General features: G+C 66.8%; 54 protein-coding genes (1 of these 54 only partly in view). 25 read left to right on the top strand and 29 right to left on the bottom strand.

The window, feature by feature from the left end:
- On the top strand, positions 1-624 hold the 3' portion of the coding sequence (locus ACK41U_RS08615) for an NlpC/P60 family protein (protein ID WP_409678422.1). The gene continues 186 nt to the left of window position 1, outside the view; 624 of the gene's 810 nt are visible here — the last part of the coding sequence; its start codon lies beyond the left edge, outside the window; its stop codon occupies positions 622-624.
- A 65-nt stretch (positions 625-689) separates the two neighbouring features.
- Here ACK41U_RS08615 and truB read toward each other — a convergent pair whose 3' ends face one another.
- From truB to rbfA, 3 genes are read right to left on the bottom strand one after another with little or no spacing between them, the layout of a single operon-like run.
- Positions 690-1,583 (bottom strand): tRNA pseudouridine(55) synthase TruB, encoded by an 894-nt coding sequence (truB, locus tag ACK41U_RS08610; protein ID WP_409678419.1) that lies wholly within the window; start codon positions 1,581-1,583, stop codon positions 690-692.
- Between the two features lie 54 nt (positions 1,584-1,637).
- Complete coding sequence (locus ACK41U_RS08605; protein WP_409678416.1) at positions 1,638-2,396, bottom strand: phosphodiester glycosidase family protein; 759 nt, start codon at positions 2,394-2,396, stop codon at positions 1,638-1,640.
- Positions 2,386-2,847, bottom strand: a complete 462-nt coding sequence (rbfA, locus tag ACK41U_RS08600; protein ID WP_409678414.1) for a 30S ribosome-binding factor RbfA — start codon at positions 2,845-2,847, stop codon at positions 2,386-2,388. Before rbfA ends, ACK41U_RS08605 begins: the two co-directional genes overlap by 11 nt.
- A gap of 96 nt (positions 2,848-2,943) precedes the next feature.
- Between rbfA and dapB the strand changes: the two genes are divergently transcribed.
- On the top strand, positions 2,944-3,753 hold the full coding sequence (gene dapB, locus ACK41U_RS08595; protein WP_409678465.1) for a 4-hydroxy-tetrahydrodipicolinate reductase: 810 nt from the start codon (positions 2,944-2,946) through the stop codon (positions 3,751-3,753).
- A 42-nt stretch (positions 3,754-3,795) separates the two neighbouring features.
- Here dapB and ACK41U_RS08590 read toward each other — a convergent pair whose 3' ends face one another.
- From ACK41U_RS08590 to ACK41U_RS08535, 12 genes are all read right to left on the bottom strand, one after another.
- Positions 3,796-4,905: a calcium-binding protein gene (locus ACK41U_RS08590; RefSeq protein WP_409678411.1), complete on the bottom strand. Its 1,110-nt coding sequence runs from the start codon at positions 4,903-4,905 to the stop codon at positions 3,796-3,798.
- A 435-nt stretch (positions 4,906-5,340) separates the two neighbouring features.
- On the bottom strand, positions 5,341-6,258 hold the full coding sequence (gene argC, locus ACK41U_RS08585; RefSeq protein WP_409678408.1) for an N-acetyl-gamma-glutamyl-phosphate reductase: 918 nt from the start codon (positions 6,256-6,258) through the stop codon (positions 5,341-5,343).
- A 75-nt stretch (positions 6,259-6,333) separates the two neighbouring features.
- Positions 6,334-6,663 carry a DUF779 domain-containing protein gene (locus ACK41U_RS08580; RefSeq protein ID WP_409678405.1) on the bottom strand — a complete coding sequence of 110 codons (330 nt, stop codon included), beginning with the start codon at positions 6,661-6,663 and terminating at the stop codon, positions 6,334-6,336.
- Positions 6,660-6,914, bottom strand: a complete 255-nt coding sequence (locus tag ACK41U_RS08575; protein ID WP_409678403.1) for a hypothetical protein — start codon at positions 6,912-6,914, stop codon at positions 6,660-6,662. The genes ACK41U_RS08580 and ACK41U_RS08575 overlap by 4 nt, the downstream gene beginning before the upstream one ends.
- A gap of 103 nt (positions 6,915-7,017) precedes the next feature.
- The gene (gene adh / locus ACK41U_RS08570) at positions 7,018-8,544 is read right to left on the bottom strand and encodes an aldehyde dehydrogenase (RefSeq protein ID WP_409678400.1); all 1,527 of its coding nucleotides are present in this window, start codon (positions 8,542-8,544) and stop codon (positions 7,018-7,020) included.
- Between the two features lie 115 nt (positions 8,545-8,659).
- Complete coding sequence (locus ACK41U_RS08565; RefSeq protein ID WP_409678397.1) at positions 8,660-9,631, bottom strand: helix-turn-helix domain-containing protein; 972 nt, start codon at positions 9,629-9,631, stop codon at positions 8,660-8,662.
- A gap of 73 nt (positions 9,632-9,704) precedes the next feature.
- Positions 9,705-10,925 (bottom strand): ABC transporter ATP-binding protein, encoded by a 1,221-nt coding sequence (locus ACK41U_RS08560; RefSeq protein WP_409678394.1) that lies wholly within the window; start codon positions 10,923-10,925, stop codon positions 9,705-9,707.
- A 14-nt stretch (positions 10,926-10,939) separates the two neighbouring features.
- Entirely contained in the window at positions 10,940-12,460 is a 1,521-nt protein-coding gene (locus tag ACK41U_RS08555) for an alpha-amylase family glycosyl hydrolase (RefSeq protein WP_409678463.1), read from the bottom strand.
- Between the two features lie 16 nt (positions 12,461-12,476).
- The gene (locus ACK41U_RS08550) at positions 12,477-13,610 is read right to left on the bottom strand and encodes a carbohydrate ABC transporter permease (RefSeq protein WP_409678391.1); all 1,134 of its coding nucleotides are present in this window, start codon (positions 13,608-13,610) and stop codon (positions 12,477-12,479) included.
- Positions 13,610-14,602, bottom strand: coding sequence for a carbohydrate ABC transporter permease (locus tag ACK41U_RS08545; protein ID WP_409678388.1), 993 nt, complete (start codon positions 14,600-14,602; stop codon positions 13,610-13,612). The genes ACK41U_RS08550 and ACK41U_RS08545 overlap by 1 nt, the downstream gene beginning before the upstream one ends.
- A gap of 70 nt (positions 14,603-14,672) precedes the next feature.
- Entirely contained in the window at positions 14,673-16,022 is a 1,350-nt protein-coding gene (locus tag ACK41U_RS08540) for an ABC transporter substrate-binding protein (RefSeq protein ID WP_409678385.1), read from the bottom strand.
- Between the two features lie 95 nt (positions 16,023-16,117).
- Positions 16,118-17,173, bottom strand: a complete 1,056-nt coding sequence (locus tag ACK41U_RS08535; RefSeq protein WP_409678382.1) for a quinoprotein relay system zinc metallohydrolase 2 — start codon at positions 17,171-17,173, stop codon at positions 16,118-16,120.
- Positions 17,174-17,313: 140 nt separating this feature from the next.
- Here ACK41U_RS08535 and pqqA point away from each other — a divergent pair, with 140 nt between their 5' ends.
- The 6 genes from pqqA (at position 17,314) to ACK41U_RS08505 (ending at position 21,328) form a co-directional block, all read left to right on the top strand.
- Positions 17,314-17,406: a pyrroloquinoline quinone precursor peptide PqqA gene (gene pqqA / locus ACK41U_RS08530; protein ID WP_042250260.1), complete on the top strand. Its 93-nt coding sequence runs from the start codon at positions 17,314-17,316 to the stop codon at positions 17,404-17,406.
- A 73-nt stretch (positions 17,407-17,479) separates the two neighbouring features.
- Complete coding sequence (pqqB, locus tag ACK41U_RS08525; protein WP_409678378.1) at positions 17,480-18,361, top strand: pyrroloquinoline quinone biosynthesis protein PqqB; 882 nt, start codon at positions 17,480-17,482, stop codon at positions 18,359-18,361.
- A gap of 5 nt (positions 18,362-18,366) precedes the next feature.
- Positions 18,367-19,110 (top strand): pyrroloquinoline-quinone synthase PqqC, encoded by a 744-nt coding sequence (pqqC, locus tag ACK41U_RS08520; RefSeq protein ID WP_409678460.1) that lies wholly within the window; start codon positions 18,367-18,369, stop codon positions 19,108-19,110.
- A complete protein-coding gene (gene pqqD, locus ACK41U_RS08515; RefSeq protein WP_409678375.1) occupies positions 19,107-19,400 on the top strand; it encodes a pyrroloquinoline quinone biosynthesis peptide chaperone PqqD in 294 nt (97 codons plus the stop codon). The genes pqqC and pqqD overlap by 4 nt, the downstream gene beginning before the upstream one ends.
- Positions 19,397-20,533, top strand: a complete 1,137-nt coding sequence (gene pqqE, locus ACK41U_RS08510; RefSeq protein ID WP_409678372.1) for a pyrroloquinoline quinone biosynthesis protein PqqE — start codon at positions 19,397-19,399, stop codon at positions 20,531-20,533. Before pqqD ends, pqqE begins: the two co-directional genes overlap by 4 nt.
- A 3-nt stretch (positions 20,534-20,536) precedes the next feature.
- Entirely contained in the window at positions 20,537-21,328 is a 792-nt protein-coding gene (locus ACK41U_RS08505) for a quinoprotein dehydrogenase-associated SoxYZ-like carrier (protein WP_409678370.1), read from the top strand.
- Here the strand turns inward: ACK41U_RS08505 and ACK41U_RS08500 are convergent.
- From ACK41U_RS08500 to ACK41U_RS08490, 3 genes are read right to left on the bottom strand one after another with little or no spacing between them, the layout of a single operon-like run.
- Positions 21,313-21,912 (bottom strand): ABC transporter ATP-binding protein, encoded by a 600-nt coding sequence (locus ACK41U_RS08500; RefSeq protein ID WP_409678367.1) that lies wholly within the window; start codon positions 21,910-21,912, stop codon positions 21,313-21,315. The two genes, ACK41U_RS08505 and ACK41U_RS08500, sit on opposite strands and share 16 nt — an antisense overlap.
- Positions 21,902-22,693 (bottom strand): ABC transporter permease, encoded by a 792-nt coding sequence (locus ACK41U_RS08495; RefSeq protein ID WP_409678365.1) that lies wholly within the window; start codon positions 22,691-22,693, stop codon positions 21,902-21,904. The genes ACK41U_RS08500 and ACK41U_RS08495 overlap by 11 nt, the downstream gene beginning before the upstream one ends.
- Positions 22,686-23,684: an ABC transporter substrate-binding protein gene (locus tag ACK41U_RS08490; protein ID WP_409678362.1), complete on the bottom strand. Its 999-nt coding sequence runs from the start codon at positions 23,682-23,684 to the stop codon at positions 22,686-22,688. Before ACK41U_RS08490 ends, ACK41U_RS08495 begins: the two co-directional genes overlap by 8 nt.
- A 182-nt stretch (positions 23,685-23,866) precedes the next feature.
- Here ACK41U_RS08490 and ACK41U_RS08485 point away from each other — a divergent pair, with 182 nt between their 5' ends.
- From ACK41U_RS08485 to ACK41U_RS08465, 5 genes are all read left to right on the top strand, one after another.
- Positions 23,867-24,574, top strand: a complete 708-nt coding sequence (locus ACK41U_RS08485; RefSeq protein ID WP_409678359.1) for a response regulator — start codon at positions 23,867-23,869, stop codon at positions 24,572-24,574.
- A complete protein-coding gene (locus tag ACK41U_RS08480; RefSeq protein WP_409678357.1) occupies positions 24,574-25,752 on the top strand; it encodes an FIST N-terminal domain-containing protein in 1,179 nt (392 codons plus the stop codon). The genes ACK41U_RS08485 and ACK41U_RS08480 overlap by 1 nt, the downstream gene beginning before the upstream one ends.
- Positions 25,752-27,074 (top strand): hybrid sensor histidine kinase/response regulator, encoded by a 1,323-nt coding sequence (locus ACK41U_RS08475; protein ID WP_409678354.1) that lies wholly within the window; start codon positions 25,752-25,754, stop codon positions 27,072-27,074. Before ACK41U_RS08480 ends, ACK41U_RS08475 begins: the two co-directional genes overlap by 1 nt.
- Before the next feature lie 105 nt (positions 27,075-27,179).
- Complete coding sequence (locus tag ACK41U_RS08470; protein ID WP_409678351.1) at positions 27,180-27,797, top strand: hypothetical protein; 618 nt, start codon at positions 27,180-27,182, stop codon at positions 27,795-27,797.
- A 110-nt stretch (positions 27,798-27,907) separates the two neighbouring features.
- Positions 27,908-28,183, top strand: a complete 276-nt coding sequence (locus ACK41U_RS08465) for a hypothetical protein (RefSeq protein WP_409678349.1) — start codon at positions 27,908-27,910, stop codon at positions 28,181-28,183.
- Positions 28,184-28,187: 4 nt separating this feature from the next.
- Here the strand turns inward: ACK41U_RS08465 and ubiB are convergent, their stop codons facing one another.
- On the bottom strand, positions 28,188-29,720 hold the full coding sequence (ubiB, locus tag ACK41U_RS08460) for a 2-polyprenylphenol 6-hydroxylase (protein ID WP_409678346.1): 1,533 nt from the start codon (positions 29,718-29,720) through the stop codon (positions 28,188-28,190).
- Positions 29,721-29,723: 3 nt separating this feature from the next.
- A complete protein-coding gene (locus ACK41U_RS08455; protein WP_409678342.1) occupies positions 29,724-30,470 on the bottom strand; it encodes a class I SAM-dependent methyltransferase in 747 nt (248 codons plus the stop codon).
- Between the two features lie 101 nt (positions 30,471-30,571).
- On the opposite strand from ACK41U_RS08455, the gene mutM reads away from it, so the two are divergent.
- From mutM to ACK41U_RS08410, 9 genes are all read left to right on the top strand, one after another.
- Complete coding sequence (gene mutM / locus ACK41U_RS08450; protein ID WP_409678339.1) at positions 30,572-31,417, top strand: bifunctional DNA-formamidopyrimidine glycosylase/DNA-(apurinic or apyrimidinic site) lyase; 846 nt, start codon at positions 30,572-30,574, stop codon at positions 31,415-31,417.
- 70 nt (positions 31,418-31,487) lie between these two features.
- Complete coding sequence (locus ACK41U_RS08445) at positions 31,488-32,264, top strand: enoyl-CoA hydratase (protein WP_409678336.1); 777 nt, start codon at positions 31,488-31,490, stop codon at positions 32,262-32,264.
- A 170-nt stretch (positions 32,265-32,434) separates the two neighbouring features.
- Positions 32,435-32,704: a 30S ribosomal protein S20 gene (rpsT, locus tag ACK41U_RS08440; RefSeq protein WP_409678333.1), complete on the top strand. Its 270-nt coding sequence runs from the start codon at positions 32,435-32,437 to the stop codon at positions 32,702-32,704.
- Between the two features lie 552 nt (positions 32,705-33,256).
- Positions 33,257-34,615, top strand: a complete 1,359-nt coding sequence (gene dnaA / locus ACK41U_RS08435) for a chromosomal replication initiator protein DnaA (protein ID WP_409678330.1) — start codon at positions 33,257-33,259, stop codon at positions 34,613-34,615.
- 89 nt (positions 34,616-34,704) lie between these two features.
- Positions 34,705-35,823, top strand: a complete 1,119-nt coding sequence (gene dnaN / locus ACK41U_RS08430; protein WP_409678327.1) for a DNA polymerase III subunit beta — start codon at positions 34,705-34,707, stop codon at positions 35,821-35,823.
- An 11-nt stretch (positions 35,824-35,834) separates the two neighbouring features.
- Entirely contained in the window at positions 35,835-36,941 is a 1,107-nt protein-coding gene (gene recF, locus ACK41U_RS08425) for a DNA replication/repair protein RecF (RefSeq protein WP_409678324.1), read from the top strand.
- Positions 36,938-37,573, top strand: a complete 636-nt coding sequence (locus ACK41U_RS08420; protein WP_409678321.1) for a LysE family translocator — start codon at positions 36,938-36,940, stop codon at positions 37,571-37,573. The genes recF and ACK41U_RS08420 overlap by 4 nt, the downstream gene beginning before the upstream one ends.
- 108 nt (positions 37,574-37,681) lie before the next feature.
- Positions 37,682-40,120: a DNA topoisomerase (ATP-hydrolyzing) subunit B gene (gyrB, locus tag ACK41U_RS08415; protein WP_409678318.1), complete on the top strand. Its 2,439-nt coding sequence runs from the start codon at positions 37,682-37,684 to the stop codon at positions 40,118-40,120.
- A 170-nt stretch (positions 40,121-40,290) separates the two neighbouring features.
- Positions 40,291-41,043 carry an outer membrane protein gene (locus ACK41U_RS08410; protein ID WP_409678315.1) on the top strand — a complete coding sequence of 251 codons (753 nt, stop codon included), beginning with the start codon at positions 40,291-40,293 and terminating at the stop codon, positions 41,041-41,043.
- A 63-nt stretch (positions 41,044-41,106) separates the two neighbouring features.
- On the opposite strand, the gene pdeM is transcribed toward ACK41U_RS08410, so the two are convergent.
- The 7 genes from pdeM to ACK41U_RS08375 all read right to left on the bottom strand — a co-directional run bounded on the left by pdeM (position 41,107) and on the right by ACK41U_RS08375 (position 49,698).
- Positions 41,107-41,784, bottom strand: coding sequence for a ligase-associated DNA damage response endonuclease PdeM (pdeM, locus tag ACK41U_RS08405; protein WP_409678312.1), 678 nt, complete (start codon positions 41,782-41,784; stop codon positions 41,107-41,109).
- Positions 41,781-44,156 (bottom strand): ligase-associated DNA damage response DEXH box helicase, encoded by a 2,376-nt coding sequence (locus ACK41U_RS08400; protein ID WP_409678309.1) that lies wholly within the window; start codon positions 44,154-44,156, stop codon positions 41,781-41,783. The genes pdeM and ACK41U_RS08400 overlap by 4 nt, the downstream gene beginning before the upstream one ends.
- Positions 44,153-45,703, bottom strand: coding sequence for a cisplatin damage response ATP-dependent DNA ligase (locus ACK41U_RS08395; RefSeq protein ID WP_409678306.1), 1,551 nt, complete (start codon positions 45,701-45,703; stop codon positions 44,153-44,155). The genes ACK41U_RS08400 and ACK41U_RS08395 overlap by 4 nt, the downstream gene beginning before the upstream one ends.
- Entirely contained in the window at positions 45,700-46,692 is a 993-nt protein-coding gene (locus ACK41U_RS08390) for a ligase-associated DNA damage response exonuclease (RefSeq protein ID WP_409678303.1), read from the bottom strand. Before ACK41U_RS08390 ends, ACK41U_RS08395 begins: the two co-directional genes overlap by 4 nt.
- A 59-nt stretch (positions 46,693-46,751) precedes the next feature.
- The gene (locus tag ACK41U_RS08385; RefSeq protein ID WP_409678301.1) at positions 46,752-47,642 is read right to left on the bottom strand and encodes a DMT family transporter; all 891 of its coding nucleotides are present in this window, start codon (positions 47,640-47,642) and stop codon (positions 46,752-46,754) included.
- 124 nt (positions 47,643-47,766) lie between these two features.
- Positions 47,767-48,066 carry an HU family DNA-binding protein gene (locus ACK41U_RS08380; protein WP_409678298.1) on the bottom strand — a complete coding sequence of 100 codons (300 nt, stop codon included), beginning with the start codon at positions 48,064-48,066 and terminating at the stop codon, positions 47,767-47,769.
- A gap of 147 nt (positions 48,067-48,213) precedes the next feature.
- Positions 48,214-49,698 carry an AMP nucleosidase gene (locus tag ACK41U_RS08375; RefSeq protein ID WP_409678295.1) on the bottom strand — a complete coding sequence of 495 codons (1,485 nt, stop codon included), beginning with the start codon at positions 49,696-49,698 and terminating at the stop codon, positions 48,214-48,216.
- A 96-nt stretch (positions 49,699-49,794) separates the two neighbouring features.
- Here ACK41U_RS08375 and ACK41U_RS08370 point away from each other — a divergent pair, with 96 nt between their 5' ends.
- Genes ACK41U_RS08370 through ACK41U_RS08360 form a run of 3 tightly spaced genes read left to right on the top strand, consistent with a single transcriptional unit; the run spans position 49,795 to position 52,900 of the window.
- Complete coding sequence (locus tag ACK41U_RS08370) at positions 49,795-50,700, top strand: SDR family oxidoreductase (protein WP_409678457.1); 906 nt, start codon at positions 49,795-49,797, stop codon at positions 50,698-50,700.
- A 4-nt stretch (positions 50,701-50,704) separates the two neighbouring features.
- The gene (locus tag ACK41U_RS08365; protein ID WP_409678455.1) at positions 50,705-51,931 is read left to right on the top strand and encodes a UbiH/UbiF/VisC/COQ6 family ubiquinone biosynthesis hydroxylase; all 1,227 of its coding nucleotides are present in this window, start codon (positions 50,705-50,707) and stop codon (positions 51,929-51,931) included.
- A 51-nt stretch (positions 51,932-51,982) separates the two neighbouring features.
- Entirely contained in the window at positions 51,983-52,900 is a 918-nt protein-coding gene (locus tag ACK41U_RS08360) for a glutaminase (protein WP_409678291.1), read from the top strand.
- An 82-nt stretch (positions 52,901-52,982) separates the two neighbouring features.
- Here the strand turns inward: ACK41U_RS08360 and ACK41U_RS08355 are convergent, their stop codons facing one another.
- A complete protein-coding gene (locus ACK41U_RS08355; protein WP_409678287.1) occupies positions 52,983-54,404 on the bottom strand; it encodes a UdgX family uracil-DNA binding protein in 1,422 nt (473 codons plus the stop codon).
- Positions 54,404-55,636: a putative DNA modification/repair radical SAM protein gene (locus ACK41U_RS08350; RefSeq protein WP_409678285.1), complete on the bottom strand. Its 1,233-nt coding sequence runs from the start codon at positions 55,634-55,636 to the stop codon at positions 54,404-54,406. The genes ACK41U_RS08355 and ACK41U_RS08350 overlap by 1 nt, the downstream gene beginning before the upstream one ends.
- Positions 55,637-55,881: the final 245 nt, after the last annotated feature.

Here is a 55,881-nt window from a genome sequence, read left to right as displayed (position 1 = left end):
GACAGCCACAACAGCACCAGCTTCGTCCAGAGCAATGCCGACGGCTATTGCGGCTGGCTCGACAGCCGCGCGCTGACAACCAGGCTGCCGCCCCTCACCCACCGCGTGACGGCCCCCGCCACCCACATCTACCCCGCCCCCGACATGAAGCAGCCCGAGACAGCATCCCTGTCGATCGGCGCCCGCCTGTCGGTCACGGGAACCGACGCCCGCTTTGCCCGCCTCGCCGACGGCGGCTACGTCCCCCTCCAGCATATCGGCACCGATCCCGCCACCGACCCCGCCGCAGTGGCCGAAACCCTGCTGGGCACACCCTATCTCTGGGGCGGCAACAGCCGCTGGGGCATCGACTGCTCGGGCCTGGTGCAGGCGGCGCTGGCGGCCTGCGACATCCCCTGCCCCGGCGACAGCGACCTGCAGCGCGCAGCCTTCCCCGCCACCGGCAGCATCCGCCGGGGCGATCTGCTGTTCTGGCCCGGTCATGTCGCCATGGCCCTGTCGCCCGACCTGATGATCCACGCCACCGCCTGGCAAATGGCGGTGATCCGCGAACCCATCGCGCAGGCCGTGACCCGGATCACGTCCGCAGGCGAAGGCCCCTTCCTCGGCGCCCACCGCCCCTGACCCTGCTTTGGTCCCGAAATATCCCGGGGGGAGGCGCAGCCGGGGGGCAGCGCCCCCCTACGCCCTCACAGATTGAACACCCGCTCAGGCTGGACCGTGCCGCCCTGATACCGCCCGATACAAACCGGCCCCACCGCGTCCGACACCCAGACCAGCTCACCCCATTCCGCCATGCCGGTCACCTGACCGGGATTGCCGTTGCGGATGCGCACCGCGCCCTCGGGCGTGGCACGCAGCATCGGCAGATCGGTCAGCCCGGTCTCCAGCGGCCTGATCTGTTCCTCCAGCCAGCCCTGCGCCTCGCGATCCACCCGCGCGAATTCGACGCCATCGCCCGCGTCAAACGGCCCCGACCAGGTCCGCCGCAGATGCGCCACATGGCCCAGACAGCCAAGCGCCCGGCCCAGATCCCGCGCGATGGACCGCACGTACCCGCCCTTGCCGCAGACCATTTCCAGCCGCGCCGTTGCCGCATCCGCCTCCAGCAGATGAAGGCTCTCGACCCATAGCGGCCGCGCGGCCAGCTCCATCTCGATGCCTTCGCGGGCCAGATCATAGGCGCGCTCGCCCTCGACCTTGACGGCGGAATAGGCCGGGGGCACCTGCATGATCTCGCCCCGGAAGGCGGCCAGCGCGGCCTCGATGGCAGGACGGTCGGGGCGGGTGTCGGACTGGCGCACGACCTCGCCCGAGGCATCGTCGGTCGTCGTCTCGGCGCCCCAGGTCACGGTGAAATCATAGCATTTCAGCGCATCGGTCACGATCGGCACGGTCTTGGTCGCCTCGCCAAGCGCCACGGCCAGAACGCCGGTCGCATCGGGGTCCAGCGTGCCCGCATGGCCCGCCTTTTTCGCGTCCAGCGCCCAACGCACCTTCGCCACGACCGCAGTCGAGGTCACGCCCGCAGGCTTGTCCACGATCAGCCAGCCATTGATGTCCCGGCCCTTTTTGCGCGCCATGGTGAACCTCCGTTGAATGCAAGGCCGGGGGGATAGCCCCGCCCGGCAGCAGGGTCAACCGTCCTGACCGACCAGCCCGATGATCGGCCCCATGCTGCGCCCGAAATCGGCCCGGTTGACCGAGGGCGCATAGAGCCGCGAGACCGAGCCGTCGAAATACAGCGCATCGCGCACGCCCAGCCCGTCGCGGAAGAACCGCCCGAATTCGTGAAACGTCACCGGACGGTTCGAGATGGCGAACCACGCCCGCTGCCCGTCGGGCGAAACGCCGACACCGTTGCGGATATAGCGGCTGGTCGAATCGACCAGAAAGCGCGGGTGCAATTCGCCGTCGATCACCAGCATCGGTCCCGATTGCGTCGCCAGCCGGCAATCCGGGCGCTGACCCGCAAAACGGCGGCTTTCGACGACGGCAAAGGGCTGCGCCCCGCCGCTGCAAAAGACGCCATTGGGCAGCATGCCGAAATTGCCGTCGCTGCCCCCCGTGATGATGCCCGACAGTTCGACCCCGTCCACGACCAGCAGGCCCACCGGCCGGTAATCGGCGTGAAACATGCCCGCATTCATGGCAAAGCCAAGCGCCTCACCCGGTGCCAGCGTGCGGCGGACATTGTTGAAATTGCGCAAGGGCGCCCCGTCGGCGCCGTCCTGCCACAGCCGCAAGGCGGGCTCTTGCGCGGCCCCGACCTCGCACAGCACATAACCCTGCCCGTCATGGTCGACCCGCTCGCAGACCGCCGCCCCGGCGGGCAAGGCCAGCGCGACCAGCATCCCCAGCGCCACGCCAAGACGGCGCGGCAGATCAGCGGTCATCGCCATCCGCAGGCCCGACACCCTCGGGCGCGCCCTCCTCGGGGCCGTCATCATCCGGCGCCTCGATGTCACGGCGCACGCGCTCATCCGCGAACATGCGACGGGTGTCGTCCATCCGGTCGAAAGTCTCATCCAGCTCGAACTTCAGCTGCGGCGCGTATTTCAGCGTCATGGATTTGGCGACCAGATGGCGCAGCTCGGGCGCGTTGCGGCGCAGGGCGGCCAGCGCCTCTGGGGCGCCCTGCCCGCCGAGGGGCAGGATATAGGCCGTCGCCGCCTTGAGGTCGGTCGCCATGCGCACCTCGCCCACGGTGATCGAGTGCCGGTTCAGATCCGGGTCATGCACATCCCCGCGCAAAAGCACGTCGGACAGCGAACGCCGGATCAGCTCGCCCACACGCAACTGTCGCTGCGAGGGGCCTTTTCCTTGGGAATTACGGTTCTGTGCCATGGCCCTGATGTAGGGGGTCGCGGGCTGCGCCGCAACGGGATATGACACGGCCACAGCCAGCAGGGGTGCGAGATGAGCGATTTTCAGAACAGCGAGATGCCCGACCGTCCGGGCGTGGTGGTGACCGGCGCCTCGGGGCGGATGGGGCAGATGCTGATCCGGCTGATCCTGGACAACCCCGATTTGCGGCTGGTGGGCGCGCTGGTGCGGCCCGGACATGACTGGCTGGGCCGCGATGTGGGTCACGCCATGGGCGGGGCCGAGGCGGGCGTCACCGTCACCGACGACGCCGTGACCGCCATCGCACAGGCGCAGGCGGTGATCGACTTTACCAGCCCCGCCGCCACGCTGGCCTTTGCCGAGCTGGCGGCGCAGGCGCGGGCGGTGCATGTGATCGGCACGACCGGGTTCGAGGCTGCGCAACTGGCCGCGCTGACCGCTGCCGCACGCCATGCGCCCATCATCCGGGCGGGCAACATGAGCCTTGGCGTCAACCTGCTGGTCGGCCTGACCCGCAAGGTCGCCGCAGCCCTTGGCGAAGACTGGGACATCGAGGTGGTCGAGGCGCATCACCGCCACAAGGTCGACGCCCCGTCAGGCACCGCGCTGATGCTGGGCGAGGCCGCCGCCGAGGGGCGGGGCGCCACGCTGGCCGAGCTGCGAGTGCCCGCGCGCGAGGGGATCACCGGCGCCCGCAAACCCGGCAGCATCGGCTTTGCCGCCATTCGCGGCGGCGATGTGGTGGGCGAGCATGATGTGATCTTTGCCGCCGAGGGCGAGCGGATCGTGCTGCGCCATCTGGCCACCGACCGGGCGATCTTTGCGCGCGGCGCCATCCGCGCGGCGATCTGGGGTCAGGACAAGGGGCCGGGCGAATACGACATGCACGACGTGCTGGGTCTCTGAGACGGCCCCCCGGACCAGAGCGCGTCTGGTCCGGGGGTTCGGTTACAGCAGAAAGTCGTTTGCGGTCAGGTCGTGCAGGCCCGCCAGCCGGATGATGGCATCCGCGCGCCCGTCGCCATCCACATCCATCAGGATCTGGGTGATATCGTTCCGGGTGCCGGGACGGTCCAGCTTGCGGAACGACATCTGACCGGCGCCGTCCAGCGCGCCCATGCCGATAAAGTCAAAGCTGTTATTGCCCGCGCGGGTCGTGTCGGCATCAATTTCGCGCAGGTCGATGCGATCCTGACCCTGCTGGAAATCAGTGATCATGTCGGCCCGACCGGCCTCCGGGCTGGTATCGTCAAGCGCGCGGAACACGAAGATGTCGGCGCCGGGGCCGCCCGTCATCCAGTCCAGCCCCTGCCCGCCGACCAGCGTATCGTTGCCCAGCCCGCCCAGCAGCGTGTCATTGCCCGGCCCGCCATTGAGCAGATCGTGGCCCTGATGCCCCTCCAGCCGGTCATCGCCCAGACCGCCGAACAGCGTGTCGGCGCCAAATCCGCCAAACAGCACGTCGTTGCCCTGATTGCCTTCCAGCAGATCATTGCCGGGTCCGCCCAGCAAGGTGTCATGACCCAGCCCGCCGCGCAGGGTGTCATGGCCCAGACCGCCCTCGATATGATCGTGGCCCTGATTGCCCTCCAGCAGGTCATTGCCCGGACGGCCAAGGATGCGGTCATCGCCCATCCCGCCCCGGATCACGTTGTCCTGCGCATTTCCCAGCAGCGTGTCACGGCCCATGCCGCCCTGAATATTCTCGATATTGACGATCACGTCGCGGCCATGGCCGGTGTCCTGCGGCCCGGTGATGGCCAGATCGATCCGCCCCGCACGGGCATTGCCCGCCAGCGACACCCAGTCGCGGCCCGGCCCGCCATCCAGCGTGTCATTGCCGCTGTCCATCAGCAGCCAGTCGTTGCCGTCGCCGCCATACAGCCGGTCATTGCCCGTGCCGCCGCCAAGCGTGTCGTTGCCGCCGAAACCATAGATCGTGTCGTTGCCGTCCATCCCGGAGACACGGTCGTCATAGGCGCTGAGCCTGATATCGTCGTTGCCCGAAAGCGCCTGACGGATCAGCGCCATATCATCGGCACGGTCTCGGGTCCGCATGGCAGCACTTACATCCCGTGCATCAAGGTCGATGCCGGTGATTTCCCACATTTCGTAGCCGAACGAGTTTACCTGCAGGTAGAGCTGAATTCGCCCGCCGGTATAGCTGTCATCACCACCGACTGTGAGGCCCTCACCCGACCATGCGCCGGCGCGCCTCAGGCCATTTTCTGTGAATATCTCGAAAATCGAATCTTCATAGACCGCGTTATTATGAACAAAATATGAGTTATCGCGATGCTGCGTGTCGATGTTGTTGTAATGAAGTATGCTGAAATCAAGGTTCAGCATGTCAAACGGCACAGAGGTTTTTATGCGGGCCATTGAAAAAGCTTTCACAGGATGACGAACAGGCAGGGGCGCCCCCTGCCTGCGCATCTATGAAGTCGCCGCGATTCCCGTCAACGTTAATTCATCGTTAACGCGAGTTTGCCGTCAGAGCGCGGCACCCTCGTCCAGACCCAGCATGATATTGAGGTTCTGCACTGCCGCACCCGAGGCGCCCTTGCCCAGATTGTCCAGCACCGCCACGACCGTCGCGCAGCCCACGGCATCATCGCCATGCACGCTGAGTTGCAGCATGTTGGTGCCGTTCAGCATGGTCGGGTCAAGACGCGCGCCGATCTGATCGGCCCCCACGACGCGGATAAAGCTCTGCCCGTCATAATGCGCGGCCAGCGCCTGATGCAGCGCGTCGGTGCTGCGATTCTCGTCCAGATGCAGCGGCAGTTGCACCGCCATCCCTTGCGCGAAATTCCCGACCGACGGCGCAAAGACCGGGCGGCGGGTCAGGCCGGTCTGGGCCATGATCTCGGGGATGTGCTTGTGGCCCTGCGTCAGGCCATAGATGAAATGCGCGGGCGCCTCGCCTGCCTCGTATTCGCCGACCAGCGCCTTGCCGCCGCCGGTATAGCCGCTGACGGCATTGATCGACAAAGCCTCGTCGGGCCGGACCAGCCCGGCGGCGATCAGCGGCGCCAGAATCGCGATCGAGCCGGTGGAATAGCAGCCGGGATTGCTGACCAGCCGTGCGCTGGCGATCCTCTCGCGCATTTCGGGGGCCAGTTCGGCGAAGCCGTAAACCCAGTCGGGATCGACCCGATGCGCGGTCGAGGCGTCGATCAGGCGCACATTCATGTCGGCGGTCAGGGCCACGGCCTCGCGGGCGGCATCGTCGGGCAGGCACAGGATCGCAACATCGGCCTGCGCAAAGGCCTCGTGCCGGGCGCCGGCCTCCTTGCGGCGGGCGGGGTCGATCTGCACCAGACGGATGTCGTCGCGGCCCAGCAGCCGGTCGCGGATCTGCAGCCCGGTCGTGCCGGCCTCGCCATCAATGAAGACGCTATAGGTCATGTGACCACCCCTGTTGCGAAACGCTGTCTTCGTAGCCCAAAGCGGCGGGCGCCACAACGCTGCACGGGCAGGGTGTCACAGGCTGCACATCTCGGACCGGGTCAGGAACCGCTTTTCGCGCCCGTTATCCAGACTGAACATGCCGCCGCGCCCCGCCACCACGTCGATGATCAGGTCGGTGTGCTTCCATGTCTCGTACTGGCTGGCCGAGATGTAGAACGGCGCGCCGCCGATCTCGCCCAGCTTCACGTCCCGCTCTCCGATGCGGAAATCGCCTTTCGGATAGCACATGGGCGAGGACCCGTCGCAGCAGCCCCCCGACTGATGGAACAGGACCGGGCCGTGATCGGCCACGATCTCGGCGATCAGTTGCAGGGCTTCGGGGGTGGCGGTGACTTTGCTCATCGGGTCAGTCTCCTTTTCAGCAGGCGCATGTCCGGTTTCAGCTCATCCGCCAGACAGCCCTCGGTCACGCCCGGATGGAGATGGCATTCGCGGCAGATCGCGGGCGGGTGGCCCAGCCGGACGGCGACGGTCCCGATCGCGTCGCGGATACGGGTCTGGCGGGCCTTGTCGCTGTCGGCGGCCCTCACTTCGGCCAGCCCCGCGCTTTCGCCGGTGTCTTCGGGGCCGAGGATGTCGCGGTCAGGGGGCATCTGGCGCCCTGGCACAAGGGTTTGATCCCAACGCCAACGCCAACGCCCATGGCCCGCAGCCGGTTGCGCCGGGGCGACCCGCAAGGGGCCGCCCCGGCTGCGATCAGAAAAAGCCCAGCTTCTTGGGGCTGTAGCTGACCAGCATGTTCTTGGTCTGCTGATAGTGGTCCAGCATCATGCGGTGGTTTTCGCGCCCGATGCCCGACTGCTTGTAGCCGCCAAAGGCCGCATGGGCCGGATAGGCGTGATAGCAGTTGGTCCAGACGCGACCGGCCTGAATGGCGCGGCCAAAGCGATAGCAGGTGTTCGCATCGCGCGACCACAGGCCCGCGCCCAGACCGTAAAGCGTGTCATTGGCGATCGACAGCGCCTCGTCATGGTCCTTGAAGGTGGTCACCGAGACGACCGGGCCAAAGATTTCCTCCTGGAAGACCCGCATCTTGTTGTGGCCCTTGAAGACCGTCGGCTTGATGTAATAGCCGCCCGACAGCTCGCCGCCGTGGTCGGCCGCCTCGCCGCCGATCAGGATCTCGGCACCCTCTTTCCGACCGATGTCGAAATAGGACAGGATCTTTTCCTTCTGCTCGCTGCTGGCCTGCGCCCCGATCATCGTCGCCGAATCGCGCGGATCGCCCTGCACGATGGCCTCGACGCGTTTCAGCGCACGTTCCATGAACTGGTCATAGATCTTTTCATGGATCAGGGCGCGCGACGGGCAGGTGCAGACCTCGCCCTGATTGAGCGCGAACATCACGAAACCCTCGATCGCCTTGTCGAAGAAATCGTCATCCTCGCGGCAGACATCCTCCATGAAGATGTTGGGCGACTTGCCGCCCAGTTCCAGCGTCACCGGGATCAGGTTCTCGGCGGCGTATTGCATGATCAGGCGCCCGGTCGTCGTCTCGCCGGTAAAGGCGATCTTGGCGATGCGCGGGTTGCTGGCCAGCGGCTTGCCCGCCTCAAGGCCAAAGCCGTTCACGATGTTCAGCACGCCCGGCGGCAGCAGATCGGCGATCAGATCCATGAACACCATGATGCTGGCCGGGGTCTGTTCCGCCGGTTTCAGCACCACGCAGTTGCCCGCAGCCAGCGCGGGCGCCAGTTTCCACACGGCCATCAGCAGCGGGAAATTCCACGGGATGATCTGACCCACCACGCCAAGCGGTTCGTGGAAGTGATAGGCGATGGTGTCGTTGTCGATCTCGCTGATGCCGCCCTCTTGTGCGCGCAGCACGCCCGCGAAGTAACGGAAGTGATCGACGGCCAGCGGCAGGTCGGCGGCCATCGTCTCGCGGATCGGCTTGCCGTTGTCCCAAGTCTCGGCGGTGGCCAGCAGTTCGAGATTGGCCTCCATCCGGTCGGCGATCTTCAGCAGCACGTTCGAGCGTTCGGTGGTCGAGGCCCGGCCCCAGGCGCCCTTGGCGGCATGGGCCGCGTCCAGCGCTGCCTCGATGTCAGCCGCGTCCGAGCGGGCGATTTCGCCAATATCGCCGCCGGTGATCGGCGTCGTGTTGGTGAAGTAGCGGCCCGATTTAGGCGCCGTCCATTTGCCGCCGATAAAGTTGTCATAGCGGCTGGCAAAGGGCATGACGCCCACGCCCTTGAACTCATGTGTCTGGTCGTTCGGCATGGTGTTCCTCCTCTGGAATGTCCCCCGGATCTCCCCATCCGCGGGTCTGACAATCACTGTGCAGCCGGGCCGATTCGACACAATCGGGCATCTGCGCCGCAGCGCAGAAGCTGTCTCAGGGCTGAGACAGTCTGCTGTCCTTGTCGCCGATCCCCAGCCGCGACATGCGCCGATACAGCGTCGCCCGCCCGATCCCCAGCGCCCGTGCCGCCTGACTGACATTGCCCCCGGCCCGCGCAAGCGCGCGCATCACGGCGGCGCGTTCGGCGCGGTCAAAGCCGGACAGATCATCCTGACGGCCCAGCAGATCGGCGGCAGGGCGCGGGCGCAGCGCGCCTTCGCGTTCCAGCCCCAGCGCGCGGCGGGCGGCACGTGTGGCGCCGATGGCCAGATCATCCTTGTCCACCGCCAGCAGCACCGCCTGATCGGCCATGTCCGAGGGCGCAACCACGATCCGGGCCTGCGGAAAACTGGCGCGGAAGTACATGGCCTCGATCGCCTTCGCGGTCTGCGCGACCTGCGCCGCGATCAGGCGGTTGAAACGCTCGGTCTGGTCGGCCCGCGCGCTGCTGATGTCCAAAGCGGCGGCAAGGCGGCCGTCGGGGCCCCAGATCGGCGCATCCATACAGGACATGGCGGTGTTGCGCGTGTGAAAATGTTCGTCGCGGTGGATCGTGACCTGCCGCCCCTCGGCCAGACAGGTGCCGATGCCATTGGTGCCCTGCGCGGCCTCGGACCAGTCGGCGCCGGTCCACAGGCCCCATTCCCGGAACTGGGCGGCATCGCCGTCCGAGACGCGCTGATCCAGCGCAATCCCCTGCGCATCGGTCAGCAGCACATTGCAGCCCGACAGGCAGACCAGATTGTAAAGCTGGTCCAGCTGCGGGGCGGCGACATCCAGAAACATCTGCATGTCGCGGCGGCGTGCCGCGATCTCGCTGTCGGACAGGCGGTCGGGGCGGCGGTGGTCGCCGGGGTCCAGACCGTGTTTCAGCATCGACCGCCGCCAGGATGCGGTCAGCGCCGAGGTCGCGGATTTGGACTGCGACTGCTCGGCCACAAGATCTGCGTGGCTGCGCTGTGTCATGGCTTCCCCCCACAGCCAAGGTTAGCGCAGTTTTGCCCCGACGCAATTCACGACTTTGGTGGCAGGGCGGATCTTAGCGGACCGGGCCCTGAGGCTTGATGACCCCTTCGTCGATGCCGTCGCCCCCGGCCTGCTGCGGCGCAGGCATCCCGCCCATGCTGCCCGAGGGCGCAATGCGGCGCGGCTGATAGGGCGGCAGCTTGACCCCGTCACGATAGAGCAGCGACTTGCCGTCATGGAACAGATGCAGCGCCTGCGGGTCGGCGGTCAGCCGCACGCGGCGCCCGTTCAGGCGCGGGTGAATGCCCGGCAGCTTGGCGATGATCGGCACGGTGTCGGCCTTGGTGCCGAAATAAAGCAGCGTCACCTCGCCCAATGCTTCGGTCAGATCGACCTCGCCCTCGAACAGACCGCCGTCCTGTGCCTCGATCATATCCTCGGGGCGGACGCCCAGATTGACCACCATGCCTTCGTCGCCGGGGCGGGTGGGGATGGCCACCTCGGCCTGAAGCCCGCTGTCCAGCGCCACCACGGTCGTCTCGCCTGCGGTCTTCACGCGACCGGGCAGCAGGTTCATCGCCGGGCTGCCGATGAACTGGGCCACGAATTCGTTGACAGGGCGTTCATACAGTTCCAGCGGCGCGCCGACCTGCGCGATGCCGCCACCCGCCAGCACCACGATGCGGTCGGCCAGGGTCATCGCCTCGGTCTGGTCATGGGTGACATAGACCATGGTGCGGTCGGGCATCGACGCCTTGAGCTGCGCGATCTCGATCCGGGTGGCCACCCGCAAGGCGGCGTCGAGGTTCGACAGCGGCTCGTCGAACAGATAGACCTTGGGGTCGCGCACGATGGCGCGTCCGATGGCCACGCGCTGACGCTGGCCGCCCGACAGGGCCTTGGGCAGACGGTCCAGATAGGGCGTCAGCTGCAGCATCCGGCCCGCACGGTCGGTCGCCTCGCGGATCTGATCGCGGGACTGGCCCGCGATCTTCAGCGCAAAGGCCATGTTGTCGCGCACGTTCATGTGCGGATAAAGCGCGTAGGACTGAAACACCATCGCGATGCCGCGCTGGCTGGGCGGGATGTCGTTGACCACCTGCCCGTCGATCTGCAGCTCACCGCCGCTGATCTGTTCCAGCCCCGCGATCATCCGCAGCAGGGTCGATTTACCGCAGCCCGAAGGACCGACGAACACGACAAACTCGCCCGACGTGATGTCGAGATTGATGTCACTCAGAACCTGAACGTCGCCATAGGCCTTGGCGATGCCCGTCAGTTTTAGTTCGGCCATGCAGTTATCCCCCCTTAACCCTCGATGATCTGAACCTGCCACGGCTGCAAGCCGCCCACCTCGTCATCGGACAGGTTGGCGCGGATCAGCAGGCTCTGTGTATTGTCCGAGCGGCGGAAGGACAGAACGGGTCCGTCCGACCGCATCTCGGTCATGGTGCCACCCCGCAGCGCGCTGTGCTTGCGGCGCAGCCCGATGGCCCAACGATAATGGTGCAGCATCGACTGCGCGTCGGCCTCCTGGCTGACGACGGTGCGTTGCAGATGGGTGTGCGGCACCGGCAGCCACGGCTGACTGGTCGAAAAGCCGCCATTGACGCCCATATCCCAGACCATCGGCGTCCGGCAGCCGTCGCGGCCCTTGAATTCGGGCCAGAATTCGATGCCGTAAGGATCGCGCAGATCCTCGAATTTCAGCTCTGCCTCGGGCAGGCCCAGTTCCTCGCCCTGATACAGACAGACCGAGCCGCGCAGGCACATCAGCACCGTCGCATAGGCCTTGGCGGCGGGGTCGGTCAGGTTCCAGCGGCTGATATGGCGCACGACGTCATGGTTCGACATCGCCCAGCAGGGCCATGAGTTGGGCGCGATCTGATGCAGACGGTCGAACACGCCGACCACGGCGCCCGCTTGCAGGTCATCGCCCGACAGGAAGTCGAACACATATGACATCTGCACCCGGCCCGGCACGCCGGTATATTCCTCCAGCAATTCCAGCCCGCGTTCGCTGTCGCCGATCTCACCGACGACGACAGCACCGAACGGCTCGATCACCTGGCGGAAGCGTTCCAGAAAGGCCAGATTTTCGGGCTGCGATTTGCTGTATTTGTGGCTCTGGTGGTTATAGGGGTTCACGGCGGGCGCGGTATCGGCGCGGCGCAACTCCTTGGCCAAGGGCGGGTTGTCGCGCAGCTGTGCGTCGTGGAAATAGAAGTTGATCGTGTCCAGCCGGAAGCCGTCAACGCCCTTTTCCAGCCAGAATTTCGCAACCTCCAGCAGCGCCGTCTGCACCGCCGGATTGTGGAAATTCAGGTCCGGCTGCGAGTTGAGGAAGTTGTGCAGGTAATACTGCTCGCGCCGCGCGTCCCATTGCCACGCGGACCCGCCAAAGATCGACAGCCAGTTGTTCGGCGGCGTGCCGTCCGGTTTCGGATCGGCCCAGACATACCAGTCGGCCTTGGCATTGTCGCGGCTGAGGCGGCTTTCCTTGAACCACGGATGCTGGTCCGAGGTGTGCGACAGCACCAGATCAATCAGCACCTTCAGCCCCTGATCATGGGCGCTTTCGATCAGCCAGTCGAAATCCTCGGGCGTCCCGAAGATCGGGTCGATGCCGCAGTAATCGCTGACATCATAGCCGAAATCCTTCATCGGAGAGGTGAAGAAGGGCGAGATCCAGACCGCATCCACCCCAAGCGAGGCGACATAGGGCAGCCTCTGGGCAATGCCGCCCAGATCGCCGGTGCCGCTGCCCGTCGTGTCCTGAAAGCTGCGCGGGTAGATCTGATAGATCACCCCGCCCTTCCACCAATCCATCGTCTTTTCAGTCAATTCATCCACCTTTCACGGAACCGGCCAGCAATCCGCGGACCAGGTATTTCTGCATGGCAAAGAACACCAGCAGGGGCACGGCTATCGAGATAAAGGCCGAGGTTGCAAGGATCTCCCATTCACCTCCGCGCGATCCCATCAGCTCGCGCAGCAGGCCGGTCATCACCAGTTGCTCGCGTGTGTTGCCCAGAAAGACCGTCGCGACCAGCAGGTCGTTCCAGACCCACAGGAACTGAAAGATCGCGAAACTGGCAAGTGCCGGGAAAGACAGCGGCAGGATGATGCGGCGAAAGATCTGGAACTCGGTCGCGCCATCGACACGGGCGCTTTCGATCACCTCGCGCGGCAGGCCGACCATGTAGTTGCGCAGCAGATAGATCGCCAGCGGCAGGCCGAACCCGGTATGCGCCAGCCAGATCCCCAGATAGCCCTTGCCGATGCCCAGATCGTTGTGCAGCCGCAAAAGCGGGATCAGCGCCACCTGCAAGGGCACCACCAGCAGGCCGACCACGGCGGCGGTCAGCAGCGCGCGGCCCGGAAACTGCATCCATGCCAGCGCATAGGCCGCAAATGCCGCGATCAGGATCGGGATCACCGTGGCCGGGATCGTCACCGTCATCGTGTTCATGAAGGCCCGGCCCAGCCCGCCCGCCGTCAGCACGCGGTTGTAATTGTCGGTGGTAAAGCTGGGCGGCGACAGGGTGGTGGTAAAGATCCGCTCGCCCCGCGTCATCTCGAAGGGTTGGGCCGAGGTGATCTGATAGGTGCCGTCCTCGGCCACGGTCAGAGAAGCACCGTCCCCCAGATCGGCCACCTCGCCCGGCTGGTATTGCGCCGGGTTGCGGGGGCCGGTGCCCCAGCTGGTCAGCTTCTGCGTGCCCTGCAACGCGCTGCCCTCGATCACATACAGCCCGTCGCGTTCGATCTGATCGCCTGCGGTCCCCGAACGCACAAAGCCGGTCTGTTCCGACCCCGAAAACGACTGCCACCACCCCGAGGTCGAGATCTGGTCGCGGTCCCGGAACGAGGACACGAACAGGCCAAGCGTGGGGATCGTCCACAGCAGCACCAGCAGGAAGGCGGCGATATTGACCGCCCAGGTCAGCGAGGATTTCTGTCCGGCCATGCCTTCCATCAGCGCACCTCCTTGCGGGCGTTGTAGATGTTCCAGACCATGATCGGCGTCACCAGCAGCATCAGCACGATGGCGATGGCGGACCCGCGCCCGGTGTCATTGGCGCGGAAGGACCAGTCATACATGTAGTTGGCCAGAACCTGCGTGCCCCACTGGCCGTTGGTCATCACGAACACGATGTCAAAGACCTTCAGCACGACGATGGTGATGGTGGTCCAGACGACGGCGATCGTGCCCATGATCTGCGGCACCTTGATCTTGAAGAACACCTGCAGCGGGCTGGCACCGTCCAGAATTGCGGCCTCGATGGTTTCCTCGGGGATGCCGCGCAGGGCGGCGGACAGGATCACCATGGCAAACCCGGTCTGGATCCAGACCAGCACGATCATCAGCAGAAAGCTGTTCCAGCCCGGCAGGGTCAACCAGATCTGCGGCTGACCGCCCAGCTGCGTCACGATCCAGTTCAACAGCCCGATCTGCGTTTCCCCGGATGCGCGGTATTCGTAGATGAATTTCCAGATCACGCCCGCGCCGACAAAGCTGATGGCCATCGGCATGAAGATCAGCGATTTGCCGATATTGCCCCATTTCAGCCGGTCGGTCAGCTGGGCGGCCAGCAGGCCGAACACGGTGGACAGCGCCGGCACGACCAGCAGCCACATCATGTTGTTGAACAGCGATTCGCGGAATTTCGCGTCACTCGCCAACCAGCTGTAATTGTCGGCGCCGACAAAGCGCGCGCCATTCGCGCTGAGCAGGGATCGCCAGAAGCTGTCGATCACCGGATAGACCAGATACATCGACAGAAACAGGATCGCCGGGCCCAGAAACAGCCACGGCCTGATCTGGTTCGCACGCCGGATATTGTCGCCCGCCTTCGGGCCACGCGCCGGATAGATCCGGTCCAGCACCCAGTTCGAGCCCCAGAACCATGCCACGCACCCAAAGACGCCAATGACGATCGTGCTGATCGCCAGCCAGAAAAGCTCCATCCCTCAACCCCGCTAACTGTCCGTTACCCCTGCGGCAGGCCCCCCGACCCGCCGCAGCCAATCTTTTGCCTCAGTTCAGCGACGCCCAGGTCTGCTGGATCTGGTCGGCTACCTGCTGCGCCGATGCGCCGCCGACAAAGTCGATCATGCCGGTCCAGAACGAGCCTGCCCCGATCGCGCCCGGCATCAGGTCGGACCCGTCAAAGCGGAACACGGTCGCATCCAGCAGGATCTGCCCCATCCGCTTGAGCGTATCATCGCCATAGGCATCGGGGTTGGCGCCGGTATGCGGGGTCAGAAAGCCGCTCTGCGCCATCCAGACCTCATGCGCCGCCGGGGTTTTCAGGAACTCGACAAAGGCCTGCGCCGCCGGGTTGTCGGACATCACCGCGAACATGGTGCCGCCGCCCAGCACAGGCTGCCCCAGATCACCCGATTCCGGTGCCGGGAAATAGAAGAAGTCCGCATCCTGCCCGATCTCGGTGCCTTCGGGGAAGAAGGTCGGGATAAAGCTGGCCTGACGGTGCATGTAGCAGGCCGGAGGGCTGGCAAAGAGGCCATTGGGGCTTTCGCGGAAATCGGTCGAGCTGACCGCGCCGACGCCGCCCGCCACGAAATCGGGGTTCTTGGCGAACCATCCGAATTCCTCGATCGCATTCACCACGGCGGGATCGTTGAACGGCATCTCGTTGGTGGTCCAGGCGTCATACTGTTCCGGCGTGGCGGTGCGCAGCATCAGATCCTCGACCCAGTCCGTCGCGGGCCAGCCGGTCGCCCCGCCCGAACCCAGACCGATGCACCAGGGCGTCTCGCCCTCTTCGGCGATGGCTTCGGTCAGGGCCTTCAGCTCTTCATAGGTGGTGGGCACCTCATAGCCCGCATCCTCGAAATTCTCGGGCACATACCAGACCAGCGATTTCACATCGGCCTTGTAGGGGAAGGCATACATCGCCTCGGCCCCGTCGGCGCCCGCATAGGTGCCAAGCGCGACCCAGCTTTCGCCTGCCGCGTAATTCTCGCGCAGCCAGTCGGCGGTTCCCTCGGCCAAGGGGCGCAGATGCCCGCGCGCGGCCAGATCGGCGGCCAGACCCGGCTGCGGGAACACGGCCACATCGGGCGGAGACCCTGCCTCGGCGTCGATCACGATCTGCTGCTCGAAACTGTCCGAGCCGGAGTAGTTCGCCTGCGCGCCCGTCACCTCGTTGAAATAGGCGATGACCGAGACGAACAGCTCCTGATCGCCGCCCAGCCACGGGCCCATGATGTTGAAGCTCTGCCCGGAAATATCGCCATGGGCGGCCGCGAAATCCTCAAGGCTCTGCCAGTTGATGCGGTCATCGCTGCCCGGTTCGATCACCAGTTGCGCCTGCGCCGTTCCGGCAATCAGGGCAATCGCGGCAGCGGTCGTGAACAGTTTCATGGTCAAATCATCCTCCCAAGATGAGCGGGCCTTGTCCGTGCGGCCCTCCGTTAACGCTAGCAATTGTCAATTCGGCAGCGGCTGTCAAACGCTTCTCATTCCCATTCCAGTTCCTTGTAGGCGGCGGTGGCGTTGCGGCGCACCGTCTGCGGGAACTCTTGCCAGCTATCTTTCATGGAATCCAAGGCATTCGCAACATCTTCCACCGCACGGGACAGCGGCGACCCTGCTGCGATGGCCCGTTCCACCTCTGTCGAAAGCGCTTTCAAAAACTGGTGCTGTGCGTTGTTTGCCTCGGACCACGAATCAGCGGCGGGACCGTGCCCCGGAACGATGATTCGCGGCATCGGATCAGGCTTGCGGTCCATCCAGTCCAGCCAGCCGCGCAATGATCCGTCGACCACCGGCGTCAGCCCGCGAAAGATCAGATCGCCCGTGAACAGGGTCTGGCTGACGCTGTCAAAGACCGTCAGATCGCTGTCGGTATGGGCAGGACCGAAGGCCGTCAGCCGCAGTTCGCGCCCGCCAAGGTCGATCTGCGCGCGATTCCCGACCAGCTGATCGGGCAGCACGATCTGCGTGCCGATCCATTCGGTGGGCGGGTAAAGCTGCCGGATATTGTCCAGATAGACCGGGCCGCGCGCCTCCAGCGCGGCAGGCAGCGCAGCATGGGCGACGATCTCTGCCCCGGCCTCGGCCATGACCGAGGCGCCCAGAATATGGTCGGGATGCAGATGCGTCAGGATCACATGGCTGACGGGCCGGTCGGTCAGGCGGCGCAGCGCGACATACAGCGCCTGCCCCTCGGCCCGCGAGACGCCCGCGTCGATCACCGCCACCTGCTCGCCGATCACCACGCCCAGATTGGCGATGCGCCCGTCGGGCGAGGTCTCCATCTGCGCGATCTGGCCGAAATGGACATGCACGCCCGGCGCCAGTTCGCGCAGATCGGCGGCAGGCAGGTCGGTGTTCGCGCGGCACGCCACGCCATCCCCGACCAGATCCGGGTGCCCGGCCAGCCAGTCGCGGGCAATCGCATCCGCACCGGCCTCGCAGCGCGCCTGATCAGGCGCATCGCCCTGCGGCAGCAGAACCGGCGCGCAATCAGGTGCCGGACCGGCAAGACAGGCGGTCAGGATCAGATGGAACATATGCCGCCCCCTCCCGTTAACCATATGCGCCCCAGCATGGGCAGGATGCTGCGACCTTTGTCTGGTTGATTCATCCTGCCTTCGATCTACACTGAACGCCAGTCGCATGAGGGCGCGACGGCTATGACAGGAGGAACCACATGGCCTGGACCAAACCAATTCTGACAGAAATCGCCTGCGGCATGGAGATCAACATGTACGCCCCGGCCGAGGACGAACCCGTCCTGTTCTGAACACGGACAGACCGGAAGTGGAACGGCCCCGTCCGATGTTCTCGGGCGGGGCCTTTGCGTCAGGGCAGGGCATATGCGGATCATCATTCTGGGGGCTGCGGCGGGCGGCGGCCTGCCGCAATGGAACTGCGGCTGCGGCAATTGTGACGCGGCCCGTGCCGGGCGTATTCCGTCGCTGACGCAAAGCTCGGTCGCGGTCAGTGCCAACGGGCGCGACTGGGCGGTGCTGAACGCCTCGCCCGATATCCGGGTGCAACTGGCCGCCACGCCCGCGCTGCACCCGACCGGGCTGCGCGAAATGCCGTTGCGGTCGGTGCTGGTGACGAATGGCGATATCGACCATGTGGCGGGTCTGCTGACCCTGCGCGAAAGCCAGCCCTTTGATCTGTTCGCCACGCCCGCGATCCATCGCGTGCTGGCCGAAAACCCGATGCTGGGCGCGCTGCGGCCCGATCTGGTCGCCCGCCGCGAGATTGCACTGGACCAGACCGTGACGCTGGCGCCGGGGCTGGAGGCCGTGCTGTTCGCCGTGCCCGGCAAGGTGCCGCTGTATCAGGAGGGTGCCGTGGTCGAGACGGGGCTGCTGGGCGAGACGACCGTGGGGGTGGAACTGCGCGCGAATGGCCGCCGGGCGCTGTATATCCCCGGCTGCGCCGACATGCCCCACTGGCTGTCGGCGCGGATCGACGGCGCCGATGCGCTGTTCTTCGACGGCACATTGTGGGATGATGACGAGATGATCCGCATGGGTCTGGGCGCCAAGACGGGCCGCCGCATGGGCCATATGCCGGTGACGCAGACCATGGCCGCACTGGCACCCCTGACCATCGGGATGCGTGTGTTCGTGCATATGAACAACTCGAACCCGCTGACCGATCCGGCCAGCCCTCAGGCGGCACAGGCGCGGGCGGCAGGCTGGCAGATCGCCCGCGACGGCATGGAGATTTCGCTGTGAAGGACATCCACGACGCCCCCCAATCGCGCGACGATTTCGAGGCCCGCCTGCGTGCCATCGGCGCCGAACGCTATCACGACCGCCACCCCTTTCACGCCCGCCTGCATGGCGGCGCCTGCACCCCGGACGAGGTTCGGGCATGGGTCATCAACCGCTGGATGTATCAGTCGCGCATTCCGATGAAAGACGCGGCCTTCATGTCGCGCGTCGAAGACCCTGACCTGCGTCGCGCATGGCGCAAGCGGATCGAGGATCACGACGGCGGCACGGCCGAGGGCGGCGGCATCCGGCGCTGGCTGGCGCTGGCCCGTGCGGTGGGGCTGGACCCGGATTATGTCGCCAGCGGTCAGGGCATCATGCCCGCGACGCGTTTCGCCGTGGACGCCTATGTGCGGTTCGTCCGCGAGATGCCGCTGCTGGATGCGGTCGCGGCCTCGCTGACCGAGCTGTTCGCGCCCCGCATCCATGCGCAGCGGATCGAGGGGCTGCTGAAGCATTACGATTTCGCCGATGACGCCAGCCTGTCCTATTTCCGAAAGCGCCTGACCGAAGCGCCCGAGGATGTGAAATTCGGCCTCGATTATGTGCTGACCCACGCCAATACGCTGGAAAAACAGAATGCGGCGGCGGCGGCGCTGACCTTCAAGACCGATGTCCTGTGGGCGCAGCTGGACGCGCTGTGGCACGGCTATGTCGAGGAGCACCGCCCCCCCGGCGCATGGCAACCGGGCGAGGGGATGCTGCCATGACCCCGCTGATCGCGCCCGGTGACATCCCCTATCTGCCGCGCGGCGTGCGGCTGGACACCGACCGCGTGCGGGGCATCCGCGTGTTGCAGGCGCCCGAACGCGCGCTGCAACTGGATGCCATCGGCGATGCGATCCTGTCGGAACTGGACGGCGCGCGCAGCATGGGCGCGATCACCGCAAGCCTCGCCGCCCGCTATAACGCCCCCGAGGATCAGATCGCGGGCGATGTGCGCGATTTCCTGACCGGGCTGATCGAACGCCGCATGGTGTTTCTGCGGGGGGCGGCATGAAGGATCTGGCCCCCCAGCCCCGCGATCTGGACGGCAATCTCGTCACCCCCGGCCTGCCGATGGCGATGCTGGCCGAGGTGACGCATCGCTGCCCGCTGGCCTGCCCCTATTGCAGCAATCCGGTCGAACTGGTCCGCGCCGCGTCCGAGATCAGCGCCGATGACTGGGGCCGCGTGTTCCACGAGGCGGCGGCCCTGGGCGTGCTGCAGGTCCATATCTCGGGCGGTGAACCGGGCGCGCGGCGCGATCTGGCGCAGATCGTGGGCCATGCGCGGGATGCGGGGCTGTATGTGAACCTGATCACCTCGGGCATCGGCATCACGCGGGCGCGGCTGGAAGAGCTGGACCGCGCCGGCGTCGATCATGTGCAGCTGTCGCTGCAGGGCATCCGCCCCGACATGGCCGACCGGATCAGCGGGCATCAGGGCTCGTGGGACAAAAAGATGGCCTTTGCCGAATGGGTCACGGAAATCGGCTTTCCGCTGACCATCAACGCCGTCGTGCACAGGCAGAACATGGAACGCTTGCCCGACATGCTGGACCTGGCCGAAACCCTGGGCGCCCGGCGGATCGAGGTGGCGACGGTGCAGTTCCACGGTTGGGCCGACCTGAACCGCGCGGCGCTGATGCCCACGCGCGAACAGGCGGCCTTTGCCCGCCAGATTGTGAACAAGGGCCGCATCCGCCTGCGGGGCCGCATGGTCATCGACTATGTGCCCGCCGACCATCACGCGATCTATCCCAAGGCCTGCATGGGGGGCTGGGGCTCGACCGGCCTCAATGTCGGGCCGGACGGCACCGTGCTGCCCTGCCACGCCGCGCAATCCATCGGCTGGATGCGGTTCGAGAATGTGCAGACCCGCAGCCTGTCCGACATCTGGCACCTGTCCGACAGCTTCAACGCATTCCGCGGCACCGCATGGATGCCCCAGCCCTGCCAAAGCTGCGAACGCAAGACCGTCGATTTCGGCGGCTGCCGCTGTCAGGCCATGGCGCTGGCAGGGGACGCTCGGGCGACCGATCCGGTCTGTTCCAAATCGGCCCTGCATGCGCAGGTCGTCGCCCGCGCCGAGGCGGATGCGGCCGACCAGACCACTGATTTTACCTATCGGAGGATGTCCAAGGGAGGATAACCGATGCGCGTTCTGCTGATTTCTGCCCTCTGCCTGCTGACCGCGCCCGCATGGGCGCAGGACAACCCGCTACTGCCCTCGCCCACATGGGATGACCTGCGCGTCTCGGTCATCGGGCTGGATGCCGAGCCGCCACAGGATGCGGGCGTGCTGGAGCTGACCGCCCCCTTCCGCGCCCATGAGGCCGCGATTGTGCCGGTCCATATCACGCAAGCCGCCGATGCGCCGCCGCTGACGGCCCTCAGCCTGATCATCGACGAAAACCCCGCCCCGGTGGCCGCCGAATACGAATTCGGCCCCGCGCTGATGCCGCTGGATTTCGAGGTCCGGGTCCGCGTGGACGGCTATTCCGGCGTGCGCGCCATTGCAACGCTGGAGGATGGCAATCCCATCATGGCCGGGCGCTTCGTCAGGGCGGCGGGCGGCTGTTCCGCCCCGCCGGGCCGCGACATGGCCGAGGTGCGGCAGTTGATGGGCCAGATGCGCTGGCGCAGCAGCACCGAGGAGGGGGGCGAAGATGGCCGCCAGATCGGCACGCTGATGATCCGGCACCCCAATTTCTCAGGGCTGCAACGCGATCAGCTGACGCTGCTACCGATCCCCGCGCATTTCATCGACCGGCTGGAGGTGCGGCAGGGCGATGAGACCCTGTTCACCATGAGCGCGGGCATCTCGATCAGCGAAGACCCCGTGTTCCGCTTTGCCTACCAGCCCAATGGCCAGCCGATCCATGTCCATGTCGAGGATACGAACGGCAATATCTGGGACGAGAGCTTCGATCAGGTCAGCGGCTGATCCGTCAGCACCGCCGGACTGCCTGACAGGTGCAGGGGCCGCGCGCCAAGCCGCAGCCCCTCGGACGGGTCATGGGTGACAAGGATCAGCCCGGCGCCGCTGCGGGTCAGCAGCGCGTCGGTCAGATCCAGCATCCGCGCCGCCGTGTCGGCATCCAGACTGGCAAAGGGCTCGTCCATCAGCAGAATATCGGGCGAGGCCGCAAAGGCGCGGGCCAGCGACAGGCGGCGCTGCTGGCCAAGCGACATCTGCCGGGGAAACTGATCCTCGTGCCCCGAAAGCCCCACCTCGGCCATCAGCGCGCGTGCGCGGTCGCGCGTGGCCCCGGTGGTCAGGGTGATATTCGCCACCGCATTGCGCCATGGCAGCAGCGTCGGCTCCTGAAACACCAGCGCCAGCCGGTCGGCGCCGGTCAGCCGCCCCTCGAACCGGGCATCCAGCCCCGCCAGTATCCGCAACAGGGTCGATTTGCCGATCCCCGATGGCCCCAGCACCGCCACCCGCTGCCCCCGCGTGACCGACAGCGACAAGGGCCCCAGAACCGGGCGCGCGCCAAAGGATTTCCACCGCAGATCAAGCCTCATCGCGACGCCAGCGCGATGCGCGGCCCTCCCACGGGCGCAGGATGAACAGGTCGATGGCCAGCATCACCGCCACAAAGGCCAGCGCCCATGCCAGCACCCCCGCCACGTCAAAGCTGGAAAACAGCAGATGGATCTTAAAGCCGACCCCGTTCGAGCGGCCCAGAAATTCGACCACCAGCACGATTTTCCAGATCAGCGAGATCCCCGCCCGCGCCGCCGCCGCGATATGGGGCGCAAGCTGCGGCAGCATCACATGGCGCAAACGTGCCACGGGCGTCATGCGGAAGGCGCGCGCCATTTCGTCCAGATCGGGGCGCAGGGCGCGGCTGCCCTCGCGCAGCATGACCGTCACCAGCGGGATCTTGTTCAGCGACACGGCCAGAATTGCCGCCGTCTCGTTCAGCCCGACCCAGATATAGCACAGCACGATCACCACCAGCGCCGGGATGTTCAGCAAGATCACCAGCGTCGGGTTCAGCCAGTGATCTGCACCCCGCGACCGGCCCATCCACAGCCCCAGCGCCGTGCCCAGCACCATCGCGATCACAAAGGCCGCCAGCACCCGCATCAGCGTCATGCCCGCGTGAAACCACAGCTCTCCGCTGGCCGCCAGCGCCTGCATCCGCCCCGCCACCACAAGCGGCGAGGGCATGCGCCGGGCATTGTCCGCCAGCTCGGCCGACACGACCCACAGCACCAGCAGCGCCAGCAGAGACAGGGTGCCGGGGATCAGACCGGGATGGCGCAGAGGGTTGGGCAGAGGGTTGGAACGCCTATTCACCGGACCAGAACAACCCCTCGGGCAGCTCGGTCAGACCGCCGGTCAACTCGTCCCCGCCCAGTTCGGCCATCAGCGCAAACAGCGCCGCCGCATCTGCGGCATCGACCGGCCCTTCGGGCGGCGTGCCCGCCAGCCAGCCCGCACGCAGAGCCTGAAATTCGGCATCTGTCCCGGCGTTCATCATCGGGCGCAGCGCGGCCCATGCCTCATCATCCTCAGCCAGCAGATCCTTGGCCTGCCGCGACGCGCGGGCCAGACCCTGCGCCAGCGCCGGGTTCGCCTGCACCCAGCTGTCGCGCATCACATAGCCCAGAAGCGGGGTGGCCGGATCCAGCCCCAGCCCGGTGGCTGCGTCCGCGACGCTGACCAGTTCGCGCATTCCCCCCGCCTGCATCTTGGCCAGAAAATGCCAGAAATTGATGGCGCCCGCGACCTCGCCCGTCTCGGCGGCGTTCTGGATGATCGGCGGCGCGCCATAGACCTGTTGCGTCACATCGGCCAGATCGCGCCCGGTCTCTTGCCGGTGCCATGCGCGCAGGATCAGCCAGCTTTTGTCCAGCGGCCCGCCCGCGATCCCGATCGCCTGCCCTTCGAGATCGCTCAGCGACTGCGCCGGGCTGTCGGCAGGAACGACCACCGCGCCCACTGCGGTCGAGTAAGGCCAGAACGTGAACGGCGCCCCGGCGCCGCGCTGCATGGCGACCCACAGCCAGTCGGACACGATGACATCGACCTGCCCGCCCTGCATGGCGATCTGCGTGGCCTGCGACCCCGCCAGTCCCAGCACCTCCAGCCGGAATCCATTGGCGTGATCCAGCCCCCGGTCGCGAATCGCCTGCAACTCCCAGTTGACTGTCCCATTTTCCTGCACGCCGATCGTGACAGACGGCAACGGTCCGGCGTCATCTGACAGCGCGGGGACAGCGGCCAGCATCAGGCCAAGGCCCGCCACCATCGCCGCCATCAGTCCGCGCCTGCGGGTCAACATCATGGCAATCTCCTCCTGTGCCCCGGTAACAAGGTGACACGCGGGCGGGCGCCCCACAATCGCATGGCCGTGGTACTTTGGTCGCAGTTGAGGGCTTGCTTTGTTCGCGGGGCGCCGTAAACTCTTTGCTCTGAGGCGCCCGCGAGGGGGTTGGCGCGTCACTGCTAAATTCAGGGAGGAAAGCCATGACCGCAGCCGCCACTCAGGCGCGCCCGGCGTCGTCACAGCGACCATCCGCCGATCAGGTCCGCGAGATCCTGATCGTCGATGACCATCCGCTGATGTGCGACGCCCTCGCATTGACGCTGAAGATCAGCTTTGGGCTGAAAAACGTCCGCACCGCGCGCACGCTTGGCGCGGCGCTGGAACAGATCCGCAATCAGGGCGCACCCGATGCCGTGATTCTGGACCTGAACCTGCCCGACGCACGCGGCGCCGAGGGCATCGTGACGCTGCGCCGCCAGTTGCCGAACGTGCCGATCACGATGATCTCCGCCGATCTGGAAGGCGCCATGATCTCGACCGCGATGGCGGCGGGGGCGCAGGGCTATATCAGCAAATCCCTGTCGCGAGAGGCGCTGGTCGACAGCCTGCGCCGCATGTGGGAGGGCGAGCTGGTCACCCCCGAGGGGTATGAGCCCGCCGAAGCCGGCGCCGAGGGCGAGGCGCGGGCCGAACTGGCGCGCCGCTTTGCTTCGCTGACACCGCAGCAGATGAAGATCCTGCGGCTGATCTGTCAGGGCAAGGCGAACAAGGAAATCAGCTACGATCTGTCGATCGCCGAGGCCACCGTGAAGACGCATATCACGGCGATCATGTCCAAGATCAACGCACGCCGCCGCACGCAGGCGGTGTTGCTGGCGAATTCGATCCGGCTGTTCGAGGCCGGTTGATGAATACCGGCCCGGAGGTGAAGGAGGGCACCGTCGGGCCGGTGGCCGTGCAGGCCGACCGCGGCGGAACCGGGATGGTTCCGACCTTGCTGGCCGGCCTGCGCGCCGTAAATCCCGCCCTCGTCCTGATCTTCGGGGCCGAGGGCGACGCGCTTGCGCAACTGTCGGCCGAGCTCAGGTCCGGCCTGCCACCTGATTGTGTCATCACCGGCTGCTCATCCGCGGGCGAGATCGGGCCTGCGGGATATGCCTCGGACAGCGTCGTGGCGCTGGGGTTCCCGGCCTGCCATTTCCGCGCCGCCGCCTGCACGCTGGTCGATCTGCCCGCGCTGCCGGTGTCAGACTGGATGGCGCAGTTGCGCCGCCTGCATCACCAGTTTGCGGGTGATCCGCAACGGTCGCTGTTTGGTCTGCTGCTGGTCGATGGCATGGCGGGACAAGAGGATGTTCTGGTCGCGGCGCTGGACGCGGCGCTGCCCTCGGTCCCGGTTCTGGGTGGCTCGGCGGGCGACGGGCTGGATTTCCGCGAAACCTCGCTGCTGGCCCAGGGCCAGGTCCATTCCGACGCGGCAGTGTTCGTGCTGGTCGAAACCGATCTGGCCGTCAGCGAGATCACATTCGCCCATTTCAGCCCGACCGACACCCGCGCCGTCGTCACGGCAGCGATCCCCGAAAAGCGTCGGATTCTGGAACTGAACGCCGAACCGGCGGCGGATGAATATGCCCGCCTGACCGGGATTGCGCGACACGCCCTGACCCCCGCCGATTTCGCGCGCCACCCGCTGCTGCTGCGCATGGGGCGGCGCCACCATGTCCGCGCGATCAGCGCCGTGACCGAGGATGGCGGTCTGTCGCTGATGTCGGCCATCGACACCGGCACCGTCCTGACCCTTGGCCGCGCCGACGACCTGACCCAGGGCATGGCCGAGGCGCTGGCCGCCCTGCCCCGCCCGCCGCTGATGGTGCTGGCCTTCGACTGCATCCTGCGCCGCCTTGCGCTGGAGCGCGAGGGGCTGGCCGACCAGATGTCGCAGATCTACGCCCGCTACCGGGTCGCGGGCTTCAACACCTATGGCGAACAGCACAGCGGCATGCATGTGAACCAGACCTTCGTGGGGCTGGCCTTCATGGACCCCGCCGCCCCAGTCAGCGCCCCAGCCAGCGCCGGGGCCGCCTGATGCTGCGCGACGACGACCCGCCACAGCGGCAGATCGAAAAGCTGGACCGGATCAGCCGCGTCCTGATCGACCGGATCGACCGGCTGGAGGAATCTCGCGGCTCGGCCTGGTCGATGTTTCAGGCCGCCGTGGCACTGGAGCAAGAGGTTCAGGCCCGCCGCCGCGAGCTGGAACGCGCCATGGCCGATCTGTCGCAGAAAAACCGCGAACTGGCCGTCGCCCGCGCCGCCGCGGAAGAGGCCAACCGCTCGAAAACCCGGTTCCTGCGCGCGGCCAGCCACGACCTGCTGCAACCCCTGTCCGCGGCACGGCTGTTTCTGGCGGCCCTCACCGACACCGAAATGACGGCGGATCAGACCGAGCTGACCGACCGTCTGTCGGGCGCCTTCGAATCGGTCGAACAGCTGATGCACGCGGTTCTGGACATCTCGCGGCTCGACAGCCAGCGGATCGAGTTCAACCGCCAGCCGGTGCCGTTGGGGGACCTGTTCCGCCGCCTCTCGGCCGAGTTCATTCCCATGGCCGAGGCCAAGGGCCTCAGGCTGCGCTTCATGCCGACACAGGCCGTGGTGGAAAGTGATCCGGTCTTTCTGCGGCGGATTGCACAGAATCTCGTCTCGAACGCGATCAAATACACCCATCGCGGCGGGGTCGCGGTGGGCGCCCGACGTCGCGGGGGCATGTGCTGGCTGACCGTCTGCGACACGGGCATGGGCATTCCGGCGGTCGACCGGAACCGGATCTTCGACGAATTTCAGCGCCTCGGAAATGACGCGGGCGTGCCCGGCATGGGGCTTGGCCTGTCGATCGTGCGCCGCGCCTGCAACAAGCTGGGCCACCCGATCAGCCTCAGCTCCGAGGCGATGCGCGGCACGGTCTTCCGCGTCGGCCTGCCCCTCGTCAATGGCGCAGGCGCCCCCCTCCCCCGCCCCGCTGACGCGGCCCTTCAGGGGCTGCGGGGGCGCGTGGCGCTGGTGGTCGAAAACGATGCCGAGATGCGCCGCGCCTATGACCTGATCCTGCGCGACCGGCTGGGCATGGTGCCCCGCCTTGCCGGCGGCACCGCCGAGGCGCTGGCCACCATGGGCGACGAGCCGCCCGACGTGATCATCGCCGACTATCACCTCGAAAACGGCGATACCGGCACCGCCGCGATCGAGGCGCTGCGCGGCGCCTCGGACCGGCCCGTGCCTGCGGTGATGGTGACCGCCCATCGCGACCCCGACATCGCCCGCACCTGCGCGGCAATGGACGTGCACCTGCTGGAAAAGCCGGTCCACCCGTCCGAACTGGCCGAGACACTGGCGCGGCTGCTGACCTAAGACCAAGGGCTGATGCACACCAAGGCAGGGCTTGCGCCGCCCCCCGCCGGGCGCATCATGGGCATCGGAGCATTCACGCGAGGGGAGATCGCCATGAGACGCGCCATGAGACGCGCCATTCTGGGGGCCGCCTGCGCGGTCCTGCTGGGGCTTGCCGCGCCGCAAGCCGCCATCGCCGGCGAGGCGGGCGATGCGGTCTTTGCCGAACGCGGGCCGTGGAATCTGGGCGACCAGACGCTGACCTGGCAAATGACGGTCGAGGGCCCTGCCACCGAAGGCTTCCGCCCTGTCGCCGGTGGACAGGTGGCGCTGACCGAGACCATCGACCCCTCCGACAACCAGCCGGTGCTGCAACTGACCCAGACCACCGAGGCCCGCGACCGGCGCATCGGCCCCTTTCCGATCTCGGGCGGCGACCCGGTCCTGACCTTCTTTCTGGAACAGACCGCCCGCGACATGGCGGCCCTGACCGGCGGCAGCCCGCATTACATCCGCAACCGGATGAAAGACGCCCTGTTCCGCAGCGGCGACCTCGCCCGCCAGAGTGACGCACTGACGGCAACCTTCACCCCCTTTGCCGATGATCCGAACGCCGACCGCATGCAGGGCTTCCGCGACCTGACCCTGACCTTCGTGATGGTCAACCCCACCGGACCCATCCGCGAGCTGCGCGCCGAGACCGCAACCGTCCCCGGCTATCGCAACCATCTGGTGCTGGAATGAACGGCCTTCCCCTTTGCCTTGGAAAAATATCCCGGGGGTGCGGGGGCTGGCCCCCGCTGGCCCTCACCGCCGCGCTGACGCTGCTGACCGCGCCCGCCCAGGCCCAGGCCGTGAACGACTACCCGACCAGCGCGCGGGCCGAATATGTCTTCACCTGCATGGCCACGAACGGCCAGACCCGCGAGATGCTGGACCGCTGCGCCTGCGCCATCGACCGCATCGCCGAGGTGCTGCCCTATGACGGCTATGTCGGCGCAGAAACCATCCTGCGCATGCGCCAGACCACGGGCGAACGCTCGGGCATGTTCCGGGGCATGCCACAGCTGACGGAAACCGTGGCCGAACTGCGCCGGGCCGAGGCCGAGGCGGAAATCATCTGCTTCTGACGCGCTACAGCGCCAGCCCGATCGCGGCGCCCACAGCCAGCGACAGCCCGCCCACCAGCCACAGCGCAGCCGTGCCGCGGCGTCGGATGACACGCGGCTTGACCTCTTCGGGATGGGCTTTTTCCCACAGCGCCTGCTCGACGATGCGCGGCAGCAGCGGGCCATAGCGGCTGACCGTCTGCACCAGCTGCGTCAGATCGCGGACGGCGGCCTTGGGGCCGATGCCCGCCTTGATATAGTCCGACACGACCGGCTTGGCCGCATCCCAGATGTTCAGCTGCGGGTCGATCGACCGCGCCACCCCCTCGACCACCACCATGGTGCGCTGCAGCAGGATCAGCTCGGTCCGGGTCGGCATGCCGAAACGCTCGGTCACCTCGAACAGATAGGACAGCAGGTTGCCCATCGAGATGCGGCTGGCATCGGCACCAAAGATCGGCTCTCCCACGGCGCGCAGGGCGCGGGCAAAGGCCGCCTCGTCACGGTCGCGCGGCACATAGCCCGCCTCGAAATGCACCCGCGCCACCAGCCGGTAATCGCGCTGGATGAACCCATACAGGATCTGGGCATAGACGCGGCGCGTATATTCGTCGATCTCGCCCATGATGCCGAAATCATAGGCGATGATGTCGCCATTCGCGGCCACCTTGAGGTTGCCGTGATGCATGTCGGCATGAAAGAACCCGTCGCGCAGGGCGTGGGACAGGAACAGCTGGATCACCCGGCGCGCCAGCTGGGTCGTGTCATGCCCCGCCGCAATCAGCGCCGCGCGGTCGCCCATCGGCAGGCCCTCGGCCCAGTCCGCGGTCAGCACCCGGCGCGAGGACAGCGCCCAATGCGGCATCGGGATCTGAAGCCCCCCGTCGCCGCCCGTATTTTCCGCGAATTCAGAGGCCGCCGCCGCCTCCAGCCGCAGATCCTGCTCGCCGGTCACGGTCTGCTCGAAATGGGTGACCACATCGCGGGGCCGCAACCGGCGCGTGCCCGGAGAGATCATCTCGATCATCCGGGCGCCGAAATGAAAGGCGTCGATGTCGCGGCTGAAGGCCGCGCCGATGCCGGGGCGCACGACCTTGACCGCGACCTCACGGCCCGTCTCGCGCACCCGCGCGCGGTGGACCTGCGCGATCGAGGCCGCCGCGACGGGTTCGGAAAATTCCGAAAACAGCTCATCCACCGGGGCGCGCAGTTCAGACGCGATCACCTGCCTGGCGATGGCCGTGTCAAAGGGCGGCAGCCGGTCCTGCAACATGCGCAGCTGGCCCGCCATCTCGGGGCCGACCACATCGGCGCGCGTCGACAGGATCTGGCCGAACTTGATATAGGCCGGCCCCAGCGCGGTAATCGCCCGCGTGATCGGCGGCAGGTCCGGATCGCCCTTGTAGCCCAGCCAGCGGAACGGCCAGCCCATCACCCGCGCCGCCAGCCGCAGCCGGATCGGCGCATCGACGGCGTCCAGCACGGCGGCCATGGCGCCGGTGCGCTCGAACGTGGCGCCGGTGCGGATCAGGCGCAGGATGTTGTGGGGGCCGCGCATCGCCTAAAGCTTCCAGCCTGAATGCAGCGCGGCAATGCCCATCGACAGGTTGCGCCATTGCACCCGGCCAAAGCCTGCCTCGCGGATCATCTGGGCAAAGGCCTCCTGATCGGGAAAGCTGCGGATCGATTCGACCAGATACTGATAGCTGTCGCGGTCGCCCGTCACCGCCTGCCCCAGCGCCGGGATGACGTTGAAGCTGTAGCGGTCATAGGCCCATTGCGCGGCAGGCACCGGGATCTGGCTGAATTCCAGCACGACCAGCCGCCCGCCGGGGCGCAGCACGCGGTAAGCCTCGGCCAGCGCATCGGGAATGCGGGTGACGTTGCGGATGCCAAAGCTGATCGTATAGCGGTCAAAGCTGTTATCCGCGAAAGGCAGCGCCATCGCGTCGCCCGTGACCCAGGCCAGCCGGTCGGCGCGCTCCACCGCCTCGGGGCGGGCGCGGCCTGCGATCAGCATGGGCGCGGTCATGTCACAGACGGTCACGCGCGCGCCCGGCGCCCGGTCCAGAAAGCGGAATGCCACATCGCCGGTCCCGCCCGCCACATCCAGCAGGTGCTGGCCGCTGCGCGGCGCCAGCCAGTCCATCAGCGCGGCTTTCCACAGCCGGTGGACACCGCCGCTCATCAGGTCGTTCATCAGGTCATAGCGCGAGGCGACGCTGGAAAAGACGCCATGCACCATCCCGGCCTTGGCGTCCTCGTCCACGGTCTGAAAGCCGAAATGGGTCTGTCTGTTATCCGTCATCGCGCTTGCCGTTTACCTTGTGGGTTGCCAGATAAGTCCGGCCCGCGTCCGGCACAATGACCGGGCCACGCGACGGGCACAATGCGACGAAAGGGACGGAATTGCCAGAACTGCCAGAAGTCGAGACCGTCCGCCGGGGCCTGCTGCCCCATCTGGAGGGCGCCCGCATCGCGCGCGCCGAGGCCCGCCGCCCCGATCTGCGCTGGCCGCTGCCGGTCGATCTGGTGCAGGTGCTGACCGGCGCGCGGGTGACGGCGCTGCGCCGCCGGTCGAAATATCTGCTGGCCGATCTGGACCGGGGCGGCACGGTGCTGTGGCATCTGGGCATGTCGGGCCGGATGCTGGTCGAAAGCGCGTCGCAGGGTCAGTTTCACCGCGACCCCGGCATCTATCCGCGCCATGATCATGTCGTGCTGACGACCGATGCGGGCACGACCATCACCTTCAACGACGCGCGCCGCTTTGGCATGGTCGATCTGATCCGCGAGGGCGCCAGCCACCCGCTGCTGGATCATCTGGGGCCGGAGCCGTTCGACCCGGTCTTTGACGCCGCCTATCTCGGCGCGGCCTTTGACGGGCGGCGCGCGCCGGTGAAACAGGCGCTGCTGGATCAGCGCATCGTGGCGGGGCTGGGCAATATCTATGTCAGCGAATCCCTGTTCCGCGCGGGCATCGACCCGCGCCGGGCGGCGGGCCGCATCGGCTCTGCCCGCATTGCCGCGCTGGTGGGCCATATCCGCGACGTGCTGGCCGACGCCATCGCGGCGGGCGGCTCATCCCTGCGCGACCACCGGCAGGCCTCGGGCGAGCTGGGCTATTTCCAGCACAGCTTCCGCGTCTATGACCGCGCGGGCCAGCCCTGCCTGCGCGAGGGCTGCGGGGGCACAGTGCTGCGAATCGTGCAATCGGCGCGCTCCAGCTTCTACTGCCCGGCCTGCCAGCGCTGAGACCTTGGATTCCCGCCGCGCGAACTGCTAGGGTCCCGACCAATGACATTGGCAACGAGGTCCAAGGCCCATGGCTTACGAAACCATCATCGTGGAAATCGAGGATGAGGTCGCCCTGATCCGGCTGAACCGCCCCGAGGCGCTGAATGCGCTGAACGCCACGCTTCTGGATGAGCTGTCGACCGCGCTGGTCGAGGCCGACCAGAACGACAAGGTCCGCTGCATCGTGCTGACCGGCAGCGAAAAGGCCTTTGCCGCCGGGGCCGACATCAAGGAGATGTCCACGAAAACCTATGTCGAGGTCTATGAAGCCGACCTCTTTGGCCCGCAGATCGAGGCGATCAGCCGGGTCCGCAAACCCATCATCGCGGCCGTCAGCGGCTATGCTCTGGGCGGCGGCTGCGAGCTGGCCATGGTCTGCGACTTTATCATCTGCGCGGAAAACGCCAAGTTCGGCCAGCCCGAGATCAATCTGGGCGTGGTCGCGGGCATCGGCGGCACGCAGCGCCTGACACGGCTGATCGGCAAATCCAAGGCGATGGACATGAACCTGACCGGCCGCTTCATGGATGCCGCCGAAGCCGAACGTTCCGGCCTTGTCAGCCGCGTCGTCCCCACCGCCAAGCTGATCCCCGAGGCCCTGTCAGCCGCCCGCAAGATCGCCGAGAAATCGCAGGTCGCGACCAAGACCGTCAAGGAGGCCGTCAACCGCGCCTATGAGACGACCCTGCGCGAGGGGCTGCTGTTCGAACGCCGCGCCTTTCATGCGCTGTTCGCGACCGAGGACCAGAAAGAGGGCATGGCCGCCTTCCTCGAAAAGCGCGAGGCGCAGTTCCGCGATCGTTGACCTGAACCGGCGATCAGGGGTTTCCTTTTCGCGCGGGCTGGCCTATAGGCCCTCGCTACATGCGCGTGGGCCCGCTTAGGCAAGAATCATGGCTGTCCCTTCCGGGGACGGTGCCTTGGGTCTTTTGCGCAAACGAAACGCGAAAAAAGACCCGCTAAGGAACAAAGAACATGGCCAATACGCCCCAGTCCAAAAAACGCGCCCGTCAGATCGAGCAGCGCACCGACATCAACAAGGCCCGTCGCTCGCGCATCCGCACCTATCTGCGCAAAGTCGAAGAAGCGATCGCTTCGGGCGATGCAGAGGCTGCAAAAGAGGCTCTCAAGAACGCCCAGCCCGAACTGATGCGCGGCGTGACCAAAGGCGTCGTCCACAAGAATACTGCAGCGCGGAAAGTCTCGCGCCTGTCCTCGCGCGTCAAGGCGCTGTCGGCGGTCTGATCGCCACGCGACTTCGGGCGAAAACCACCTGAAAATCGGCCTCGCGGCCCCTCCCGACGGCATCGGGCGCGTATGTTTCATACGCGCCCGCTTGCGTTTCTGCACCTGCATAAATCTTAATAAATCGTTAAAAAACAGGTGCCTTTCCTTTTTCTTAACGGACTCAATGGGCTCGCAGATTCGGCGCAGTCATGATGCTGTCAAGCGCATAGTTCGGTTGCAGCGCGGGCGCGGCTGGGGCTAGGTTCAGCCTGCGATTCACGTCGCCTTGGGGGATAGGCCAGCGCCCTCTGCCGGATCGGATGATCCGGTCGGGATCATGGCCAGGCTGCGAAGCGGGGCAACTCTCTTCCGCCCTCGGATCGTTGATTGTCGGCTGCCACCGGCTGTCATCGGCTCCGTATCTGTGAATGGGAACGGGCACCGCCCTGCAAGCTGGTCATCTGACCGGCCTGAGGGCTGCTTTTCCTGTTTCATGGTCCCGTTGTGACGTGAAAGCTGGCCCGGCGGATCAACCGTCGGGGATCGGGGACAGGCACGGGAAAAGGTCGGATGATGGACAGTATCTGGGGTCAGGCATGCGCAGAGCTTGAGCAAAGCGTTGGGCCGAACAATTATAACCACTGGATCAAGCCCTTGCGTCTGGCCTCGATCGAGGACGGCGCGGCACGGCTGGTCAGCCCGACACGCTTTATCTCGGACTGGGTGAACCGGCATTTTGCCAAGGATATCCTGGCGGTCCTGAACCGCGCCGGCGCCGAGGTCGAGCGCCTGCGCTTCGAGATCGGCGCCGGCACCGCGCGTCCGACCGCACAGGCCGCCCCCGCGAACGAACCCGCCACAGCCCCCACGACCCGCGCACCGCGCACCGATCTGGGTGCGCCGCTGGACCCGCGCTTTACCTTCACCAATTTCATCGTCGGCAAGCCCAACGAACTGGCCCATGCCGCCGCCCGCCGCGTGGCCGAGGGCGGGCCTGTAGGCTTTAACCCGCTGTTTCTGTACGGCGGCGTGGGTCTGGGCAAGACGCACCTGATGCACGCGATCGCGCATGATTTTCAGGCCAACCACCCTGCCGCGCAGGTGCTGTATCTGTCCGCCGAACAGTTCATGTACCGCTTCGTTCAGGCGCTGCGCGAAAGCTCGATCATGGATTTCAAAAGCATGTTCCGCAATGTGAACATGCTGATGGTCGACGACGTGCAGTTCATCGCGGGCAAGGACAGCACGCAGGAAGAATTCTTCCATACTTTCAACGCATTGGTCGATCAGGGCAAGCAGATCGTCATCTCGGCCGACCGTGCCCCGGCCGAGATCAAGGGCCTTGAGGAACGCATCAAGTCGCGCCTCAGCTGCGGTCTGATCGTCGACCTGCACCCGACCACCTACGAGCTGCGTCTTGGCATCCTGCAGTCCAAGACCGAGCGTTTTCGCGCCCAGCAGCCCGATCTTGAAATCGGCGCCGGTGTGCTGGAATTCCTGGCCCACCGGATCAGCACCAACGTCCGCGTGCTGGAAGGCGCGCTGCAGCGTCTGTTTGCCCATGCCAGCCTGTTGCGCCGCGAAATCTCGCTGGAGGTGGCGCAGGAATGCCTGGCCGATATCCTGCGCACCAACGACCGCAAGGTCAGCATCGACGACATCCAGCGCAAGGTGGCCGAGCATTACAACATCCGTCTGGCCGATCTGATCGGGCCGAAACGGGCGCGCAACGTCGCCCGCCCGCGCCAGATCGCCATGTATCTGTCCAAGCAGCTGACCAGCCGCTCGCTGCCCGAAATCGGGCGCCGCTTTGGCGGGCGCGACCACACCACGATCATGCACGGCGTGCGCAAGGTCGAAGAGCTGATCAACGAAGACAGCGGCATGGCCGAGGACATCACCGTGCTGAAACGGATGCTGGAAGCGTAACCCTGACGAAAATCTTGTGAGCGCCCGCGCGGGCGGTTACACAACAGGTCCGACAAAGGGCCGTGAGGGCCAAGGGACAGGGGAAGCTGATGAAATTCTCGATCGAGCGCGCCGTTCTGGTCAAGGCCGTGTCGCAGGCGCAATCCGTCGTCGAGCGGCGCAACACGATCCCGATTCTGGCCAATGTGCTGATCGAGGCGAAGGATGGCGGCGTCAGCTTCCGCGCGACCGATCTGGACACCGAGGTCGTGGACCGCGCGGCCGCACTGGTCGAACGCCCCGGCGCCACCACCGTCAGCGCCGTGATGCTGAACGAAATCGCACGCAAGCTGCCCGATGGCGCGCTGGTGCAGATCAGCAGCGATGATGCCTCGGGGCGGCTGGCGGTGCAGGCCGGACGGTCCAGCTTTAGCCTGGCGACGCTGCCGCGCGAGGATTTCCCGGTGATGGCCACCTCGGAATACAGCGCCAATTTCAAGGCGCAGGCAGGCGTGCTCAAGCGGCTGTTCGACAAGTCTAAATTCGCCATCTCGACCGAAGAGACGCGCTATTATCTGAACGGGGTCTATCTGCATGTGGCGCAGGGCGGCGACGGTCCGTTGCTGCGCTGCGTGGCGACCGACGGCCACCGGCTGGCCCGCATCGACGCCCCCCTGCCCATCGGCGCCGAGGAGATGCCCGGCGTGATCGTGCCGCGCAAGACCGTGGCCGAGCTGCGCAAGCTGCTGGACGAGGATGATGCCGAGATCGCCGTTTCGGTCAGCGAGACCAAGGTGCGCTTTGCCACATCCGAGATCACGCTGACCTCGAAGGTGATCGACGGCACCTTCCCCGATTACAGCCGCGTCATCCCGCAGGGCAACACCCGCAAGCTGGAGGTGGACGCCGCCGATTTTGCCCGTGCCGTGGACCGGGTGGCGACCGTCAGCAGCGAACGCAGTCGTGCAGTCAAGCTGTCGCTGGATCAGGACCGGCTGGTCCTGTCGGTGAACGCCCCCGATGCAGGCGCCGCCGAGGAAGAGCTGATCGTGGCCTATGCCGACGAGCCGCTGGAGATCGGCTTCAACGCCAAATACCTGCAGGAAATCGCGGGTCAGGTCGACCGGGACAATGCCGTCTTCATGTTCAACGGCTCGGGCGATGCCGCCCTGATCCGCGAAGGCAACGACGACAGCGCCGTCTATGTCGTCATGCCCATGCGCGTGTGACGCCTGCGGGCTTGCCCCCGACTGCACCCCCGTCCGGGCCCTTCCTGACCCGCCTGTCGCTGGCGCAGTTCCGGTCCTGGCCGCGGCTGGATCTGGCGACGGACCGCAGGCCCCTGGCGATCTTTGGCCCGAACGGGTCGGGCAAGACCAATATCCTTGAGGCGGTCTCGATGCTGGCGCCGGGCCGGGGCCTGCGCGCCGCACCCGCGCCCGAACAGGCGCGCCAGGGGCGCGATGCGGGCTGGCGCATCCGGGCCACGCTTGGCGATCATGCGGTCGAGACGCAGGCCCCGCCCGGCCAGACCCGCAGCGTCAGCATCGACGACAAAACCGTGCCACAGACCCGGCTGGCGCGGCTGGTCCGCGTGATCTGGCTGGTGCCCGCGATGGACCGGCTGTGGTCGGACACCCCCGAGGCGCGGCGCCGCTTTCTGGACCGCGTGACGCTGAGCCTTGTGCCCGATCACGCCGATCTGGTGCTGGCCTATGACAAGGCGATGCGCGAGCGGAACCGCCTGCTGCGCGATCAGGTGGCCGATCCCGGCTGGTATCGCGCGCTGGAGGCGCAGATGGCCGAGGCGGGGGCCGCGCTGACCCGCAACCGCCTGTCGGCGCTCGCGGCGATCATGGCGGCGCAGGATGCCGAGACCGGATTTCCCGCCGCGCGGCTGGTGCTGCTGCCCGGCGAGGGGCAGGCCGATGACCCGGACGCGGCCAGCATCGCCGCCCGGCTGGCCGCGATGCGCCCCCGCGATCTGGCCGCAGGCCGCACGCTGAGCGGCCCGCATCGCGCCGATCTGGGCGCGCATTGGGGGCCGCAGGACATGCCCGCCGCCCTGTCCTCGACCGGCGAGCAAAAGGCGCTGCTGCTGTCGCTGATGCTGGCCAATGCCCGCGCGCTGACCGATCAGCCGGTGCTGCTGCTGCTGGACGAGGTCGCGGCCCATCTGGACGCGGACCGGCGCGCGATGCTCTATGACCTGATCTGTGCCCTGCCGGCGCAAAGCCTGCTGACCGGCACCGGGCCGGAATTGTTCGAGGCGCTTGGCCCCCGCGCCCGGCGCCTGTCGGTGACCAAGGATGACGGCGCATCGACCGTGGCGGAGGATGAGACATGACATTGGGGCTGGACGCGATATGGCTCTATGCCGGGGCGCTGGTGGCGATCTGGATGACGCCCGGCCCGGTCTGGGTGGCGATCATGGCGCGCGGGCTGTCCTCGGGCTGGGCGGGGGTCTGGCCGCTGGCTCTGGGCGTCGCGATCGGGGATCTGCTGTGGCCGCTGATCGCGATTTTCGGCCTGTCGCTGCTGGCGGGCCAGCAGGCCGAGCTGCTGTCGGTCCTGCGCTGGATCGCCGTCGTCGTCTTCATCGCCATGGGCGCGGGCCTGATCCGGCATGCCGGGCGGCCCGTCAGCACCGACGGGCGGCTGACACGGACCGGGGGCTGGGCGGGCTTTGTGGCCGGGCTGATGGCGATCACCGGCAACCCCAAGGCGGCGCTGTTCTATGTCGGCGTGCTGCCGGGCTTTTTCGACATCTCGCGCCTGACCGGCCCCGACATCGCCACGATCACGCTGATGTCGGGCGCGGTGCCCTTTGCGCTGAACCTTGCCATGGGCGGCGCGATCACGCTGGCGCGGCGGCGTCTGGCCACGCCTGCGGGGATGCGGCGGATGAATCTGGCCTCGGGCTGGCTGCTGATCGCGGTGGGGCTGGTGCTGGCCGTGGGCCAGATCATCGGCGGCTGAGAAAGCCGCGCCGAATCAGGGGACAAAACCGGAAAAAAGCCCGCCATCGCGTGACTTTGCCCGCCGCGCAGCCTATATCGGAACAGGACGAACAGGAACGCTTCACACATGACCGACACCGCATCCCAGCCTGCCGCCTATGGCGCCGATTCCATCAAGGTTCTCAAAGGTCTGGAAGCTGTCCGCAAGCGTCCCGGCATGTATATCGGGGATACCGATGACGGCTCGGGCCTGCACCACATGGTTTATGAGGTGGTCGATAACGGCATCGACGAGGCGCTTGGCGGCCATGCCGACTATGTGACCGTCATCATCCACAACGACAGCAGCGTCAGCGTGCGCGACAACGGCCGTGGCATCCCCACCGACATCCATACGGGTGAGGGCATCAGCGCGGCCGAGGTCATCATGACCCAGCTGCATTCGGGCGGCAAATTCGACCAGAACAGCTATAAGGTCTCGGGCGGGTTGCACGGGGTCGGCGTCTCGGTCGTCAACGCCCTGTCGGATTGGCTGGAGCTGCGCATCTGGCGCAATGGCAAGGAACATTACGTCCGCTTTGAACATGGCGACACGGTCAAGCCGCTGATCGTCGTGGGCGACGCGCCCGAGGGCGAGAAGGGGACCGAGGTGCGCTTTATGGCCTCGTCCAAGCTCACCGACCCCGAGGGCACGTTCAGCAATCTGGATTACAGCTTCAAGACGCTGGAAAACCGTCTGCGGGAACTGGCCTTTCTGAACAGCGGCGTGCGCATCATTCTGGAAGACCGCCGCCACGCCGAGGTGCAGAAATCGGAACTGTTCTACGAAGGCGGCGTGCGCGAATTCGTCAAATATCTGGACCGCTCCAAGACCGCCGTCATGTCCGAGCCGATTTTTATCACCGGCGAAAAGAACGGCATCACGGTCGAGGTCGCGATGTGGTGGAACGACAGCTATCACGAAACCGTCCTGCCCTTTACCAACAACATCCCGCAGCGCGACGGCGGCACCCATATGGCCGGTTTCCGTGGCGCGCTGACCCGCGTGATCGGCAAATACGCGCAGGACAGCGGCATCGCGAAAAAGGAAAAGGTCGATTTCACCGGCGACGACGCGCGTGAGGGGCTGACCTGCGTGCTGTCCGTCAAGGTGCCCGATCCAAAATTCTCCAGCCAGACCAAGGACAAGCTGGTCTCGTCCGAGGTGCGTCCGGCGGTCGAGGGGCTGGTCGGCGAAAAGCTGGCCGAGTGGTTCGAGGAAAACCGGACCGAGGCCCGCCAGATCGTCGGCAAGATCATCGAGGCCGCCTTGGCCCGCGAGGCCGCCCGCCGCGCCCGCGAACTGACGCGGCGCAAGACGGCCATGGACGTGGCATCGCTACCCGGCAAGCTGGCCGATTGTCAGGAAAAAGACCCCTCGCTGTCGGAACTGTTCATCGTCGAGGGTGACTCGGCTGGCGGGTCGGCCAAGCAGGGCCGGTCGCGGCAGAATCAGGCCGTGCTGCCCCTGCGCGGCAAGATCCTGAACGTGGAACGCGCGCGGTTCGACCGGATGCTGGGCAGCGACCAGATCGGCACGCTGATCACCGCGCTTGGCACCGGCATCGGGCGCGACGAATTCAGCCTGAAAAAGCTGCGCTACCACAAGATCGTCATCATGACCGATGCTGACGTCGACGGCGCGCATATCCGCACGCTGCTGCTGACCTTCTTCTTCCGCCAGATGCCGGACCTGATCGAGGGCGGGCATCTCTATATTGCGCAGCCGCCGCTGTACAAGGTCGGGCGCGGGCGGTCCGAGGTCTATCTCAAGAACGAGGCCGCGCTGGAGGAATACCTGATCCAGCAGGGGATCGAGGGCGCGGCCTTGCGGCTGGCCTCGGGCGAAGAGATCGTGGGCAATGATCTGGCGCGCGTGGTCGAAGAGGCGCGGCTGGCGCGGCGCATCCTTCGCGCCTATCCGACGCATTACCCGCCCCATATCACCGAACAGGCCGCGATTGCGGGCGCGCTGCTGCCGGGCCGGATCGACGCCGATGCGCAGGGTGCCGCCGATGCCGTGGCCGCACGGCTGGACCTGATCGCCGAGGAATACGAGCGTGGCTGGCAGGGCCGCCCGACGCAGGACGCGGGCATCCGCCTGACCCGCACCCTGCGCGGGGTCGAGGAAAACCGCACGCTGGACGGCCAGATGCTGCGCAGCGGCGAAAGCCGCCGCCTGTCCGACCTGACCCGTCCGCTGCAAGAGGTCTATGGCCAGTCCGCCCGCCTGATCCGCAAGGATCGCGACCAGCCGATCCACGGCCCTCTGGGGCTGCTGCAGGCGATCTTCCTTGAGGGGGAAAAGGGCCTGTCGCTGCAGCGCTACAAGGGTCTGGGCGAGATGAACCCCGAACAGCTGTGGGAAACCACGCTGGACCCCGTCGCCCGCACTATGCTGCAGGTCAGGATCGAGGATGTCGCCGAGGCCGAAGATCTGTTTACAAAGCTGATGGGTGATGTGGTCGAACCCCGGCGGGAATTCATCCAGCAGAACGCGCTGAACGTCGAGAATCTGGACACCTGACCGTCAGGCGGCGTCATTCGTTGCAGAAATCACACGTCACGGACGTCACGGGCCTTGCCGTCTGTGACCTCCGTGACGCTTTTGTTTGCGCTGCTCTGTAAACCCCTGTTAATCTGATTCATCATTTTTGTAGTTCGCCGCTCTGCGGCAAGTAGTTGGTGGGATCTATCATGAACACAAAGTCTCTTTTTGCGGCGTTTGCCGCATCGGGCGCGGTCACACTCGGATCCACGGCCGCGCTGGCCGGTGGCGCCATCACCCCCGTTATCGACGTCGCGCCGGTTCAGATGGGGACAGTCGCTCCGACCGCAGGCGGTTGGGAAGGCGGCTATGTGGGTGGCTCGCTTGGCTATTCATTCGGCGGCGATGACGAAATTGGTTTCGAGGCGCTTGAAGGTGGCACGGTGGTCGGTCGCACGGGCAATCTTGGCGATATCAAGATTTCGGGGCTGACCGCAGGCGTTCATGCCGGTTATCGCTGGCAGCGCGAGCGCTGGGTCTTTGGCCCCGAACTGGCGATCGAAGGCGGCTCGGTCGATGATGCGGCCACCTTCAACGTTGATGGTGACGCGGTGACCGTCGAAAGCAAGGTGAACCATATTATCTCGCTGGTGATGAAAACCGGCTACGCGATCGACCCGCAAACACTCGTCTTCGGCACCTTCGGCGTTTCGCGTATCGACGCCGACTATATCGGGTCGGACAATGAGGGGACCCAGAAGGTCGGCTACACCGCCAGCGGCCTGACCGCCGGTTTCGGCGTCGAGCGCAAGGTCAACGCGTCGACCTCGGTGTTCGCGGCGTATCAGTACCGCGATTTCGGCAGGACCACCATCGATTTCACAGACGAAGGCGACGCGCTTCGCACAATCGCGACGCCCGACCACAGCAACATCAAGGTCGGCGTGAACTTCAGCTTCTGATCGCACGATCGCGTCTTGTGAAGGGCCGGCTTTCGGGTCGGCCTTTTCAATGCGGCTGTGGTCCTACCTCACGTGGCTGCGCCGGGCGGACGGGCGCTGCCCCACCGGAACCGGCAGGGCCCGCGCGCCACAGGCAATTGCCAATCCCTGCGGCACAAGCGCGGTCAGTGGCGGTGCGCTGATCTCCAGCCCGCCGGTATAGGCGCCGAAGGCGGGCAGGATCAGGTGGTCGCGGCCCATCAGAAAACAGCGCCGCCGTTGCCCGGCCAGCCGCAGACAGGGGTGAAAATGCCCCGAGACATCGGGCCCCTGCCCGGCCTCGTGGCGCAATGTCAGACCGTCGCGCAGTTCCGCCTGCGACCTGCCCGGCAGGTGGCCGCAGACCGCGCCCGGATCGTGATTGCCGCTGACCCAGGACCATTGCCGCCCAAGGGCCATGGCGCGCAGCCGCTGGCAGACCTCATCAGGCAGCGCGCGGGCGGCGGCATCGTCATCGAACCCGTCGCCAAGGCTGACCACCGCCACCGGATCGGTGGCGGCAATCTCGGCCTGCAGCCGGTCCAGCGTCGCCTGCACCTCATAGGGCGGCAGCAGCGGGCCACCGCGCCGGGCCATGCGTTCGGATTTGCCCAAATGCAGATCGGCCACGATCAGCCAGCGCCGGGCGGGCCAATACAGCGCGCCCGAGGCCCGCGCCCGCAGCGCCTGCCCGTCAAATTCAAACCCGTGATCGGTCGTCACGCAAGCCCCGCCTCTGCCATCAGCGCCGCCGCCTCGGCCTCGGCCAGACGCTCGCGGCCCTGACCCGCGATGGGGACGCGCCCGACCTCCAGCAGCAGGGGCGCGGCCAGCGGCGAGACGCGGTCCAGCATCCGGTGATCGGTCCGGGCGGCGCGGTCCAGCATGTCCTCGATCCGGTCGAAATCCACAAGCCCCCGCCGCGCCTCGTCCGCGGTGATCCGCAGCATCAGGTGGCCGGGGTCGTATTTGCGCAACGTATCATACAGGATATCGCTGGAAAACGTCGCCTGCCGCCCGGATTTGCGGCTTCCCGGCAGGTTGCGCTGGATCAGCCCCGCGACTGTCGCCACATTGCGAAAGGTCCGCTTCATCACCTCGTTGCCGGCCAGCCAGTCGCCTAAACCTTCACGCAGGCCGGCGCGGTCAAGCAGGGGCGCGGGATCCGTCACCGGGTCCAGCGACCAGACCAGCAGCGCATAATCGGTGGCCAGAAAGCCCAGGGGGCCAAGCCCTGCGCCCTCCATCAGCCGCGTCATCAGCAGGCCAAGCGTCTGCAGCGCATTGCGCCCGGCAAAGCCATACAGCGCGAAATGCCAGCGCCCGCGATGGGAAAAGCTCTCGCTGACCAGCACGCCCGCACGCGGCAGGGCGCTGACACGGGCCTGCAGCGCCAGCCAGTCGCGGGTGTCCCCCGGCAGCGCGCCATGAGCGGCCGGATCGCCGATCAGCGCCTGCACCCGGTGCGACAGCTGCGTCGAGGTCGCCAGCTTCAGCCCCGAGAACACCGCGATGCGGGGTTCCCTGGCGGGCTGCCTGGTCACCTCGACCACCATCTCGCGCAGGGCGTCATAGCGCACGGTCTGCCCGCCGATCAGGAACGTGTCGCCGGGTGACAGGGTCGCGGCAAAACTCTCTTCGACCTCGCCCAAGGGGGCGCCGCCACGGCCGCGAAAGCGGACCTTCAGCATCTCGGCCTCGACGATGGTGCCGATATTCATGCGCAGATCGCGGGCCGCGCGGGGGTCGCGCAGGCGCCACAGCCCGTCGCGGCACATCAGCCGCTGCCAGCGGTCATAGGCCCGCAGCGCATAGCCGCCCGTGGCCGCGAAATCGAGGCAAGCGTCGAAATCGGCGCGGGTCAGGTCGCGATAGGGGCCTGCCTGCCGCACCTCGTGGAACAGCGTATCGGCATCGAACGGCCCGGCGCAGGCGGTCAGCAGGATATGCTGGCACAGCACGTCCAAGGGTCCGGGGCCACGCGGATCGCCGTCCAGATCGCGTTCGGCCACGGCCTGCAGGGCGGCGACGCATTCGATCACCTCGAAGCGGTTGGCGGGCACGATCCGCGCCTTTGACGGCGCGTTATAGCGGTGGTTCGCGCGCCCGATCCGCTGGACCAGCCGCTTGACGTTTTTGGGCGCGCCGACCTGAATGACCAGATCGACCGCGCCCCAGTCAATGCCCAGATCGAGGCTGCCGGTCGCCACCACCGCGCGCAACTCGCCCGCAGCCATCGCCGCCTCGACCCGCGCGCGGGCCTCTCGCGCCAGACTGCCATGGTGCAGACCGATGGGCAGGTTGTCGTCATTGGCGGCCCACAGCGCCTGAAAGAACAGCTCGGCCTGCGCGCGGGTGTTGATGAAGATGATCGTGGTGCGCGCGCCCGCCACCGCCGCCAGCACGTCGCGCACGGCATAATGCCCGCCCGCGCCCGCCCATGGCGGCGGCGCGGTGGTGGGCAGCATGGCGATGTCGGGATCGGGGCCGGGATCGGCATGGATCACCTGCGCCCCGCCCATGAAGCGGGCCAGCGCGGCGGGGTCTTCGACCGTGGCCGACAGTCCGGTGGCGATCACGCCCGGCGCCAGCGCCCGCAGCCGCGACAAAGCCAACATCAGCTGATCGCCGCGCCTGCTTTCGGCCAGCGCGTGCAGTTCATCCAGAACCACCCGGCGGACGCCGCCAAAGATCGCGGGCGCCTGCTCATAGGACAGCATCAGGGCCAGCGATTCCGGCGTGGTCAGCAGAATGTCGGGCGGATCGACGCGCTGGCGGGCGCGCTGTGCGGGGCGCGTGTCGCCGGTGCGGTCCTCGATGCGGATCGACAGCCCCAGATCCGCCACCGGGCGCGACAGGTTGCGCGCAATATCCGCCGTCAGCGCCTTCAGCGGCGAGACATAGAGCGTGTGCATCCCCTGATGCGGCGCGCGCAGATCGACGAGGCTGGGCAGGAACCCGGCCAGCGTCTTGCCGCCGCCGGTGGGGGCGATCAGCAGGCTGTCGGTCTGCGCCTCCAGCAGCTCCAGCTGGTGCGGGTGCGGCTGCCAGCCCTGCCGGGTGAACCAGTCCTGAAACTCGGGGGGCAGGGTCACGGGATCAGGTCTTTCAGCGTCTCCAGCCGGTCGGCATCAGTTGCGGGCTTGTCCCACCGGATGCGGCTGATGCGGGGAAAGCGCATGGCGACGCCGGATTTGTGGCGGGCCGAGGCGTTCAGCCCCTCGAACGCGACCTCCAGCACCAGTTTCGGCGCCACCGCGCGCACGGGGCCAAAGCGGTCCACCGTGTTCTGGCGCACAAAGCGGTCAAGCGCGCGCAATTCGTCATCGGTAAATCCGAAATAGGCCTTGCCCACCGGCACCAGCACCGCGCCATCCCACACGCCAAAGGTAAAGTCGCTGTAAAAGCCGGATCGCTTGCCATGCCCGCGCTGCGCGTAGAGCATCACCGCATCGACCACCATCGGGTCGCGCTTCCACTTGAACCACGGGCCGCGCGGGCGGCCGCCGACATAGGGGCTGTCGCGGCGCTTGATCATCACGCCTTCGATCACCGCGCTTGGCGGATCGCCGCGCAGGGCGGCCAGATCGTCCCATGTCGTGAAATCCAGCAGGGGCGAGGCGTCGATGCGGTCGTGGCCGAAATCGGCGGCCTCCAACGCGGTGCGGCGTTTGGCATGCGGCAAGCTGCGCAGATCGGCGCCCTGCCAGATCAGCAGGTCATAGACGCGCAGGCCCGCCGGGTGGCTGTCCAGCATCGCCCGCGTCACCGCCTTGCGGTTCAGCCGCTGTTGCAGATCGCCAAAGGGCGCGACATCCGCGCCGCGCCGCACCAGCAATTCGCCATCGACGGCGCCGTCGAAATTCAGCGCCTCGATCACGTCGGGAAAGGCGCCCGACACATCCTCGCCGGTGCGGGAAAACAGCCTGCGCACCCCGCCATCATTGATCGCCTGCACGCGGATGCCGTCCCATTTCCACTCGGCAGTGTAGTCGGCCGGATCGAACGCGCGCAGCTGGTCCAGATCGATCGGGGTGGACAGCATGACAGGGCGAAAGGGCGCAAGTGCCGCCTGTTCGGGGCGCGCGCCGCCCGCGATCCAGTCGAACAGCTGCTGATAGGGCGGCACCAGCCCGTGCCAGATTTCTTCGATATCCGCGACCTCGGGCGCACCCATCTGCGCCAGCGCCATCCGTGCCATCCGCGCCGACAGGCCGACGCGCATATTGCCGGTGGCCAGCTTGAGGAAAGCCAGCCGCTGCGACGGGCCAAGCTGGTCCAGCATTGCGGCAATGGCTCCGGGCAAAGCCGCGCGGCCCGTGTCGGACAACAGCGCGACGGCCTGATGCAGCGGCACGTCCTCATCACGGTCAGTTTCCCACAGCAAGGCAATCGTCTCGGCCAGATCACCGACGAAATCATAGGACAGGGCGAACAGCTGGGCATCCACCCGCTCGGCCATCAGCCCGCGCAGCAGACCCGGCGTGACGGCGCGCAGCTTCAGCCCGCCCGTCAATGCCGCCAGCGCATAGCCGCGATCAGGGTCGGGCGTGGCCTCAAGATAGTGGCGCAACAGCCGCAGCTTGGCGTTGCGCGCCGCTGTAAAGGCCAGCCGTTCCAGCAGATGCGCGAAACCTCTCATTCCGGTTCGTCCTCGTAGCCGACCAGCCGCAAGGGGCGCGAGGGGATGCCCTGCAATTCGCACCAGCGCATCAGACCCTCTTCGGTGCCATGGGTGATCCAGACCTCGGACGGGGCCAGCTCAAGGATCGTCTGCGTGACCTGCGGCCAGTCCACATGGTCGCTGATGACCAGCGGCAGCTCGACCCCGCGCTGGCGCGCCCGCGCCCGCACCGCCATCCAGCCCGAGGCAAAGCCGATCACCGGGTCGCGGAACCGCTGCACCCAGGGGCTGGCAAAGGCCGAAGGCGGGGCGATGACCAGCTGCGCGCTGACATCCTCGGCGGTGGCCGGGACAAGCAGGCCAAGATCAATCCCCTGTTCCACGTGGAACTGGCACAGGCGTTGCAGCGCGCCGTGGATGGCGATGGGGCCGTCGATGCCTGCCTGACGGGCCAGCGCAATCACCCGCTGCGCCTTGCCAAGCGCATAGGCGCCGATCAGATGCGGGCGTTCGGGAAATTCGGCCATGCTGGCGCGCAGGCGGGCCATCTCGGCCAGCGGGTCGGGGTGGCGGAAGACGGGCAGGCCAAAGGTCGCCTCGGTCATGAAGATGTCGCAGGGGACGGGTTCGTAAGACGCGCAGACCGGGTTGGGGGCGCGGCAATAGTCGCCCGACACGACGATTTTCGGCCCCCGGTCGGGCATCACCGCGATCTGGGCGGACCCCAGAATATGCCCTGCGGGATGAAAGCTGACCGATACATCGCCGATGCGCACAACCCCCGCCGCCACCTGCCGCGCGCCGGTGAAATCCTCGCCATAGCGGATCGCCATGATCTCCAGCGTTTCGCGGGTGGCCAGCACGGCGCCATGGCCCGCGCGGGCATGGTCGCCATGGGCATGGGTGATCAGCGCGCGGGGAACCGGGCGGATCGGGTCAATGAAGAAATCGCCGGGCGGGCAGTAAAGCCCGGCCTCGGTCGGGTGCAGGATCTGATCGGCGCGCATGTCTCGAAGATGGCGAACATTTCGGGAATATCAACGCGACAAAGGCGCAGACGTTCCGCTCAGCTTGGCGGAGGTCGCCGCACCGGCGGCGCCTTGGACAGCTGCACCATCAGAATGCCCGCCATGATGATGCCGACGCCCAGCACATCGCCCGCGCCAAGCGCCTCATTCAGCAGCAGGGCGGCGGTGGTCACGCCGAAAAAGGGCGTCAGGAAATGAAAGGTCGCCGCCTTGACCGCGCCGATGCGGCCCACCAGCAGAAACCAGACCCATGTGGCCAGCAGCCCCGGCACGATCACGGTATAGAGGAAGGCGCCCACCAGACGCGGCGACCAGTTGACCTGCCAGCTATCCACAAACGGCGCGATCATCCCCAGCGTGACGGCGCCGACCAGCATCTGCAGGCCCACGATCATCATCACATTGCCGCCCGAACTGGCGCCGCGCACCGTCAGCGTCGCCACCGCCAGCGCCAGCGCCGCCGCGAAACACATCACGATGCCGGTCACATCGCTGCCACCACCCAGCCGCGCGCCCATGATGATCGCCACGCCCAGCACGCCCAGACCCAGCCCGGTGACGCCCATGGGCCGCAGCCGTTCGCCCATCAGCGCCCAGCCCAACGCGCCCACCATCAAGGGCATCGTGGCCGCGATGATCGAGGCCAACCCGGCCTCGATCCACTGCATCGCCACCCAGTTCAACCCCAGATAGAGGGCGTTCTGGCACAGGCCCAGCACCACCACCGCCCGCCATTGCGTGCGCGTCAGGTGCCGCCATGTCTGCCCCATCGCCCATGCGATCAGCACGCCGATGGCGCCCGACAGCGCAAAGCGCAGCGACAGCGCGGTCAGGGGCGGCGCCTCGGTCACGATCATCCGCGTCGAGGTGAAAGCCGACGCCCACATGACCGCAAAGCCAAGACCCATCAGGATCGCGCGAATATCCATGGTCCCGGCCCTTCTTGCAGAGGATGCAACAACGGCTAGCAGAGCCTCACCAGCGCGTGAAGAGGCAAAGAAAAAGGGCCGCGCCCGTGGGCACGACCCTTGCAGCCAGTGCAAGCCTGTCAGATCAGCTGTTGACGCTGTCTTTCAGCGCCTTGGCGATCGTGACCTTGACCTGCTTGTCGGCGGGTTTGGTCATCATTTCCTGGGTCTGCGGGTTGCGGACCTGACGCTCGGGACGGGCGCGGCAAGCGATCTTGCCGATGCCGGGCAGGGTCACGGCACCGCCACCTGCGACTTCGCGCGTCACGACGGCCACCAGCGCGTCCAGCGCGGTCGCAGCCGATTTCTTGTCCGAACCCATTTCCTCGGCCAAGGTCGCCACGAGCTGGGTCTTGGTCATCGGTTTTGCAGAAGCCGTAGCCATATGTCTGTCTCCTCTTGCCCTGTTCGACCGGGCCACAATTAGCGCCTTTTGCGGCATATCGCCTGCTACACACGGTTTTGACGGGCAGATCAAGCCTTTTTCGCCCGACGCGCGAAAACCTGCGTTTGCTGGCGTTTCGCCGTTGCGTCAGAGAAACGCCGTCTCACTGAATGAGCGCAATTTGCGTGAATGAATACGCTCCAGCGGCATGTCGCGCAGTTTCTCCATCGCGCGGATGCCGATCAGCAGATGGTTGGCGACCTGCGTGCGGTAGAAGTCGGTGGCCATGCCGGGCAGCTTCAGCTCGCCATGCAGCGGCTTGTCGCTGACGCAGAGCAGCGTGCCGTAAGGCACCCGGAACCGGAAGCCGTTGGCCGCGATCGTGGCGCTTTCCATGTCCAGCGCGACGGCCCGCGACAGCGACAGGCGATGCACCGGGCCGGACTGGTCGCGCAACTCCCAGTTGCGGTTGTCGATGGTGGCCACGGTGCCGGTGCGCATGATGCGCTTCAGCTCGTATCCCTCAAGCTGGGTGACCTCGGCCACAGCCTCTTGCAGGGCCACCTGCACCTCGGCCAGCGCGGGGATCGGCACCCAGACCGGCAGGTCGTCATCCAGCACGTGATCCTCGCGCAGATAGGCATGGGCCAGCACGAAATCGCCAAGGCTCTGGCTGTTTCTCAGCCCGGCGCAATGGCCGACCATCAGCCAGGCATGGGGGCGCAGCACCGCGATATGGTCGGTCGCGGTCTTGGCGTTGGACGGACCCACGCCGATATTGACCAGCGTGATCCCCTGCCCGTTCGCCCGTTTCAGGTGATAGGCGGGCATTTGCGGCATCTTGGGCAGCACCGCGACGGGTGCCTCGGGGTCAGTGATATGCTGATTGCCGGGGGCGACGAAACCTGTGTAGCCAAGCGCGGGATCGGCCAGCGCGCGGCGGGCATAGGCCTCGAATTCGTCGACATAGAACTGATAGTTGGTGAACAGCACGAAGTTCTGGAAATGCTCGGCGGCAGTGGCGGTGTAATGGGCCAGCCGCGCCAGCGAATAGTCGATGCGCTGCGCGGTAAAGGCCGCCAGATGCTGGCTGCCATCGGGCATGGCGCCGGCAACGCCGTTGACGATGTCGTCATTGACGGTGTTCAGGTCGGGCACGTCGAACACATCGCGCAGGCTGAAATCCAGCACGCCCTCTTGCGGGACGGCCAGATCGCTTTGCGCGGCGACGGCGAAATGCACCGGCATCGGCGTGTCGCTGACCCCGATCGTGACCGGCACGCCGTGGTTGCGGATCAGCAGGCCCAGCTGCTCGGCCAGATAGCTGCCGAACAGATCGGGCCGGGTGATCGTCGCGGCATAGCTGCCCGGCCCCACCACATGACCAAAGGACAGGCGCGAGTCGATCTTGGTATGCGTCGGCACGGTCAGCCGCACCTCGGGGTAGAAGGCACGATAGCGGGCCTTGGGCGCCTCGCCCTCCAGCGTCGTGATGAAATTCGACAGCAGAAAGCCCGTCGCCTGCCCATACAGCTCTTGCAGCCGGGCCACGGCGGCGTGCGGGTCGGTGAACGGCTCGCGCGACGGGGTTTCGGGGCTTTCCACAGGCAGGAAACGAGAGGTCGATGTCATGCGGTCTGGTCCTTCTTGCGTGTGCTGAACGTGACAGCAGGACGTGCGACAGGCAAGCGTCTGGCGCAGGGCGGCGGTCACGGTTACCTTGCCGTCATGGAGATGCTTATTTTCGGACATGGCTATTCGGCCGGATACCTGACCCCCCTGCTGACGGCACGGGGCTGGCGCGTCACGGGCACGACCCGCAGTGACACCGGCCGCGTCGCGGCGGCGGGCGCGCAGCCCTTGCTGTGGCCGGGCGACAAGGACGCGCTGCGGGCGGCGCTGGCGCGCGCCGATGCGGTGCTGGTATCCGCCGCGCCCGGCGATCACGGCGATCCGGTGCTGGCCGATTTCGCGCCCGATCTGGCGCAGGCGCGGCTGCGCTGGCTGGGCTATCTGTCCACCACAGGCGTCTATGGCGACCGCGCCGGGGGCTGGGTCGATGAGGACAGCGTGCTGGACGGGTCCGGCCCGCGTGGCCGCGCCCGCATCCGGGCCGAGGGTGACTGGTGCGCGCTGGCCCGCGCGCATGACCTGCCGCTGCATATCTTCCGCCTTGCCGGGATCTATGGCCCCGGTCGCGGCCCGTTCGCAAAGATCCGCAGCGGCTCTGCCCGCCGCATCGCCAAGCCCGGTCAGGTGTTTTCGCGCATCCATGTCGAGGATATTGCGCAGGTTCTGCTGGCTTCGATCCACGCGCCCGCGCCGATCGGCATCTATAACCTCTGCGATGACGACCCCGCCCCGCCGCAGGACGTGATTGCCCACGCCGCGCAGTTGCTGGGCCTGCCGGTCCCGCCCGAGATCCCCTTTGATCAGGCGGCGCCGCAGATGTCGCCCATGGCGCGGTCGTTCTATGCCGACAGCAAGCGGGTGCGCAACGACCGCATCAAGCGCGATCTGGGCGTGCGCCTGCGCTATCCCGATTACCGCAGCGGGCTGGCCGCGACCCTGGCCGCCGAAAGCACCCCCCTGCCCCCTGATGAGGCCCAAGATGAGGCCCGTGATGAAGGCTGAGCCGATGAAGAACGATGTCGATGTCCTGATCGCCGGGGGCGGGCTGAACGGCCCCGCCCTTGCGCTGGCGCTGGCGGGCGCCGGTCTGTCGGTGGCCGTGGTCGATCCGCGCGCGGCCGATCTGCGCGCGGGCGACGCGTTTGACGGGCGGGCCTATGCGCTGGCGGTGGCCTCGACCCGGCTGCTGTCGGCGCTGGGGCTGTGGCAGGATCTGGCGCCGCATGCGCAGCCGATCCGGCAGGTCAAGGCCGCGCAGGGCCTGCCCGGAGAGGGCGCCGCCGCCCTGTTCCTGCATTTCGACAGCGCCGAGACCGAGGAAGGCCCGGTCGGCCATCTGCTGGAAGAGCGTTTCCTCTATCGCGCCCTGCTGGCGGGGATGGAGGCGGCGGCAGTGACCCATCTGCCCGGCGTGGCGGTGACCGGGCAGTCCCCTGACGCCAGCGGGGTGACGGTCGGTCTGTCGGACGGGCGTCAGATGCGGGCCCGGCTGCTGGTGGGGGCGGACGGGCGCGGCTCGGGCGTGGCCCTCCGTGCGGGGATCACGCGGCGGGGCTGGGATTACGGCCAGACCGCGCTGGTCGCCGCCATCGACCACGAACACCCGCATGAGGGCATTGCGCATCAGTATTTCATGGCGACCGGGCCGCTGGCGATCCTGCCCTTGCCCGGCAACCGTTCCAGCATCGTCTGGTCCGAGACGCGGGCAAATGCGCAGGCCATCGCAGCGCTGGACGATGCGGCGTTTCTGGATGTGCTGCGCCCCCGCGTGGGTGATTTTCTGGGCGCGCTGGCGCTGGCCGGGCCGCGCTTTTCCTATCCGCTGTCGCTGTCGCTGGCCGAGCGCTATGCCGCGCCGCGTGTGGCGCTGGTGGGTGATGCCGCGCATGGGGTGCACCCGATCGCCGGTCAGGGTCTCAATCTGGGGCTGCGCGATGTCGCGGCGCTGGCCGAGGTGCTGGTGGGCGCCGCACGCCGGGGCGAGGATATCGGCACCGATCTGGTGCTGGAGCGGTATCAGGGCTGGCGCCGCTTTGACGCAACCGCACTGGCGCTGGGGATGGATGGGGTGAACCGGCTGTTTGGCACCGACAATCCGCTGGTCTCGGGGCTGCGGGGCCTCGGCATGGGGATCGTGACGGCGATCCCGGCGCTGCGGCGGGGGTTCATGCGGCAGGCGGCGGGGCTGTCGGTCGATCCGATGCCGCGTCTGCTGGCGGGGCGACCGCTCTAGCCACGGGGCGCTGATTGGGGCATGAGGCCGGGGCAGCAGACGGGGTGCCCGATGAGCGATGAACTTGCCCGCTTTCTGACCACGCTGGACACCGAGATCCGCGAGCGTGCGGACTGGGGCCGCGTGGCCGACTATATTCCCGAACTGGCAGGCGTGGACCCGGCGCAGTTCGGCATCGCCGTGGCGCTGCCCGACGGGCAGGTGCTGACAGCCGGTCAGGCGGATCAGCGGTTCTCGGTCCAGTCGGTCAGCAAGGTGTTTTCGCTGGCCTGCGTGCTGGGGCGCATCGGCGAACAGCTTTGGCTGCGTGTCGGGCGCGAGCCGTCGGGCGACCGCTTTGATTCGATCCTGCTGCTGGAGCAGGAAAAGGGCCGCCCCCGGAACCCGTTTATCAATGCGGGCGCGCTGGTGGTGACGGATGAGTTGCTGACCAACCGCACGCCCCAGCAGGCCCTGTCCGAGGTTCTGGGCTTTGTCCGCACCGCCGCCGAAGACGATGACATCCATATCGACAAGGCCGTGGCCCGGTCCGAGGCCGAGACCGGGCATCGCAATGCGGCGCTGGCGCATTACCTGCTGAGCTTTGGCAATCTGCGCAATACGCCCGATTTCGTCACCGGCACCTATTTTCACCAATGCGCCATCGAGATGAGCTGCGTCCAGCTGGCCCGCGCCGGTCGTGCGCTGGCCAGCCTGTCCTGCGCGCCCCGCCTGCTGTCGCCGCAAAAGATCCGGCGGATCAATGCGCTGATGATGACCTGCGGGCAGTATGACGGATCGGGCAACTTTGCCTTTCGCGTCGGCATGCCCGCCAAATCCGGGGTTGGTGGCGGGTTGCTGGCGATTGCGCCGGGCCGGGCGTCGGTCGCGATCTGGTCTCCGGGGCTGGACGGGTGGGGCAATTCGCAGATGGGAACCTATGCCGCCGAAAAGCTGGCCGAGTTCACCGGCTGGTCGGTCTTTGGCTGAGAGGGCGTAAGGGGGGCTGACTGCCCCCCTCTTGGCCTGCGGCCAATTCACCCCCCGTGGATATTTCGGGACCAAAGCAGGATCAGGCGGCTGTTCCGGCGGCTTGGGTCAGGTCGGCCTGCAGCTCGGCCAATGCGGCAGGGGCGCGGTCGGGGGGCAGGCGCAGGATCAGGCTGGGATGCCAGGTGATGAGGACCGGGCCGCCGTCCTGGGCGGGTTCGATGGTGCCGCGGCGCGGGGTCAGGGGCTGGCGGTTGCCGGTCAGCGCGAAGGCCGCCGTCGCGCCGAGCGCAAGGGTCAGGCGGGGGCGGATCAGGCGGCGTTCGAGGTTCAGCCACCAGCGGCACTGTTCGATATGGCCGCCATCCGGGCTTTGGTGCATCCGGCGCTTGCCGCGCGGGGCAAAGCGGAAATGTTTGACAGCATTGGTCAGCCATGTGTGGTCGGGGTCCAGCCCTGCCTGCGTCATGGACTGACGCAGTAGCTGGCCCGCCGGGCCGACAAAGGGGCGGGCTGCGAGATCCTCGTGATCGCCCGGCGCCTCGCCGACGATCATCAGCGCCGCCTGCGGATCGCCCTGCCCCCAGACGGTCTGGGTGGCGGCGTGGCAGAGTTCGCAGCGGGTGCAGCGGGCGGCCTGTGCTTCGGCCTGAGGCAGGGTTTCGGGCGGGCTGTCATCGGGGTGCTGGCGCAGGCGGGCGGTGATTTTGGGGGCAAAGGCCGGGGCCTCGGACGCGCCCGCCGCGCGCATGGTTTGCACGCGGCGGGGGGCGTCGGCCAGCATTTCGGGAATCAGGCGGGTTTCGGGCAGGTTTTTCCAGTATTTCAGCGGCATTTCCGAGCGCATGGCGTTGGTCTTGATGCGGGCCGGGTTGAAGATATTGGCGAAATAGGTCTGCCACAGGGTATGGCTGGCATCGGCGGGCAGGTCGGGGCGCGGGGCCGGTCCGTCATAGGTGATGGTGCTGCCGGTGAAGCGGGCGGTGCCCTCGGGCGTCGCGATCAGCCAGTCCATGTCGGCGAAGCGTTTGGCGAAGAAGGGCGTTCCGGCCTCCAGGATCAGGTGTTCGGGTTCGAACCAGGCGCCAAAGCTGCGGCGGGGGCTGTCCGGGGGCAGCTCGTGAAAGCGGACGAAGGCGTGCATCTTGTGGATGTCGCGGCGCACCGACTTGGCCATCCGGGTCAGCCGGTCCAGCATCGGATCGGCGGGGTTGGTCAGAAAGCGGCGGTCGGTCTGCGCCCGGATCAGGGCGGCATAGAGCAAGGGCCAGCGTTCGGGGTCGGAATGGCTGGCGACCTGACGGGCCAGTTGCAGAAAATCCTGCGTGGCGGTGACCGGATGGGGGCCGGGCGGTGGCAGGGGGCCGGTGCCAAAGAGGTCGTCCGGCGTGTCGGGATCGGCCCATGCGACCGCCTCGGGTGGGATGCGGGCGCTGGCAAGATCGCGCGCCACCGCCCGCCATGCGTCAAAGCGGCCGAAATGCGGCAGCGGGGCGCGGATCATCAGAACAGGCTCAGCTGCTCGGGCGCGGGGGCATAGCGGGCGCGCAGTCCAGCGCTGTCGGTCAGCGCGCCGGGGCGCCAGTCGGGCAGGGACACGAAGGGCTGCGCCTTGGACATGATCGCCCCCATCCGCAGCAGATCAGCGTAGCGCAGCGGCCCGTTGCGCCGCGCGGCCAGAATGCGCGCCACGGTCTTGGTGCCGAAACCCGGCACGCGCAGCAGCATCTCGCGCGGGGCGCGCGCCACATCGACCGGGAATTGCGCGCGGTTGGCCAGCGCCCATGCCAGCTTGGGGTCGATGGCCAGATCCAGATTGCCCGAGGGGTGAGCGGCGCTGATTTCCCCGGCCTCGAAGCCGTAAAAGCGCATCAGCCAGTCGGCCTGATACAGCCGGTGTTCCCGGATCAGGGGCGGCTTGATCAGCGGCAGCACGGCCGAGGCATCGGGGATCGGCGAAAAGGCCGAATAATAGACCCGCTTGAGGTGATAGCCGGAATAGAGATTGGCCGAGGTTTTCAGGATGTCGCAATCGGTGGCCGCATCGGCGCCCACGATCATCTGCGTGGACTGACCGGCAGGCGCAAAGCGGGGCGGGCGCTTGCCGGAATGGCTGCGATCTTTCGCGGCCTCGCGGCCCAAGCGCACATCGGCCATGGTGGCGCGGATCGTCTCGGGTCGCTTTTCGGGGGCCAGATGGCGCAGGCTGGCATCCTGCGGCAGCTCTACGTTCACTGACAGGCGGTCGGCGTGCAGCCCCGCCTCGGCCACCAGTTCGGGGGCGGCGTCGGGGATGGTTTTCAGGTGGATATAGCCCTTGAAGCCGTGATCCATGCGCAGCATCCGGGCGATGCGGACCATGTCGCCCATGGTCTGATCGGGGCTGCGGATGATCCCCGAGGACAGAAACAGCCCCTCGATCATATTGCGGCGATAGAATTCCAGCGTCAGGTTCACCACCTCTTCGGGCGAGAACCGGGCGCGTTCGACATTGCTGCTGACGCGGTTGATGCAATAGGCGCAGTCATAGATGCAGAAATTCGTCATCAGGATTTTCAGCAGGCTGATGCAGCGCCCGTCCGGCGTATAGGCGTGGCAGATGCCGCTGCCCCCGGCGGACCCGATGCCGCCATTGCGCGAATCGCGCCGGGTCGTGCCGCTGGACGCGCAGGAGGCGTCGTATTTCGCCGCGTCCGACAGGATCGCCAGTTTCTGGTCAAGGGTGCGCTGTGCCATGAACGCAGCATATGTTCCCATTATGTTCCGCGCAATGCGACATATGTGAAACAAAGCGGGCGGAACCGTCACAGTGGCGCGATCATTGGGGGCGCGCCGATCCGGCAGTCGTGATGTGCAAGATTTCCAAAGAAGGATAAGAATGGCGCCATGAACATCAGATCACTCGCTCTTGCGCCCGTCCTCGCCCTCGCCATGGCCTTTCCGGCACTGGCCGAGAGAATTTCCCTCAACGAGATTTCGCG

The sequence above is a fragment of the Paracoccus sp. (in: a-proteobacteria) genome (genome assembly GCF_046289755.1).
In the GTDB taxonomy this organism is placed as follows: Bacteria; Pseudomonadota; Alphaproteobacteria; order Rhodobacterales; family Rhodobacteraceae; genus Paracoccus.
The sequence above is the reverse complement of the archived record's forward strand: the minus strand, read 5'-3'. Positions and strand labels throughout refer to the sequence as shown.

Excerpts from the sequence above, each read along its gene's own strand:
- truB (WP_409678419.1), bottom strand. The coding sequence starts at position 1,583 with ATGGCGCGCAAAAAGGGCCGGGACATCAATGGCTGGCTGATCGTGGAC.
- ACK41U_RS08605 (WP_409678416.1), bottom strand. The coding sequence starts at position 2,396 with ATGACCGCTGATCTGCCGCGCCGTCTTGGCGTGGCGCTGGGGATGCTG.
- rbfA (WP_409678414.1), bottom strand. The coding sequence starts at position 2,847 with ATGGCACAGAACCGTAATTCCCAAGGAAAAGGCCCCTCGCAGCGACAG.
- dapB (WP_409678465.1), top strand. The coding sequence starts at position 2,944 with ATGCCCGACCGTCCGGGCGTGGTGGTGACCGGCGCCTCGGGGCGGATG.
- ACK41U_RS08590 (WP_409678411.1), bottom strand. The coding sequence starts at position 4,905 with ATGCGGACCCGAGACCGTGCCGATGATATGGCGCTGATCCGTCAGGCG.
- argC (WP_409678408.1), bottom strand. The coding sequence starts at position 6,258 with ATGACCTATAGCGTCTTCATTGATGGCGAGGCCGGCACGACCGGGCTG.
- ACK41U_RS08580 (WP_409678405.1), bottom strand. The coding sequence starts at position 6,663 with ATGAGCAAAGTCACCGCCACCCCCGAAGCCCTGCAACTGATCGCCGAG.
- ACK41U_RS08575 (WP_409678403.1), bottom strand. The coding sequence starts at position 6,914 with ATGCCCCCTGACCGCGACATCCTCGGCCCCGAAGACACCGGCGAAAGC.
- adh (WP_409678400.1), bottom strand. The coding sequence starts at position 8,544 with ATGCCGAACGACCAGACACATGAGTTCAAGGGCGTGGGCGTCATGCCC.
- ACK41U_RS08565 (WP_409678397.1), bottom strand. The coding sequence starts at position 9,631 with ATGACACAGCGCAGCCACGCAGATCTTGTGGCCGAGCAGTCGCAGTCC.
- ACK41U_RS08560 (WP_409678394.1), bottom strand. The coding sequence starts at position 10,925 with ATGGCCGAACTAAAACTGACGGGCATCGCCAAGGCCTATGGCGACGTT.
- ACK41U_RS08555 (WP_409678463.1), bottom strand. The coding sequence starts at position 12,460 with ATGGATTGGTGGAAGGGCGGGGTGATCTATCAGATCTACCCGCGCAGC.
- ACK41U_RS08550 (WP_409678391.1), bottom strand. The coding sequence starts at position 13,610 with ATGGAAGGCATGGCCGGACAGAAATCCTCGCTGACCTGGGCGGTCAAT.
- ACK41U_RS08545 (WP_409678388.1), bottom strand. The coding sequence starts at position 14,602 with ATGGAGCTTTTCTGGCTGGCGATCAGCACGATCGTCATTGGCGTCTTT.
- ACK41U_RS08540 (WP_409678385.1), bottom strand. The coding sequence starts at position 16,022 with ATGAAACTGTTCACGACCGCTGCCGCGATTGCCCTGATTGCCGGAACG.
- ACK41U_RS08535 (WP_409678382.1), bottom strand. The coding sequence starts at position 17,173 with ATGTTCCATCTGATCCTGACCGCCTGTCTTGCCGGTCCGGCACCTGAT.
- pqqA (WP_042250260.1), top strand. The coding sequence starts at position 17,314 with ATGGCCTGGACCAAACCAATTCTGACAGAAATCGCCTGCGGCATGGAG.
- pqqB (WP_409678378.1), top strand. The coding sequence starts at position 17,480 with ATGCGGATCATCATTCTGGGGGCTGCGGCGGGCGGCGGCCTGCCGCAA.
- pqqD (WP_409678375.1), top strand. The coding sequence starts at position 19,107 with ATGACCCCGCTGATCGCGCCCGGTGACATCCCCTATCTGCCGCGCGGC.
- pqqE (WP_409678372.1), top strand. The coding sequence starts at position 19,397 with ATGAAGGATCTGGCCCCCCAGCCCCGCGATCTGGACGGCAATCTCGTC.
- ACK41U_RS08505 (WP_409678370.1), top strand. The coding sequence starts at position 20,537 with ATGCGCGTTCTGCTGATTTCTGCCCTCTGCCTGCTGACCGCGCCCGCA.
- ACK41U_RS08500 (WP_409678367.1), bottom strand. The coding sequence starts at position 21,912 with ATGAGGCTTGATCTGCGGTGGAAATCCTTTGGCGCGCGCCCGGTTCTG.
- ACK41U_RS08490 (WP_409678362.1), bottom strand. The coding sequence starts at position 23,684 with ATGATGTTGACCCGCAGGCGCGGACTGATGGCGGCGATGGTGGCGGGC.
- ACK41U_RS08485 (WP_409678359.1), top strand. The coding sequence starts at position 23,867 with ATGACCGCAGCCGCCACTCAGGCGCGCCCGGCGTCGTCACAGCGACCA.
- ACK41U_RS08480 (WP_409678357.1), top strand. The coding sequence starts at position 24,574 with ATGAATACCGGCCCGGAGGTGAAGGAGGGCACCGTCGGGCCGGTGGCC.
- ACK41U_RS08475 (WP_409678354.1), top strand. The coding sequence starts at position 25,752 with ATGCTGCGCGACGACGACCCGCCACAGCGGCAGATCGAAAAGCTGGAC.
- ACK41U_RS08470 (WP_409678351.1), top strand. The coding sequence starts at position 27,180 with ATGAGACGCGCCATTCTGGGGGCCGCCTGCGCGGTCCTGCTGGGGCTT.
- ubiB (WP_409678346.1), bottom strand. The coding sequence starts at position 29,720 with ATGCGCGGCCCCCACAACATCCTGCGCCTGATCCGCACCGGCGCCACG.
- ACK41U_RS08455 (WP_409678342.1), bottom strand. The coding sequence starts at position 30,470 with ATGACGGATAACAGACAGACCCATTTCGGCTTTCAGACCGTGGACGAG.
- ACK41U_RS08445 (WP_409678336.1), top strand. The coding sequence starts at position 31,488 with ATGGCTTACGAAACCATCATCGTGGAAATCGAGGATGAGGTCGCCCTG.
- rpsT (WP_409678333.1), top strand. The coding sequence starts at position 32,435 with ATGGCCAATACGCCCCAGTCCAAAAAACGCGCCCGTCAGATCGAGCAG.
- dnaA (WP_409678330.1), top strand. The coding sequence starts at position 33,257 with ATGATGGACAGTATCTGGGGTCAGGCATGCGCAGAGCTTGAGCAAAGC.
- dnaN (WP_409678327.1), top strand. The coding sequence starts at position 34,705 with ATGAAATTCTCGATCGAGCGCGCCGTTCTGGTCAAGGCCGTGTCGCAG.
- ACK41U_RS08420 (WP_409678321.1), top strand. The coding sequence starts at position 36,938 with ATGACATTGGGGCTGGACGCGATATGGCTCTATGCCGGGGCGCTGGTG.
- gyrB (WP_409678318.1), top strand. The coding sequence starts at position 37,682 with ATGACCGACACCGCATCCCAGCCTGCCGCCTATGGCGCCGATTCCATC.
- ACK41U_RS08410 (WP_409678315.1), top strand. The coding sequence starts at position 40,291 with ATGAACACAAAGTCTCTTTTTGCGGCGTTTGCCGCATCGGGCGCGGTC.
- ACK41U_RS08395 (WP_409678306.1), bottom strand. The coding sequence starts at position 45,703 with ATGAGAGGTTTCGCGCATCTGCTGGAACGGCTGGCCTTTACAGCGGCG.
- ACK41U_RS08390 (WP_409678303.1), bottom strand. The coding sequence starts at position 46,692 with ATGCGCGCCGATCAGATCCTGCACCCGACCGAGGCCGGGCTTTACTGC.
- ACK41U_RS08385 (WP_409678301.1), bottom strand. The coding sequence starts at position 47,642 with ATGGATATTCGCGCGATCCTGATGGGTCTTGGCTTTGCGGTCATGTGG.
- ACK41U_RS08380 (WP_409678298.1), bottom strand. The coding sequence starts at position 48,066 with ATGGCTACGGCTTCTGCAAAACCGATGACCAAGACCCAGCTCGTGGCG.
- ACK41U_RS08375 (WP_409678295.1), bottom strand. The coding sequence starts at position 49,698 with ATGACATCGACCTCTCGTTTCCTGCCTGTGGAAAGCCCCGAAACCCCG.
- ACK41U_RS08370 (WP_409678457.1), top strand. The coding sequence starts at position 49,795 with ATGGAGATGCTTATTTTCGGACATGGCTATTCGGCCGGATACCTGACC.
- ACK41U_RS08365 (WP_409678455.1), top strand. The coding sequence starts at position 50,705 with ATGAAGAACGATGTCGATGTCCTGATCGCCGGGGGCGGGCTGAACGGC.
- ACK41U_RS08360 (WP_409678291.1), top strand. The coding sequence starts at position 51,983 with ATGAGCGATGAACTTGCCCGCTTTCTGACCACGCTGGACACCGAGATC.
- ACK41U_RS08355 (WP_409678287.1), bottom strand. The coding sequence starts at position 54,404 with ATGATCCGCGCCCCGCTGCCGCATTTCGGCCGCTTTGACGCATGGCGG.
- ACK41U_RS08350 (WP_409678285.1), bottom strand. The coding sequence starts at position 55,636 with ATGGCACAGCGCACCCTTGACCAGAAACTGGCGATCCTGTCGGACGCG.